This window comes from Gordonia sp. 'Campus' (genome assembly GCF_022206305.1).
GTDB lineage: Bacteria > Actinomycetota > Actinomycetes > Mycobacteriales > Mycobacteriaceae > Gordonia.
On record NZ_JAKOIW010000026.1, the window covers coordinates 1 to 51,190 of the forward strand.

Annotated in this window: 50 protein-coding genes and 1 pseudogene; 35 read left to right on the plus strand and 16 right to left on the minus strand. The window is 68.9% G+C overall.

All coding sequences use genetic code 11. The features are described 5' to 3' along the window. Positions 1-694: pseudogene (locus tag MAY35_RS20925) on the plus strand (RND transporter); the annotation flags it as partial. Positions 695-789: 95 nt separating this feature from the next. Here MAY35_RS20925 and MAY35_RS20930 read toward each other — a convergent pair. From MAY35_RS20930 to MAY35_RS20940, 3 genes are read right to left on the minus strand one after another with little or no spacing between them, the layout of a single operon-like run. Then, on the minus strand, positions 790-1,467 hold the full coding sequence (locus MAY35_RS20930; RefSeq protein ID WP_238423212.1) for a response regulator transcription factor: 678 nt from the start codon (positions 1,465-1,467) through the stop codon (positions 790-792). Next, positions 1,464-2,651 (minus strand): MacS family sensor histidine kinase, encoded by a 1,188-nt coding sequence (gene macS / locus MAY35_RS20935; protein WP_238423213.1) that lies wholly within the window; start codon positions 2,649-2,651, stop codon positions 1,464-1,466. Before macS ends, MAY35_RS20930 begins: the two co-directional genes overlap by 4 nt. Further along, entirely contained in the window at positions 2,648-3,886 is a 1,239-nt protein-coding gene (locus tag MAY35_RS20940) for an AI-2E family transporter (RefSeq protein ID WP_238423214.1), read from the minus strand. Before MAY35_RS20940 ends, macS begins: the two co-directional genes overlap by 4 nt. 76 nt (positions 3,887-3,962) lie before the next feature. On the opposite strand from MAY35_RS20940, the gene MAY35_RS20945 reads away from it, so the two are divergent. Together MAY35_RS20945 and MAY35_RS20950 are read left to right on the plus strand one after the other, a co-directional pair. Beyond that, positions 3,963-5,195, plus strand: a complete 1,233-nt coding sequence (locus MAY35_RS20945; RefSeq protein ID WP_238423215.1) for a YbhN family protein — start codon at positions 3,963-3,965, stop codon at positions 5,193-5,195. A 6-nt stretch (positions 5,196-5,201) separates the two neighbouring features. Continuing rightward, entirely contained in the window at positions 5,202-5,666 is a 465-nt protein-coding gene (locus tag MAY35_RS20950; protein WP_238423216.1) for a DUF3054 domain-containing protein, read from the plus strand. A 4-nt stretch (positions 5,667-5,670) separates the two neighbouring features. Here the strand turns inward: MAY35_RS20950 and MAY35_RS20955 are convergent, their stop codons facing one another. Continuing rightward, entirely contained in the window at positions 5,671-7,308 is a 1,638-nt protein-coding gene (locus MAY35_RS20955) for an NTF2-like N-terminal transpeptidase domain-containing protein (RefSeq protein ID WP_238423217.1), read from the minus strand. Positions 7,309-7,498: 190 nt separating this feature from the next. Here MAY35_RS20955 and MAY35_RS20960 point away from each other — a divergent pair, with 190 nt between their 5' ends. The 6 genes from MAY35_RS20960 (at position 7,499) to MAY35_RS20985 (ending at position 12,853) form a co-directional block, all read left to right on the plus strand. After that, a complete protein-coding gene (locus tag MAY35_RS20960) occupies positions 7,499-8,245 on the plus strand; it encodes a pirin-like bicupin family protein (protein WP_238423218.1) in 747 nt (248 codons plus the stop codon). 61 nt (positions 8,246-8,306) lie between these two features. Next, positions 8,307-8,984: a GntR family transcriptional regulator gene (locus tag MAY35_RS20965; protein ID WP_238423219.1), complete on the plus strand. Its 678-nt coding sequence runs from the start codon at positions 8,307-8,309 to the stop codon at positions 8,982-8,984. A gap of 89 nt (positions 8,985-9,073) precedes the next feature. Beyond that, positions 9,074-10,441: a nucleobase:cation symporter-2 family protein gene (locus MAY35_RS20970; protein ID WP_238423220.1), complete on the plus strand. Its 1,368-nt coding sequence runs from the start codon at positions 9,074-9,076 to the stop codon at positions 10,439-10,441. Next, a complete protein-coding gene (locus MAY35_RS20975; RefSeq protein ID WP_238423221.1) occupies positions 10,438-11,508 on the plus strand; it encodes a ring-opening amidohydrolase in 1,071 nt (356 codons plus the stop codon). Before MAY35_RS20970 ends, MAY35_RS20975 begins: the two co-directional genes overlap by 4 nt. Beyond that, the gene (locus tag MAY35_RS20980) at positions 11,505-12,209 is read left to right on the plus strand and encodes a cysteine hydrolase family protein (RefSeq protein ID WP_238423222.1); all 705 of its coding nucleotides are present in this window, start codon (positions 11,505-11,507) and stop codon (positions 12,207-12,209) included. Before MAY35_RS20975 ends, MAY35_RS20980 begins: the two co-directional genes overlap by 4 nt. Further along, on the plus strand, positions 12,206-12,853 hold the full coding sequence (locus MAY35_RS20985; RefSeq protein WP_238423223.1) for an alpha/beta hydrolase: 648 nt from the start codon (positions 12,206-12,208) through the stop codon (positions 12,851-12,853). Before MAY35_RS20980 ends, MAY35_RS20985 begins: the two co-directional genes overlap by 4 nt. A gap of 9 nt (positions 12,854-12,862) precedes the next feature. Here the strand turns inward: MAY35_RS20985 and MAY35_RS20990 are convergent, their stop codons facing one another. Together MAY35_RS20990 and MAY35_RS20995 are read right to left on the minus strand one after the other, a co-directional pair. Next, positions 12,863-13,606, minus strand: coding sequence for a sterol desaturase family protein (locus tag MAY35_RS20990; RefSeq protein WP_238423224.1), 744 nt, complete (start codon positions 13,604-13,606; stop codon positions 12,863-12,865). Then, positions 13,606-14,349: a FadR/GntR family transcriptional regulator gene (locus MAY35_RS20995; protein ID WP_238423225.1), complete on the minus strand. Its 744-nt coding sequence runs from the start codon at positions 14,347-14,349 to the stop codon at positions 13,606-13,608. Before MAY35_RS20995 ends, MAY35_RS20990 begins: the two co-directional genes overlap by 1 nt. Before the next feature lie 92 nt (positions 14,350-14,441). Between MAY35_RS20995 and MAY35_RS21000 the strand changes: the two genes are divergently transcribed. Then, positions 14,442-14,888: a pyridoxamine 5'-phosphate oxidase family protein gene (locus MAY35_RS21000; RefSeq protein ID WP_238423226.1), complete on the plus strand. Its 447-nt coding sequence runs from the start codon at positions 14,442-14,444 to the stop codon at positions 14,886-14,888. A 4-nt stretch (positions 14,889-14,892) separates the two neighbouring features. On the opposite strand, the gene MAY35_RS21005 is transcribed toward MAY35_RS21000, so the two are convergent. Continuing rightward, positions 14,893-16,374 carry an NAD(P)/FAD-dependent oxidoreductase gene (locus tag MAY35_RS21005; RefSeq protein WP_374237992.1) on the minus strand — a complete coding sequence of 494 codons (1,482 nt, stop codon included), beginning with the start codon at positions 16,372-16,374 and terminating at the stop codon, positions 14,893-14,895. 257 nt (positions 16,375-16,631) lie between these two features. Here MAY35_RS21005 and MAY35_RS21010 point away from each other — a divergent pair, with 257 nt between their 5' ends. Beyond that, positions 16,632-18,674: a M13 family metallopeptidase gene (locus MAY35_RS21010; RefSeq protein ID WP_238423228.1), complete on the plus strand. Its 2,043-nt coding sequence runs from the start codon at positions 16,632-16,634 to the stop codon at positions 18,672-18,674. Further along, positions 18,671-19,252 carry a potassium channel family protein gene (locus tag MAY35_RS21015; protein WP_374237993.1) on the plus strand — a complete coding sequence of 194 codons (582 nt, stop codon included), beginning with the start codon at positions 18,671-18,673 and terminating at the stop codon, positions 19,250-19,252. The genes MAY35_RS21010 and MAY35_RS21015 overlap by 4 nt, the downstream gene beginning before the upstream one ends. 55 nt (positions 19,253-19,307) lie before the next feature. Here the strand turns inward: MAY35_RS21015 and MAY35_RS21020 are convergent, their stop codons facing one another. Then, complete coding sequence (locus tag MAY35_RS21020; protein ID WP_238423229.1) at positions 19,308-20,435, minus strand: NDMA-dependent alcohol dehydrogenase; 1,128 nt, start codon at positions 20,433-20,435, stop codon at positions 19,308-19,310. 248 nt (positions 20,436-20,683) lie between these two features. Here MAY35_RS21020 and MAY35_RS21025 point away from each other — a divergent pair, with 248 nt between their 5' ends. Then, on the plus strand, positions 20,684-22,849 hold the full coding sequence (locus MAY35_RS21025; RefSeq protein ID WP_238423230.1) for an MMPL family transporter: 2,166 nt from the start codon (positions 20,684-20,686) through the stop codon (positions 22,847-22,849). Positions 22,850-22,892: 43 nt separating this feature from the next. Further along, positions 22,893-23,849, plus strand: coding sequence for a R2-like ligand-binding oxidase (locus tag MAY35_RS21030; protein ID WP_238423255.1), 957 nt, complete (start codon positions 22,893-22,895; stop codon positions 23,847-23,849). A 10-nt stretch (positions 23,850-23,859) separates the two neighbouring features. On the opposite strand, the gene MAY35_RS21035 is transcribed toward MAY35_RS21030, so the two are convergent. Genes MAY35_RS21035 through MAY35_RS21055 form a run of 5 tightly spaced genes read right to left on the minus strand, consistent with a single transcriptional unit; the run spans position 23,860 to position 28,802 of the window. Further along, on the minus strand, positions 23,860-24,468 hold the full coding sequence (locus MAY35_RS21035; protein WP_238423231.1) for an ABC transporter ATP-binding protein: 609 nt from the start codon (positions 24,466-24,468) through the stop codon (positions 23,860-23,862). Further along, positions 24,465-25,256 carry an ATP-binding cassette domain-containing protein gene (locus tag MAY35_RS21040; protein ID WP_238423232.1) on the minus strand — a complete coding sequence of 264 codons (792 nt, stop codon included), beginning with the start codon at positions 25,254-25,256 and terminating at the stop codon, positions 24,465-24,467. The genes MAY35_RS21035 and MAY35_RS21040 overlap by 4 nt, the downstream gene beginning before the upstream one ends. After that, a complete protein-coding gene (locus MAY35_RS21045; protein WP_238423233.1) occupies positions 25,253-26,116 on the minus strand; it encodes an ABC transporter permease in 864 nt (287 codons plus the stop codon). The genes MAY35_RS21040 and MAY35_RS21045 overlap by 4 nt, the downstream gene beginning before the upstream one ends. Next, on the minus strand, positions 26,113-27,189 hold the full coding sequence (locus tag MAY35_RS21050) for an ABC transporter permease (protein WP_374237994.1): 1,077 nt from the start codon (positions 27,187-27,189) through the stop codon (positions 26,113-26,115). Before MAY35_RS21050 ends, MAY35_RS21045 begins: the two co-directional genes overlap by 4 nt. Further along, complete coding sequence (locus MAY35_RS21055) at positions 27,171-28,802, minus strand: ABC transporter substrate-binding protein (protein WP_238423234.1); 1,632 nt, start codon at positions 28,800-28,802, stop codon at positions 27,171-27,173. Before MAY35_RS21055 ends, MAY35_RS21050 begins: the two co-directional genes overlap by 19 nt. Before the next feature lie 168 nt (positions 28,803-28,970). Between MAY35_RS21055 and MAY35_RS21060 the strand changes: the two genes are divergently transcribed. The 18 genes from MAY35_RS21060 (at position 28,971) to MAY35_RS21145 (ending at position 43,674) form a co-directional block, all read left to right on the plus strand. Then, positions 28,971-29,264 (plus strand): metalloregulator ArsR/SmtB family transcription factor, encoded by a 294-nt coding sequence (locus MAY35_RS21060; protein ID WP_238423257.1) that lies wholly within the window; start codon positions 28,971-28,973, stop codon positions 29,262-29,264. 22 nt (positions 29,265-29,286) lie between these two features. Beyond that, positions 29,287-30,162 carry an alpha/beta fold hydrolase gene (locus MAY35_RS21065; protein WP_238423235.1) on the plus strand — a complete coding sequence of 292 codons (876 nt, stop codon included), beginning with the start codon at positions 29,287-29,289 and terminating at the stop codon, positions 30,160-30,162. A gap of 74 nt (positions 30,163-30,236) precedes the next feature. Then, positions 30,237-30,776: a MarR family winged helix-turn-helix transcriptional regulator gene (locus tag MAY35_RS21070; RefSeq protein ID WP_064570446.1), complete on the plus strand. Its 540-nt coding sequence runs from the start codon at positions 30,237-30,239 to the stop codon at positions 30,774-30,776. A 213-nt stretch (positions 30,777-30,989) separates the two neighbouring features. Further along, the gene (locus tag MAY35_RS21075) at positions 30,990-32,540 is read left to right on the plus strand and encodes an aldehyde dehydrogenase (protein ID WP_374237995.1); all 1,551 of its coding nucleotides are present in this window, start codon (positions 30,990-30,992) and stop codon (positions 32,538-32,540) included. Positions 32,541-32,587: 47 nt separating this feature from the next. Next, the gene (locus tag MAY35_RS21080) at positions 32,588-32,971 is read left to right on the plus strand and encodes a RidA family protein (protein ID WP_238423236.1); all 384 of its coding nucleotides are present in this window, start codon (positions 32,588-32,590) and stop codon (positions 32,969-32,971) included. A 69-nt stretch (positions 32,972-33,040) separates the two neighbouring features. Further along, the gene (locus MAY35_RS21085; RefSeq protein ID WP_238423237.1) at positions 33,041-33,559 is read left to right on the plus strand and encodes a cupin domain-containing protein; all 519 of its coding nucleotides are present in this window, start codon (positions 33,041-33,043) and stop codon (positions 33,557-33,559) included. 39 nt (positions 33,560-33,598) lie between these two features. Further along, on the plus strand, positions 33,599-34,549 hold the full coding sequence (locus tag MAY35_RS21090) for a PDR/VanB family oxidoreductase (RefSeq protein WP_238423238.1): 951 nt from the start codon (positions 33,599-33,601) through the stop codon (positions 34,547-34,549). 9 nt (positions 34,550-34,558) lie between these two features. Next, positions 34,559-35,557 (plus strand): VOC family protein, encoded by a 999-nt coding sequence (locus MAY35_RS21095; RefSeq protein WP_238423239.1) that lies wholly within the window; start codon positions 34,559-34,561, stop codon positions 35,555-35,557. Then, positions 35,554-36,354, plus strand: a complete 801-nt coding sequence (locus MAY35_RS21100) for an alpha/beta fold hydrolase (protein ID WP_238423240.1) — start codon at positions 35,554-35,556, stop codon at positions 36,352-36,354. Before MAY35_RS21095 ends, MAY35_RS21100 begins: the two co-directional genes overlap by 4 nt. Continuing rightward, positions 36,351-37,094 carry an SDR family oxidoreductase gene (locus MAY35_RS21105; protein WP_238423241.1) on the plus strand — a complete coding sequence of 248 codons (744 nt, stop codon included), beginning with the start codon at positions 36,351-36,353 and terminating at the stop codon, positions 37,092-37,094. Before MAY35_RS21100 ends, MAY35_RS21105 begins: the two co-directional genes overlap by 4 nt. A gap of 76 nt (positions 37,095-37,170) precedes the next feature. After that, entirely contained in the window at positions 37,171-37,950 is a 780-nt protein-coding gene (locus tag MAY35_RS21110) for an SDR family oxidoreductase (protein WP_238423242.1), read from the plus strand. 48 nt (positions 37,951-37,998) lie between these two features. Next, positions 37,999-39,765, plus strand: a complete 1,767-nt coding sequence (locus tag MAY35_RS21115) for a thiamine pyrophosphate-binding protein (protein ID WP_238423243.1) — start codon at positions 37,999-38,001, stop codon at positions 39,763-39,765. Further along, positions 39,765-40,223 carry a hydrolase gene (locus MAY35_RS21120; protein ID WP_238423244.1) on the plus strand — a complete coding sequence of 153 codons (459 nt, stop codon included), beginning with the start codon at positions 39,765-39,767 and terminating at the stop codon, positions 40,221-40,223. The genes MAY35_RS21115 and MAY35_RS21120 overlap by 1 nt, the downstream gene beginning before the upstream one ends. Continuing rightward, positions 40,220-40,453 carry a recombinase-like helix-turn-helix domain-containing protein gene (locus MAY35_RS21125; RefSeq protein ID WP_004018951.1) on the plus strand — a complete coding sequence of 78 codons (234 nt, stop codon included), beginning with the start codon at positions 40,220-40,222 and terminating at the stop codon, positions 40,451-40,453. Before MAY35_RS21120 ends, MAY35_RS21125 begins: the two co-directional genes overlap by 4 nt. A gap of 1 nt (position 40,454) precedes the next feature. Further along, complete coding sequence (locus tag MAY35_RS21130) at positions 40,455-41,561, plus strand: Rieske 2Fe-2S domain-containing protein (protein ID WP_238423245.1); 1,107 nt, start codon at positions 40,455-40,457, stop codon at positions 41,559-41,561. Continuing rightward, on the plus strand, positions 41,558-41,893 hold the full coding sequence (locus tag MAY35_RS21135) for a hypothetical protein (protein ID WP_238423246.1): 336 nt from the start codon (positions 41,558-41,560) through the stop codon (positions 41,891-41,893). Before MAY35_RS21130 ends, MAY35_RS21135 begins: the two co-directional genes overlap by 4 nt. Next, positions 41,890-42,294 (plus strand): RidA family protein, encoded by a 405-nt coding sequence (locus MAY35_RS21140; protein WP_238423247.1) that lies wholly within the window; start codon positions 41,890-41,892, stop codon positions 42,292-42,294. Before MAY35_RS21135 ends, MAY35_RS21140 begins: the two co-directional genes overlap by 4 nt. 51 nt (positions 42,295-42,345) lie before the next feature. Beyond that, a complete protein-coding gene (locus tag MAY35_RS21145; protein ID WP_238423248.1) occupies positions 42,346-43,674 on the plus strand; it encodes an MFS transporter in 1,329 nt (442 codons plus the stop codon). An 88-nt stretch (positions 43,675-43,762) separates the two neighbouring features. Here the strand turns inward: MAY35_RS21145 and MAY35_RS21150 are convergent, their stop codons facing one another. Further along, on the minus strand, positions 43,763-43,906 hold the full coding sequence (locus MAY35_RS21150; protein WP_238423249.1) for a hypothetical protein: 144 nt from the start codon (positions 43,904-43,906) through the stop codon (positions 43,763-43,765). 545 nt (positions 43,907-44,451) lie between these two features. On the opposite strand from MAY35_RS21150, the gene MAY35_RS21155 reads away from it, so the two are divergent. Together MAY35_RS21155 and MAY35_RS21160 are read left to right on the plus strand one after the other, a co-directional pair. Next, a complete protein-coding gene (locus tag MAY35_RS21155) occupies positions 44,452-45,126 on the plus strand; it encodes a slipin family protein (RefSeq protein WP_238423250.1) in 675 nt (224 codons plus the stop codon). A 59-nt stretch (positions 45,127-45,185) separates the two neighbouring features. Continuing rightward, positions 45,186-46,175, plus strand: a complete 990-nt coding sequence (locus MAY35_RS21160; RefSeq protein ID WP_308192483.1) for a hypothetical protein — start codon at positions 45,186-45,188, stop codon at positions 46,173-46,175. Between the two features lie 135 nt (positions 46,176-46,310). Here the strand turns inward: MAY35_RS21160 and MAY35_RS21165 are convergent, their stop codons facing one another. Together MAY35_RS21165 and MAY35_RS21170 are read right to left on the minus strand one after the other, a co-directional pair. Then, complete coding sequence (locus tag MAY35_RS21165) at positions 46,311-48,485, minus strand: 3-hydroxyacyl-CoA dehydrogenase NAD-binding domain-containing protein (protein ID WP_238423251.1); 2,175 nt, start codon at positions 48,483-48,485, stop codon at positions 46,311-46,313. A gap of 77 nt (positions 48,486-48,562) precedes the next feature. Then, on the minus strand, positions 48,563-49,774 hold the full coding sequence (locus tag MAY35_RS21170; RefSeq protein ID WP_238423252.1) for an acetyl-CoA C-acetyltransferase: 1,212 nt from the start codon (positions 49,772-49,774) through the stop codon (positions 48,563-48,565). Between the two features lie 129 nt (positions 49,775-49,903). Here MAY35_RS21170 and MAY35_RS21175 point away from each other — a divergent pair, with 129 nt between their 5' ends. Continuing rightward, on the plus strand, positions 49,904-51,076 hold the full coding sequence (locus MAY35_RS21175) for a TetR/AcrR family transcriptional regulator (protein WP_238423253.1): 1,173 nt from the start codon (positions 49,904-49,906) through the stop codon (positions 51,074-51,076). Positions 51,077-51,190: the final 114 nt, after the last annotated feature.

A 51,190-nucleotide genomic window follows, 5' to 3' on the forward strand; every position in this document is an offset into this window, starting at 1 on the left:
GCACACGCCCGGTTCACCGAACGGCGCTCCGGGTCCGCAGCCCGGAGCAGGCCGCCCGGCCGGTGGTCCCGCGCCGACTCCGCCTCGTCCGGCACCGGCCCGGGTGGGCCCCACCCCGCCGCCCGCAGGCGGGCCCGCGCCCGAACCGGTCGAACGACGGCCCGTCGCCCCGTATCGTCGCCCCTCGATCCCGAAGAGCGACCGTCCGGACACCGGCGGTTGGAGTCTGGGTGAGGGCGGGATCCGTCTCGGCGACGCCGCTCCCGGCAACGACGAGCGTCCCGCCCGCGGCCCCGAACCGGCGCCCCGCCCGGCGCCCGCACCGGCCCGTTCGGCTGCGGAAACCGCTGCTGGACAACGGTCCCCGTTGGGCCGTCGACCGGCACTCGACGAGACCGGACGCCGCCCGCTCGCCGCGTCGGTGAGCCCGGAGACCTCCACACCGTCGTCGCGCGGTCGTCGGGTCGCCGGTCCCTCGCCGATGGAGCGCGGACTGAGCTCCGACGCGACGCCTGCCGCCGCTCCGCGGCCGGACACCGGACCCACGTCCGGCGAGCAGGACGCCCGTTCGGCCGACGACTCCACCCGCCGCCGGCGTCCCCGCACCGATCGTCACGCGCGTTCCGATGACACCGGCGACGACGGACAGATCAGCGTCCAGGAACTGCTGAAGCGCAGCCGCTCACAGAAGTAAGCGGTCTCCGCTCACGAAGTCCGTTCCCGCTCACCCGATTTCGGTGAGCGGGAACGTATTCTGTGAGCCAGACCCCTTGCCCTGCCGGCGGTACCTCAGTCCTCCTCCAGCCCGTGCTCGATGACGTAGCGCGTCAGCTCCACCCGGTTGCCGAGCTGGAGTTTGCGGAGGGTTGCCTGGACATGGTTCTCGACCGTCCGGTGGCTCAGATCGAGTCGTCGGGCGATCTGTTTGGCGCTCAACCCCTTCGCGACGAGTCGGAGCACTTCGGTCTCCCGGTCGGTGAGCACCGGCGCGGCGGGGGTGGTGTCGGGCTGCTGCGACATCCGGCGGTACTCGCCGAGCACGAGCCCGGCGAGTCCGGGGGTGAACACCGCCTGTCCGTCCGCGGTGGCCCGCACCGCGTCGACGAGTTCTTCACGCGACGAGGACTTCACGAGATAACCGCTCGCACCGGCCTTCACGGCCTCGAGAACGTCGTCGCGCTCCCCCGACGCCGAGAGCACCAGGATGCGGGTGCGCGGCGACACCTCGAGGACGGCGGCGGTCGCCTCGGTCCCGGTGCCGTCGGGGAGTTGCATGTCCATCAGGACGACGTCCGGGGTGACGGCCGCGGCGCGCCGACCCGCACTGCCCACCCCGTCCGCGGTGGCCACGACGTCGAAACCTTCCTCGGCGAGGTCGCGGGCCACGGCCTCACGCCAGATCGGATGATCGTCGACGACCATGATCCGCAAGGGCGTAGCGGCCCCGTCACTCCGGTCTGCACTCATGTCCTCGGCTCCCCTCGGCCGTCGTTCTCGTTTCGCGGAACGGTGAACTCCCACTCCGTGCCCGCTCCTGGTTCGGTGTCGAGTGTGGCTGTGCCGCCCAGTGATTCGATGCGGCCCACGATGGACTTCGACACCCCGACCCGCCCCTGCGCCACCGCCTGGGCGAGTCGGCCCTCGGCTATCCCGATCCCGTCGTCGCGCACGCTCACCACCACATCATCGCCCAGATCCTCCACGAGGATGTAGGCCCGCGCGTCCGGCCCGGCGTGATGCCGGACGTTGTCGAGGGCGTTGACGACCGCGGCACGGATCTCCGCTGCGACGTGCGCCGAGACCGTGACCGGCAAGGCCGGGGCACTGACCGAGACCCGGCCGTCGGCCAGGGCGCGCAGCGTGGCGGCGAGGTCGGCGCACGAGGACACGACGGGAATCATGTCGACGGGTTCGTCGACATCGGAGATGAGACGACGCAGGGCGCGCTCCTGTTCGGCGGCCAGCGACGCGAGTTCGCTTGTTGCACCTCCGATCTCGCGACCTCGACGGGCGATGAGGGCCAGCACCTGCAGCACCCCGTCGTGCACCTCGCGCGACAGCCGTTCCCGTTCTTCGGCCGCGGCGGCGATCCGCGCGGCGCGGGACAGTTGCTCGTGCGACCTGCGTGCATTCGCGGCAGCGAGCCCCACCGCCATCCCGGTCGCCACGATCACGATGATCGTCGCGTTGCGCCCGAAGTCGAGGTTGAGCTCACCCTTCACGAACGTGCTCGTCCCGCCGACGATCAGCCCCGCCACGATGCCACCGACCGGGCCCGCGAGGATCGCGACGGAGATGACGGCGTTGGTCGCCCACAGGGTGGTGGGCCAGGTCTGGTTGTTCCAGGCCCATTCGGCGCCCGCGACATACGACGTCGAGAGCATCAGCACGCAGACCACCACCACCTCGGCGCCCACCCAGTAGACGGTGCGCGCGAAGCCGACGAAGTATCCGATCCCGCTGGCCAGGGTCCACGCCGACAACACACCGAACAGTGCCCATGCGACCCCGCCCCGGTCCAGGTCCGGGTTGACCGCGATCTGGAAACCCAGCGCGTACAGGTAGGAGAGCAGGCGGAAGATCTGCGCTCCGCGCCAGAGCGGCCCGACCGGGTCGTTGTCGACGGCCCGCGCCATCGGGTCCGGGGTCATGGACGTCGATCCCCGTCCGGCTCCTGCTCTCCCGGCCCCTCCCCCTCGACGAGGGCCTCGGCCGCGGCGTCGGGATCGTCGGTGTCCCAGACGGGCGGGTCCGGTTCGGTGACCGGCCTGTCGCGATCGTCATCGTCGTCGACGTGCCCCCGGAGGCGCCGGATGACCGTATTGAGGAACGCGATCAGCGGCACGGCGAGCAGGCCACCGATGATGCCTGCCGAGACCAGCCCGGCCGCGATCCCGAGGACCACCGCCACCGGGTGCAGACGTACCGATCGGCCGAGCAGGAACGGCTGCAGCACATGGCTTTCGATCTGCATCACGCCGACGACGATGGCGAGGGCGACGACGGCCGCGATCCAGCCCTGGGTGACCAGGGCGACGAGCACCGCCAGCGAACCGGTGACGAGGGCGCCGACGATCGGGATGAACGCACCGAGGAACACCAGCGACGCCAACGGAAGCGCAAGCGGCACTTGCAGGATGGCGAGACCGATACCGATGCCGCAGGCGTCGACGAAGGCCACCGCGACGGTCGCCCGGACGTAACCGACGAGCGTCCCGAACCCAGCGATCCCCGCTTCCCACACCCGATTCCGGTTCGCCTCCGGGATGAGCTTGACCGAGAACTGCCAGATCTGCCCCCCGCCGTAGAGGAAGAAGATCAGCAGGAACAGGGTCAGCAATGCACCCGTGACGATCTCGGTGGCCGTGGTGGCCGTGGCCAGGGCGCCGCTGGTGACCCGGTCCTGGTTGTGCTGGATGAAGTCGAGTGTGTCGGTGCCGAGGTTGCGCACCTGTTCTCGATCGAGCCCCAGGGGTCCGTTGATGAGCCATTCCCTGGTCTTCTCGACGGTCACCCGTACCTGTTCCGCGAGTTCGGGAACGCCGTCGATGAACTCGCGGACCACGAACGTCATGACGGCCGCGAGCAGGCCGATCGCCACGACGAGGTTGATGATCACCGCCAGGGACCTGGGCACCCCGCGCCGGTCGAGTGCGTCGACGCCGGGAACGAGCATGGCCGAGATGAGAATGGCGAGCGCGACCGGGACGAGCACTTCCTCGAACTCGACGAACATCCTGGCCGCGACGTATCCCACGGCGAGGATCAGCAGCAATCGCCACGACCACTCGGCCGCTGCACGCACCTGCGGGTGGACCTTCGCCCGGTCGATGGACGCGAGGTCACGCGCCTCACGCGGCCGGTCGGCTCGTTCGGCTTCGCTCACGCAAGCAACACTAGACAGTGCGCGTACCCGATGGGGGTGGTCATGCGCGACGGCCCCCTACCCTAGGGTGGCACGTATGTCGACGGAGGATGTGGGCTCGCCGGGGGGCGCGACAGCTCCGGCCACGCGTCCCCGTTTCTGGTGGGTCCGGTGGGTTCTCCTCACCGTCGTCCTGATCATCCTCACCGTCGAGATCGTCCTGATCTGGCCCGAGCTCAAGGGCGCCTGGCTCCGTATCGGAGAGATCGAGTGGGGCTGGGTGGCGGCCTGTCTCGTCGCCGCGATGCTCTCGATGGACAGTTTTGCGCAGGTCCAGCGGGCGCTGCTGCGTTCGGCGGGGGTTCGCGTCACCCAGTGGAAGTCGCTGTCGGTCATCCTTGCAGCCAACTCGCTGAGCCAGACGATGCCCGGCGGGCAGGTCCTCGCACCGGCCTTCACCTACCGCGAGACACGTAAGTGGGGTGCGACGCCCGTCATCGCGTCGTGGCAGGTCGTCATGTCGGGCCTGCTCGCCGGTATCGGGCTGGCCGTCCTCGGATTCGGCGGCGCGTTGCTCGCCGGCGCGAAGACCAGCCCGTTCTCCGTCGTGTTCTCGGTGGCCGGTTTCCTGGCCGTCGCGATCGTGCTCCAGTATCTGGCCAGCCACCCGGAGTCGTTGAAGAGCACCGGCATCCGCGTGCTCGGTTGGGTCAACCAGCTTCGCAACAAGCCCGAGACCCACGGCACCGAACGCCTCTTCGAAACCCTCGAGCAGCTCCGGGCGGTCCAGCTCGGCAAGCGCGACACGTCGGTCGCATTCGGGTGGAGCCTGTTCAACTGGGTCGCCGACGTCGGGTGCCTGATGTTCGCGTGCTGGGCCGTCGACGCCCATCCGAGCATCTCCGGACTGATGGTGGCCTACGCGGCGGGCAAGGCCGTGGGATCGGCCATCCCGCTGCTCCCGGGCGGCATCGGCGTCGTCGACGCCGTCCTCGTCCCCGCTCTCACCAGTGCGGGGATGCCGGCGGCGGACGCCATCACCGCCGTCCTGATCTACCGTCTCATCAGCTACGTCATCGTCGCGGCGATCGGCTGGGGCGTCATCGGCATCATGTTCCGGAGTCGCATCAAGCGCGACGACACGTTCATCGACGAGGTCGAGAAGGACGCCGAGGCAGCCGAGGCCGAACAGGATCCGCGACCCCAGCAGCGCGGGCCGGCCCCGCCGCTCGACACCCACTCCCGGGCCGATCCGCCCTCCGGGCGACCCGGCCAAGCCGAAACCCCTCACACGTCCGACACCGATCCGCCGTCGGACCCGGTACGGTAATCCACCATGCTGAGCTCGAACATGGCCGAGGGCTCCGAGACGGCCGAGGCGGGGACGTCCCCGGCCCGCGGAACCGCCACCGGGCCTGTCGCGGCGCTGTTCGACGCCGTGGCGATCACCGTCTTCGTCCTCATCGGACGCGCCAGCCACGAAGAGGGATACGCGCCGGTCTCCGTGCTGCACACCCTGTGGCCGTTCCTCATCGGCTGTGCCGCGGGATGGTCCATCACCTATGTCTACGCACACGTCCGGTCGAGCGACTTCTTCGGCCACGACTTCCGGCCCGACCGTGTGGTCCCGGTGGGCATCGTCGTGTGGTTCTGCACGGTCACCGTCGCGATGATCCTGCGCTTCATCCTCAGTCAGGGCGTCGCGGTGAGCTTCGTGATCGTCGCCACCGTTGTGCTGGCGCTCTTCCTCCTCGGTTGGCGAGCCGTCTTCGCGATGCTCGGACGCCGCGCTTCGGCGTGAGCCGCTACTTGATCGTGAAGTACTTCTGGGCGACCTGCAGCGCCGCGGTGCCCGACTTCGGGCCCTCGGTGTAGATCACGACGACCTGACCGCCCTGGAGACCCACGAACCATCCCGGCCCCTCGGGCCCGTTGGTTCCGACGAGGGCCCGCAGACCGGGCGCGCGCCTGAGGTCACTCGCGTCGCCGGTCGCCGCGGTCGCGGTCATGGCCCCGAGCACCGGCTTCACGATCGCGGGATCCAGGCCACCGAGATCACCGCCCGAGACCTTGGTCGGCACGTTCTTGAGCACATGGGGCGGGACCGACGACGCCTGCCCGGCAGCACTGCGCGCCATCGCCACCCCCAGCGCGGCCATGTTCGTCATCGACAACGTGTTCTGGCCGGGGCGGAAGTCGATGGTCGAGATGCCGGGACTCGTGGGTGTCGGAACACTCGCGCCGGGGACGGTGAACTGCACGCCGAGGCCCAGACGGTCGAGCAACTCGTCGGCCCGTTCGGGTTGCGGTCCGGCCGCGCGTCCGACCGCGTCGAACACCGGATTCAGCGTCGACCCGACGGGATAGGGCTGGTCGATGTCGATGCCGCGGTCGATGGCGTAGGAGTTCTGCGCCATGCCGAGGATCGCACCGGTCTGGGCGTCGAGCGTCAGGATGGTCGCGGGTTGACCGACCTCGACCGCGGCGTCGCCCAGCGTGAGCTGCACGCCCTGGTCGACGGTCGAGAGTACGTCGGGTCCGGGCGGGCCCTGTTCGCCGGCGAGTCGTCGGGGTGCACTACCCGGTCCGACCATCTCGACCTGCCAGCCGGCGGTGGCGTCGCGGATGGCCTGCCAGTAGTTGGTGATCCCGTCCTCCAGCGGCGAGGAGAGTCTGCGGTCGGCCATCACGAGCTGATCGGAGCGGTTGACGCTGACCCCGGGCACGCGGCGCGGGTCACCCGCGAGAACCTGCATGTCGGAATCCCGCAGGCCGACGGCGGTGATCGCCTTGCCGGGGGTCGCGCCCAGCTTCTCCTTGATGACCTGCGCGGTGATCAGGGGCGCGATCGGTGCGATGACGCCCGCCAGGGCCCGCGCCGACGCGTCGACGTCGCCGGTCCGGGTGGGGTCGAGCACGATCTCGTTCACCGGCTGCGCGTACATGAACACGCGGCCGGTGCGGCTGCGCACGGTGGGAGCCGGTGTGGCGTCGGTGCGGATCTCGCGCAGGTTGCCGCCCGCGGGCAGACCGGGGTGCAGGATGGCCGGATCCCAGGTCACCTTCCAGCCCGACGACAGCTTGCGCGCCGTGCCGCCGCTGGTGGACTCGTAGACGCGATCCTTGTCCCACTTCCACGTGGTGGTGACCGAGAACGTGGCGGTTCCGTCGCTGTACTCGACGGGGTTCTCGACGTCGACGTCGACCTGCTGCGCCGACATCTGTTTCAGGGTGGTGGTGAGACTGTTGCCGGCCTGTCCCGGCGCGGTCGTGAACTCGGCCGCTCCACCCGCGTCCTGGCGGCTGAGAGCGGCGGCGAATGCGTCGATGGCGGCGGCGGCACCCGTGTGCGACGAACCGGCGAATCCACACGAGCTCACCATGACCGCACACGAGACCGCGGCACAAGCGGCTGTCGTTGCGCGCTTGACCCAGATCTTCATGACAACAATCTTCACTCTTGTCACACCCGAAATCGATGCCGCCAGCTTCCATTCGGGGATCAAGCCGGTCACGAACTCATCTCGCCGGAGGGACCTTTGACACCGCGACGCATGCGGAATGGCCGTTCGACGCCGACGTGCGGAGGCCGGCCCGTCCGCCCCCACCCTGCCGGACTGCGATGATGGGCGCATGGCTTTCACGGTGATCCGGAGCAACGATCGTGCCCTCACGAGCACCGAATGGTTGAGCTCGCGTCACTGCTTCTCCTTCGGCGACCACTACGACCCGTCGAACACTCATTTCGGTTCGTTGCTGGCGGTCAACGAGGAGCTCGTGGCTCCCGGCGAGGGCTTCGATCTGCACACGCACCGCGAGAGCGAGATCGTCACGTGGGTGGTGTCGGGGACCCTGGTCCACCGCGACTCGGCCGGACATTCCGGGGTGCTGCGCCGCGGACTGGTGCAGCGGATGAGCGCGGGCACGGGCGTCGAGCACTCCGAACGCAACGACCCCTGGCCGGGGCTGGCCGGCGCCGGGACCGAACCGGTTCGCTACATCCAGATGTGGGTCATGCCCGACCGCCACGGTCTCGACCCGAGTTACGCCCAGGCCGACATCGGGCCGCGTCTGGACGCCGGCGGACTCGTGCCGGTCGCGTCCGGCGATCCCGATCGCGCAGCGGCGATCCCCATCGCCAACTCGGGTGCGACGCTCTACGCCGCCCGGCTCGCAGCCGGGAGCACAGTCGACGTGCCCGCATCCCGGTACACGCACCTGTTCGTCGTCGACGGCGCGATCCGCGTGGCATCCGACGCGATCACACTCGAGACCGGCGACGCACTGCGCGGCGTCGACGCCGGCGCCCTCCCGATCCTGGCCGACGAGCCGTCCGAGGTGCTGGTGTGGACGATGGCGAGCGGCCTCGGCGGCGCCTGAGGCGCCCACCGGGGCGCGGCCGGAGCGTCGGTTCGTCGATTGCGCGCCTATCCTGACTCCGGTGAGGCCCGAACCCGAGACGCCCGACCCCGCATTGTCCGTGCGGACCATCACCGTGCCGGCGACGAGGGACGCGATCGCCGCCGCGATCCGCGACGACGTACTCGACGGCCGGCTCGCCCCCGGCGACCGCCTGCCCGAGCCCATGCTCGCCGAGCGCTTCGGGGTGTCGCGGGTGCCCGTGCGAGAGGCGTTGTCCCAGCTGCAGAGTGAGGGGTTCGTCAATCTCGAGCGATACAAGGGGGCGACGGTCTCCGGCGCGTCCCGTACCGATGCGCTCGAAGTGATGCAGGTACGTCGCGGCCTCGAGGTCTTCGGCGCCCAACTCGCCGCGGAGCGCCGCGGCGGCGAGTACGCCGAACAGCTACGCGCGATCACGGAGTCGGGGACCGCCGCCGAGCAGTCCCGTCGACATGACGCGGTCCCGCCCCTGGTGATGCAGTTCCACGCGCTGGTCGCCGCGGCGTCGGGCAACGGCGAACTCGCCAGAACACTCGACCGCACGCTACGACGCATCGCCTGGGTCTTCGACCGGGAGGTCGCCGCCCGCGCCGACGGGTGCTGGCGCGACCACACCGCCATCGCCGGCGCCATCCTCGACGGCTCCCCGGTTCAGGCCGGGTATCTCATGGACGAGCACGTGCGCAAGGACGAGGATCTGGTGCGCGCGTTGCTGTGAACCGGTTTTCGTATACGACCTTGGCGCGTTTAACGAGTAGGTAACGCAACCTAACGTCCCGGACACGCAGAACGTATACGAATTACGGCATGCACAAACTCGTCAGAGCCCGCGCCGGCACACTCGGCGTCACCGGGTGGTGGCGCACCGGTGTCTTCGGTGCCCAGCACGTCATCGTCATGTACACCGGCTGCGTCACCGTTCCCCTGGTCTTCGGCGCCGCCCTCGGCCTCGACCGGCAGACCATCGGCATGCTCGTCAACGCCGACCTGTTGATCGCCGGCATCGTGACCATCATCCAGGCTGCGGGCATCGGGAAGTTCCTGGGTGCCCGCATGCCGGTGGTCGCAGGCGCATCGTTCACCGCGGTCACGCCGATGATCCTCATCGGCCAGGAGTACGGCCTCAACGCGGTCTACGGCTCGATGATCGGCGCGGGCGTGTTCGCCATCCTGATGGCGGTCCCGTTCTCGAAGCTGCTGCGCTTCTTCCCACCCGCGGTCCGCGGCGCCGCGGTCACGATGATCGGCCTCTCGCTCATCGGCAAGGCCGTGTCCATGATCTTCGACGACGAGCCCGCCGACGGGACCCGGCTGTCCCTGGCCCTCGGCATCGTCATCGTGGTGGTCGCGCTGATGCGCTACGGAACCGGATTCCTGCGTCAGGCAGCGGTTCTCATCGCCCTGGTGCTGGGCACCGGTGCCGCCGCAGCGATGTCGCTGACCGACTTCTCCGGGGTCGGCGGCGCCGCGTGGTTCGGCGTCCCCGAGCCGTTCTTCTTCGGCGCCCCGACCTTCCCCCTCGCCGGCATCATCTCGATGAGCATCGTGATGATCGTCATCTTCATCGAGTCCACGGCGTACATGATGGCGATCTCGGAGACCACCGGAATCGACGCCGACCCGCCACGCATCGCCCGCGGCCTCGCCGCCGACGGCGTCTCCGCGGTTCTCGCCGGCGCGTGGACCTCGTTCCCGGACACCATCTTCGCGCAGAACGTCAGCCTCGTCCGGCTCACGAAGGTGACGAGCCGGACGGTGGTCGTCGTCGCGGGGGCGATCCTGATCGTCCTCGCCGTGATCCCGAAGCTCGGCGAGACCATCGCCAGCCTGCCCGGTGCCGTCATCGGCTCGGTGAGCCTGGTGATGTTCGCGACGGTCGCCGGAACCGGTATCGCCACTCTGTCCAAGGTCGACTACCGCGACAACGACAACCTGCTGATCGTGTCCCTCGCGCTGGGGGCGGGCATGATCCCGGTCGTCGCGAAGGACGTGTACAGCAACTTCCCGGCCGAGGTGCAGATCATCTTCGGCAACGCGATCAACAGCGCGGTGATCACCGCCTTCGTGCTGAACCTCTTCTTCCATCATCTGCCCGGCCGCAAGCGTTCCGACCGGGGCGGTCGCACCGATCCGCCCACGGCGGACCCCATCACCGACAAGGAGACCGTGGCGTGACCGGCGTACGACTGCTGACCGTCCCCACCACCGGACCAGACGACACAGCCGCACTGGACATGTTGGCCGAGAACGGATCGTCGATCGACGACGTCCTCGCCGTGGTCGGCAAGACCGAGGGCAACGGTTGCGTCAACGATTTCAGCCGGACCCTGGCCGCGGCTGCCTGGGGACCACGACTGACCGATGACGCGATCACGGTGTTCTCCGGTGGAACCGAAGGTGTTCTCGCACCGCACGTGAACCTGCTCGTCGCCGACGACTCCCGCGACCCCCGCCACGACCGGGGCCTCGTCGCGGCCGTCGGGACCACCCCGGTGATCCCGCTCGAGGAACTGGGGCGTGCCGGTCAGTGCGAAGCGGTCCGGGACACCGTCGCCAAACTCCTCGTCGATCTCGGCATCGGTTCGGACGACGTGCACCTGGTGCTCGTCAAATGCCCCCTGCTCACCTCGACCGACATCGCCGGATTGCGTAGCCGCGGTGTCGAACCCGTCAGCGACGACACCTATGAGTCGATGGCGCGCTCGCGTGCGGCCAGTTCTCTGGGCGTCGCCGCGGCACTGGGCGAGATCGACGACGACACGGCGCAGGCGGCGCTGCTGGGTCTGCGTCAGGCGTGGTCCAACCGGGCATCGGCCAGCGCCGGCGCCGAACTGGACACCTGCCACGTCCTGGTCCTCGGCGAGAGCCCGGCGGCGTCGAACCCGTTGCGGGCGTTGCACACCGAGATGACCGACGCCTATGACCTCGCCGCGCTGCAGGACGCTGCTGCCGTCGTCGCCCGCGCGGGCGGCCGGATCCGGCAGTTGTTCGTCAAGGCCGAGTCCGATCCCACGGGGACCATCCGGGGGCTGCGTCACACCATGCTCACCGACTCCGACATCAACGCCACCCGTCACGCACGGGCCGCGGTCGGCGCGCTCGCCGCCGCGGTCAAGGGCGACGGAGCCGTGTACGTCTCCGGCGGAGCCGAACACCAGGGCCGCCCCGGCGGCGGCAGCGTCACCGTCGTCTACGAGGTCGAGCCCCCGACCGACACCCCGAATCCAGGAGCACTCCGATGACCCCCACCGTCGACGCCCACCCCTATGCCTGGCCCTACGACGGCACACTCGACGTCCGGCGCACCGCCCTGTTGCTGATCGACTGGCAGGTCGACTTCTGCGGTCCGGGTGGATATGTCGACTCGATGGGATACGACCTGTCGTTGACCAGAGTCGGGCTCGCGCCGACCGCGACGGTCCTGGATGCCTGCCGAGACGCCGGGATGCTGGTCGTGCACACCCGCGAAGGTCATCGACCCGACCTCACCGACCTGCCGGCCAACAAACGCTGGCGATCGGCTCGCGCCGGCGCCGAGATCGGTTCGACCGGACCCTGCGGCCGGATCCTCGTCCGCGGCGAGCCCGGGTGGGAGATCGTTCCCGAGGTCGCTCCCCTTCCGGGCGAGCCCATCATCGACAAACCCGGCAAAGGCGCGTTCTATGCCACCGATCTCGACCTGATCCTGCGGGCGGCCGGGATCACCCACCTGATCCTCACCGGGATCACCACCGACGTCTGCGTCCACACCACGATGCGCGAGGCGAACGACCGCGGATTCGAGTGCCTGGTGCTGTCGGACTGCACGGGGGCGACCGACCACGATCACCACCTGGCCGCACTGAGCATGATCGCTATGCAGGGCGGGGTCTTCGGGGCGACGGCGACGTCGGCGCAGCTGATGCGCACCCTCGACTCGGTCACCGCGACAGTCGGCTCGTGACGGCACCGCGGCGCGCGGTCCTGGTCTGCGGCGTGGCCACCGACCCACCGGTGTGGGATTCGACGGCCCGCGCCCTCGTCGCGGCGGGTTTCGATGTCGACGTGCCCGTCCGCCCCCAATCCGGTTGCCTGGACACCGAAGTCGGGTTCCTCGCGCCCCTGTGCCAAGGGGCGTTGGTCCTCGGCGTGAGCGGGGGCGCCACGCTCGGCCTCGAATTGGCCGCCCGCGGCGTCGAGATGGCGATGGCCGTTCTGCACGAACCGGCCGCCGGATCACTCGCGCCGGGCCTGCTCGACCACGTCGTGGACGGGTTCCGGCAGTCCGGCGTCCCGGGTTTCGGGCGGGCGCTCTACGGCCCGGGCTGGAGCGCGGAGATGACGTCGGCCGACATAGCTGTCGTAGCACGAGAACTCGCGATGTTCCGCGCGTTCGAGCCCCGGAAACCACTCATCGACGCCGCGTCGGTGACCGTCACGGTGGGTGAGCGGTCGTCGGCCGCACGGCACGCATCGGTCGACGCCGTCGCCGATCGGTGCGGGTTCCGCCGACGCGTACTCGACGGGACGTCGCACGCGGCGCACCTGGACCACGCGTTCGGACCCCTGATCGACGAGCTGGCGTCGACACATCGTGCCGCCCGGTGAAAGACCGCCTCAGTTCCTGACCGCCGGGCGGTCCCGCAGTGCGTGCAGGTCCTTGGCGGTCGGCGACTTCTCGACCGATTCGGGGTCGGGGTAGGTGTGCAGCAGGCGGTCGACGGTGCCCGCGGTGGTGACGGCGAACCAGTAGTGCTCATTGCGGTAGTGGTGGAACCGGTGATTGCGCCACAGCCTGCGGTAGAACGCGTGCCGGGGACGGTAGTCGGAGTGGATCAGGTAGTGCGTCCACTCGTACACCAGCCCGATCGCCGCCAGCACCGTCATGAAGGTCAGTCCGCGTTGGGGACTGGCGAACACCACGAGGCCCACTGCGACGGCCACGAGCACCACCGTTACCAGAACCTGCCACGGAATGAAGACCAGCGGGATGTCCCGCGGATCCGAGTGGTGCTCACGATGTTTGCGGGCGACGAGGGGGTCGATCGTGACCGGCCCGAGCCGCTTGGGTCGCCAATGCAGGACGAAGACGTGGATCAGCCACTCCACCGCCGGGAAACTCGCGATCATCACCACGGGCACGAGGAGATCGGCGATCCCCCAGTCACCCAACCACGTCCGCGCGGCCAGCGCGATCGAGAAGAACCCGAACATGATCCAGGGCGACGGGTGCCGGAGGAACTCGGCGAACGCGGCACGCAGGGTCATCGACCGGCGTGACCTCATGCGGCGTTCCTCGGCGGCGACCTGCCGTCGCGCCCTGTTGTCGATGCGCTCGGCGTCGAGGTCGTCGGTGGACATCAGTTTCCCTCTCCTGCTGTGGTTTCTGCTGCTTGGAGTGCCTGACAGAGTTCGAGCAACGCGGCCGTGGCGGGTGCGAGCAGGTCACGGGCAGCACTCTCCGCACGCCCGGCGTCGTGCGCCGCGATGGCCGTGACGAGAGCCCGGTAACCCGCGATGTTCCCGACTTCGGGCTCCAGGACCGCCGCGAGCGCGGGGACCGCCGGCTCATACGCGGCGCGCAGCGAGTTGTACATGAGCCGGAACGCGATCGAGTCGGCCGCGTCGATGACCGTGCTCCAGAACTCCAGCGCCACGACCTGCTGTCCGACGGGATTGGGTTCGGCCGCCAACTCGGTGACCACCGTCTCGAGTCGCGCGAGGTGCCCGTCGTCGGCTCGTTGCGCTGCCAGTCGGGCGACATCCGGCCCGATCGCCGCCCGCGCCTCGACGATCGAACGGGCCACCCCGGGTACCAGCGCGCCGCCCCGGATCAGCAGGCGCGGAAGCAGATCGAGACCGCCCGAGCGGGCGATGTCCTGAACCCGCGCACCGTCGCCTTGACGAATGGTGACCAGACCCGCGGCGGCCACACGCTTGAGGGCTTCGCGCACGGTCGGCCGGGAGACACCGAGGATGCGGGCGAGCTCCCGCTCACTGGGCAGCGCCTCACCCGCCGACAGATCACCCGAGAGCACGCCCTCGACGATCTGATCGAACACGATCTCGGGTGCGGTCTGCTGCGACACGGGCTCGAACGGCATGCGGCGACGGTAACGCCGACCGGACTGGTGGTCAAGTGGTCAGACCAATCCTCCGTGAGGAATGTTCCGCCGACCAACGGGTTGTACCGACCATGAGCGACACCGACGCGCCCCGAACGGACACCCTCGACGCCGACGACCTCGACTTCCTGGCCCGCCCCCTGCTCGGCTTCTTCTCGACGGCGTCCGGCCCGACACCCCCACAGCCACGACCGGTCTGGTTCGAGGCCACTGACGATGGTGAGATCCAGATCTTCACCGGCCCCAAGTCGTTGAAGGTCCGTCGTCTCGACACCGACCCGCGCGCCTCCATCGTCGTCGCGACACCGGTCGAGGAGCGCGAACGCTGGATCTCCGTTGCCGGCCCAGCCAGAGTCGAGACCGACGGCGCGGCCGCCCGTGAACTCGCGGCCCGGCTCGCCGACCGCTACTGGGACCTCGACGACCCTTCCCGCGCACAAGATCTCGCTGAGATCCTCGCCGATGAATGGGTGCGGATCGTCATCCGGCCCGAGAAGATCCGGCGCCTCAGTTTCTGACCGGTCACCTCAACTGATCGAGGAGGCGCAGCCACACCTCGCTGACCGTCGGATACGACGGAACCGCGTGCCACAACCGCGACAACGGGACCTCGCCGACGATCGCCACCGTCGCCGAATGGACGAGATCGGCGGTCTGCGCACCCACGAAGGTGGCGCCGACGAGAACGTCGCGCTTCGCGTCGACGACGAGACACGCGTGCCCGGAGTAGTCGGCGTCGACGAGGTACGAGCCGGCGACCGAGATGTCGCCGTCGGCGACCCGTACATCGACACCGCTGTCTCTCGCCTGCTTCTCGGTCACCCCCACCGAAGCGACCCCCGGTCGGGTGAACACCACCTGCGGGACCGCACCGTGGTCGGCGCTCGCGACGAACCGGGGATCGTCGAGCGCTCGTCCCTCCGCGCGTGCGGCGATGACATCGCCCGCCACGCGCGCCTGGTATTTGCCCATGTGGGTCAACGCGTTCCGGCCGTTGACGTCCCCGACCGCGTACAACCACGGGCGGTCCGCAACGGTCAGCTGATCGTCCACGCGGATCGGACCACCCGGTTCGAGTTCCACCGTCTCCAGACCGAGATCGCCTGTGGCCGGCGACCTTCCAGCGGCCACCAGGATCTCGTCGACGACGACATCCCCAGCGCCGTCCCCGGCGAGATGCACGGTGGCCGGACCTCCGTGGATGCGGCCGTAACCGGTGTGCGCGGCGTCGGGACGGTCCACGGACTCGATGGTGGTTCCGAAACGGATGTCGGCCCCGCGAGCCCGCAATGCGTCTGCGACCCGTTGCGAGACGAACGGTTCCATCTTCGGCAGCAACCGATCACCCCGGATGGCCATCACCACCTCGCGGGCGCCGAGGTCGAGCAACCAGGTGACCGCCTCGCAGGCCACGACACCGCCCCCGAGAACCAGGACACGGTCCGGGATCTCGACGACGTTCGTCGCATCGCGGGATGTCCACGGGTTCGCCTCGACGAGCCCGGGTGTGGACGGGATCGACGCCGTGCTGCCGGTCGCCACGACCACCGCGTGCCGGGCGGTGACCACGGTGTCGCCGACGGTCACCTGTCGTTCGCCGGAGATCCGGCCGTGCCCGCGGAGTACGTGGATTCCGGCGCCCTCGGCCCAGCGAACCTGACCGGCGTCATCATGACCCAGACCGCCATGACCGGGGCCGGATTCATCGCGGCTCGTCACGGTGTCCCGCCAACCGAGTACCGCGGCCGGGTCGGGTCGCTCCCCGCTCACCCGTTCCCGCGCCCCCGCCAGCGCGCGGGCGCTCGCGAGCGCAGCCCCCGGACCCAGCAGCGCCTTGCTCGGCATACACGCCCAATACGAGCACTCACCGCCCATCAACTCGTGCTCGATCACGACCGCCGTGCGATCGCTCCCCCGGATCGCGTAGTCGGCGACGTTCTCGCCGACCGGACCGCCACCGATCACGACGACGTCATAGGTGCGGTCCATTGGTTCAGCGTCCATTGGTTCAGCGTCCACTGGTTCGGCGTCCATTGGTTCAGCGTAGGTCGAGTGCCGCCGCGGTGACGGGGATCGGCCCTGCTCCCCAAGGTGCGGATGACAGCTGCGCTGGTTGTGGTGAACTGCGCTAGCCGTAACCAGCGCAGTTGATGTCAGGTGGCGCATCTCTACCGGCCCTGCTCCGCGCGGAGCGGAGCGACGCCTGCCGCGGATTCCGCCCACGGCTGACGCGGCTGACGAATTCGCGATCGGGTGTCAGGATGGAACGCGTGACTGCATCGAACACAGACCTCAAGTCCGGCCTCGACCTCGAGTGGGTCGACGAGTCCGTCCGCATCCAGGACGATCTGTTCGCGCACGTGAACGGGAAGTGGCTCGACTCGCATGTCATCCCTGACGACCGTTCGGTCGACGGCGCGTTCCACGTGCTGCGTGACAACTCCGAGGAGAACGTCCGCGACATCATCACCGAGTGCGCGGCGTCGAACCCCGAGAGCGGGTCGGACGAACAGAAGATCGGCGACCTCTACGCGTCGTTCATGGACACCGACCACATCGAAGCCCTCGGGATCGGCCCGATCAGCGGCGAGCTGGAGAAGATCGCGGCACTCGACTCCGTCGATGCGTTCGCTCGTCGCCTCGGCCGGCTGCAACGACATGGGACAGGCGGACTGTTCGGCTTCTACGTCGACACCGACGCCCGGCAGTCCGACCGCTACCTCGTGCATCTCACCCAGTCCGGGCTCGGGCTGCCCGACGAGTCGTATTACCGGCCCGGTTCGGACGGCACCGACAAGCATGCCGAGACGAGGACGGCGTATGTCGCGCACGTCGAGCGGATGTTCGCGTTGGCCGGATTCGACGACGCCGCCACGCGTGCCGCGACCGTGCTCGACCTCGAGACCGCGATCGCCGCGGAACACTGGGACGTCGTCCGCCGCCGCGATGCCGAACTCACCTACAACCTCATGCCGCTGGACGAATTGTCGTCGACCGCAGACGGATTCCCGCTCAGCGAATGGTTCGGTGGACTGGGCACCAGCGGCGACGCGACCTTCGGCGAGGTTGTCGTCGCACAGCCGTCCTTCGTGTCCGGGGTGTCGGGCCTCCTCGGTTCGCGTCCGCTCGACGAGTGGAAGACATGGCTGACCTGGCGTCTGCTGCGCTCGGCGGCACCGTATCTGTCCTCGGCGTTCGTCGACGAGAACTTCGACTTCTACGGCCGCACCCTCACCGGCGCCGAGTCCAACCGCGACCGGTGGAAGCGCGGCGTGGGCTTCGTCGAGGCGGCGATGGGCTTCGCGGTCGGCAAATTGTATGTGGCCAAGCACTTCCCGCCGGAGGCCAAGGCCCGGATGGACGAGCTGATCGCCAACCTGGTCGAGGCGTACCGCCGCAACATCTCCGACCTGCCGTGGATGACCCCCGACACCCGGGAGAAGGCCCTGGTCAAACTCGGCAAGTTCACCCCGAAGGTCGGCTATCCGGCCAAGTGGCGGGACTACAGCTCGCTGTGCGTCGACCGCGGCGACCTCATCGGAAACGTCGCGCGCGCTTCGTCGTTCGAGCAGGATCGTGAGTTCGCGAAGATCGGCTCGCCGGTCGATCGGGACGAGTGGTTCATGACGCCGCAGACGGTCAACGCCTACTACAACCCCGGCATGAACGAGATCGTTTTCCCCGCCGCGATCCTGCAGCCGCCCTTCTTCGACCCGGAGGCCGACGACGCCGCGAACTACGGCGGGATCGGCGCGGTGATCGGTCACGAGATCGGCCACGGCTTCGACGACCAGGGCGCCAAGTACGACGGCGACGGCAACCTCGTCGACTGGTGGACCGACGCCGATCGGTCGGAGTTCTCGTCGCGGACACGCAAGCTGATCGATCAGTACGGTGAGTTCACCCCGGTCGGGCTCGACTCCGAGTACAAGGTCAACGGCGAGTTCACGATCGGCGAGAACATCGGCGATCTCGGTGGGTTGTCGATCGGGCTCGTGGCTTATCAGATCGCGAATGAGACCGGCGCCGGGAGCGGAGCGAGCGGGCCGAATGAGACCGGCGAGCCGCCGGTGATCGACGAGTTGACCGGCATTCAGCGTGTGTTCTTCAGCTGGGCCCAGATCTGGCGCACCAAGACCCGGGATGCCGAGGCCATCCGTCGACTGTCCATCGACCCGCATTCGCCGCCGGAGTTCCGGTGCAACGGCGTCGTCCGCAACATGGACGCCTTCTATGAGGCGTTCGACGTGAAGCCAGGTGACGCACTGTATCTGGACGAGGCTGAGCGCGTCCGGATCTGGTGAACGCGGTGCCCGGCGCTGACGGAGGATCCCAGGACTCGAGTTCCCCGGCGGCGCCGGGGGCGGCCGGTTCCCTCGGACTGGTCCGGGGGCGCGAACTCACGGTCGCCCTGTTGCGCCCCATCGGCGCGGCGGTCGTCCTGCTCGCCGGGTATTTCCTGCTGCCCATCGACAAGGCGAGCGATCTGAACTACCTCGGCCTGGTGGTGGGCGCTCTTCTGCTGCTCGCGTTCTGCGTGTGGGAGGTCCGCAAGTTCGCGCACTCGGACCGTCCGGTCGCGACCGCGATGGAGATGCTCGTCGCGCTGGCCGGGTTCTACATCGTGTCGTTCGCGACGACCTATTTCCTGTTCTCCGAATACGATCCCGGGAGCTTCAACGAGTCGCTCACCCGCGTCGACGCCCTGTACTTTTGTCTCACCGTGTTCACCACGACGGGTTTCGGTGACATCGCGCCGGATTCGCAGGGGGCGCGTGTCGCGGTCTCGATCCAGATGGCGAGCACCCTGCTGCTGCTCGGGCTCGGCGTCCGGTTCCTCAATCTGCTGGTGAACCAGCGACGCCAGGCCACCGGACGGTGACCTGGCGTCGTTGATCTGGTTCGCTGATCCGGTCTGACCGATCAGGCGCGACCGCTCAGTAGTCGTCCTCGCCGTAGACGATCATGCCGCGGATGTTGTTGCCCGCCAGCATGTCGTCGTAGGCCTCGTTGATCTGGTCGAGCCGGTAGGTCTTGGTCACCAGGTCGTCGAGGTTGAGCTTGCCTGCGCGGTATTCGTTGAGCAGCGCCGGTACCTGCGTGCGGGGGCTCGCGCCACCGAAGATCGCGCCCTGCACGCGCTTCTGCATGAGGGTGAGGTCGAACAGGTTCATCTGGGCGTCCATCGACTGGAAGTTGCCCATGCCGACCACGACGACCTGGCCCGCCTTGCCGGTGAGCGCGAGGGCGGGAGCGATCATCGACCCGTCGATCTCACCCACGGTGAGGATCGTCGTGTTGGCCATCTTGCCCCAGGTGATGTCGCCGATCGCCTCGAGCGCGGCCTCCATCGACGGGAAGGTATGTGTCGCACCGAGCTTCTCGGCCATCTGCAACTTGAACGGCACCGGATCGACGGCGATGACGTTGCGTGCGCCGGCGGCGGCCGCACCCTGGATCGAGTTGATGCCGACACCGCCGATGCCGACGACCACCACCGTGTCACCGGCGTGGGTGCCACCGATCTCGACGGCCGAACCCCAGCCGGTCGCGACGCCGCAGCCGAGGAGCGCGGCCGCCTGCAGCGGGATGTCGTCTTCGATCTTGACCAACGACGCCTCGTTGACGGTGATGTACGGCGCGAAGGTGCCGAGCATGCACATCTGCACGAGGGGAAGCCCGTCGGAGGTGAACGCGCGGTTGGTGTCGTCGGCGATGGACAGACCCGTCAGCAGGCGTGCTCCCTCGTCACAGATGTTCTGCTGACCGCGCGAGCACGGTTCGCAGGTTCCGCAGGCGGGGATGAACGCGGTGACGACGTGGTCGCCTTCCTTGAGCTTCGTGACGCCGGGTCCGACCTTCGTCACCACACCCGCGCCCTCGTGGCCGCCGAGGACCGGCATCGGGGCGGGGCTGTCACCGGTCCGCAGATGGTGGTCGGAGTGGCACAGGCCCGAGCTGACGAGCTTGACCTGGACCTCGCCCGCCACCGGGTCGCCGAGTTCGAATTCCTCGATCTTCCACTCTTCGCCCGGATTCCGCAGAACTGCACCCTTGGTCTTCATACGTGCTCCCTTGCTCGTGCCGCCCGACTCGGGGCGTTAGATATCGCCGTCTGCTTATGCGACGTAGGTCACATGGTGGTCGAAGTTCGATCCGGGCGCAGCAGATTCATCCGATCCATGGCACAAGATTGCGGGTGGTGTTCCAGCGCGCCATCCGGACGGTCGAGGACACCGAATCCGCGGGCATGCAGCCGTTTTCTCGACGCCGGTCCACCGCGCCCGGAGCCGACGCGTGTCACGATGAACCCATGCCGGACACGACCGATCCGAGTCCCCGTCCCGTTCGCCGCCACCGCTGGCTCATCCCGGCCCTGCTTCTCCTCGGCTGGATCGTCATCGGCGGTGTCACCGGCCCCTTCGCCGGGCAGCTGGCGAGCGTCGCGAGCAACGACAACAGCACGTTCCTCCCGTCGTCCGCCGAGTCGACCCGGGTCCAGAACCTGCTCGCCGATTTCCAGGACACCGACGAGATCCCCGCGATCGTCATCGCGGAACGGACCGGTGGCATCACCCCGGCTGACCTCGAGTTCCTGACCACCGCCACCGCACCGCTGGCGGGCACCGAGGGTTTCGGTCCGGCCGTCTCGCCGCCGATCCCGTCGAAGGACGGGGAGGCCGCCGAGCTCTTCGTACCGATCTCCACCGCGGGCGAACCCGCCGACACCGTCGAGATCTTGCGTGAGGCACTGGCCGACGCACCGGCAGGCCTCGACGTCGCCGTCACCGGACCGGCGGGTCAGATCGCCGATCTGGGCGAGGCCTTCGCGGGGATCGACGGCCTGCTGCTGCTGGTGGCCGGTTCCGTGGTGATCCTGATCCTCATCGTCGTGTATCGCAGCCCGATCCTGCCGTTCGTGGTGCTGATCTCCGCGGTCTTCGCCCTGGGCCTCGCGTCGGGGGCGGTCTATTTCCTCACCAAACAGGGCGTCCTCGACCTCAACGGCCAGAGTCAGGGAATCCTGTTCATCCTCGTCTTCGGGGCGGCGACCGACTACGCACTCCTGCTGGTCTCCCGATATCGCGAGGAACTCATCGGCACCGACGACAAGTACGCGGCCATCCGGCAGGCGTGGCGGGCGACCATCGAACCGGTCGGCGCATCCGCCGGCACCGTCATCGCCGGCGTCCTGTGCCTGCTGCTGTCGGATCTGAACTCCAACAAGAGCCTCGGTCCGGTCGCCGCCCTCGGCATCGTGGCGTCGTTCCTGGCGTCGATGACGTTCCTGCCCGCCGCGCTGGCGCTGCTCGGCCGCACCGCGTTCTGGCCGCTCCGACCCAAGTACGAGCCGTCGACCTCAGCCGACACCGGCGCCACCCACCGGTTGTGGAAGCGGATCGCCGACCGGGTGGCCGCATCACCGCGCGCCATCTGGGCGGGCACGCTCATCCTGTTGCTCATCGGCGCGGCCTTCGCCCCGACCTTCAAGGCCGACGGCGTCGCCACGACCGACTACTTCATGGGGACCGTGGAATCGGTCGAGGGGGCGAAGGTCCAGGCCGAGCACTTCGACGCGGGCAGTGGGTCGCCCACCTACGTCATCACCACGGAGGCGAACAGCGACCGGGTCCTGGAGAAGGTGCGCGGCACCGAGGGCGTAGCGGGAGCCGACCTCGTCAAGGGCTCCGACCCCGCCGACCCCGCCCCGCTGGTACGTGACGGGAAGGTCGCGATCGCCGCGACGCTCACCGACAACGCCGACTCGCTGGCCGCGCAGGACACCGTGATCGCCATCCGCTCGGCGGTAAACGATGTGCCGGACACGCTGGTCGGCGGCACCACCGCGATCGATCTCGACACTCGCGAGACATCCATCCACGATCGCAACCTGATCATCCCGATCGTGCTGCTGGTGGTCTTCGTCATCCTCGTGGCCCTGCTGCGCAGCATCGTCGCCCCGGCCATCCTGCTCGCCACGACCGTTCTGTCGTTCGCCGCGACGATCGGGGTGGCGGCGCTGCTGTTCAACGGACCATTCGGTTTCCCCGGCGCCGACCCGGTGGTGCCGCTGTTCGCGTTCGTCTTCCTCGTCGCGCTCGGCATCGACTACAACATCTTCCTGATGACCCGGGTGCGTGAGGAGACACTCCGGCACGGGACGCGGCTCGGGATGATCCGGGGCCTGACCGCGACGGGCGGGGTCATCACCTCGGCCGGGGTGGTCCTCGCCGCGACCTTCGCCGCGCTGGCGGTGATCCCGCTGCTGTTCCTGTTCCAGGTCGCGTTCCTGGTCGCGTTCGGAGTTCTGGTCGACACGCTGATCGTGCGGACGCTGCTCGTGCCCGCCCTGACCCTCGACATCGGGCGGCGGGTCTGGTGGCCGAGCGCCCTCGCCAGGAGTGATCACCGGACGGAGAACAGCTCTGCTGCAACGGAGTTCGTCGATTCTGCGCCCCCGCATCTCCGAAAGGGTTAGCGTCGGGGTATTCCACTCCCGAAGTGTCTGGCTGGTGACCGGAATGACTCTCATCGAACACAAAGCGCAGGGGCGCCAGGACTTCTCGTCGTTGCGTCAGGGCGGTCTCAACTGGGATTCATTTCCGTTGCGGCTCTTCGTCAAAGGCAACTCCCGGTTCTGGGACCCGGTCGCCATCGACTTCACCCAGGATGCACAGGACTGGGCCGAGCTGTCCGACGAGCAGCGCCGCAGCGCGACCTACCTGGTGAGCCAGTTCATCGCGGGCGAAGAAGCGGTCACCCAGGACATCCAGCCGTTCATGAAGGCGATGGCGTCCGAGGGGCGGTTCGGCGACGAGATGTACCTGTCGCAGTTCTGTTTCGAGGAGGCCAAACACACCCAGGTGTTCCGGCGGTGGATGGACGCCGTCGGACTGACGGGCGACCTCCAGGCGTTCGTCGCGGAGAACCCGTACTACCGCCAGCTGTTCTACGAGGAACTCCCCGACTCGCTGCACGCCCTCGACCACGACCCGTCCCCGCGCAACCAGATCCGGGCGAGCGTCACCTACAACCACGTCATCGAGGGCAGTCTCGCGCTGACCGGCTACCACGCGTGGCAGAAGGTGTGCACCCGGTACGGCATCTTCCCCGGGATGCAGAAACTGATCCGCTTCATCGGCGACGACGAGCGACGCCACATGGCGTGGGGCACCTTCACCTGCCGCCGCCACGTCGCCGCCGACGACTCGCTGTGGGAGACCGTCGGCGAGCGCATGAACGAACTGCTCCCGCTCGCCCTGGGAATGATCGAGTGGGTGAACCAGCAGTTCGAGGTCCAGCCGTTCGGCCTCGACAACAACGAGTTCCTCGGTTACGCGGCCGACCGTGCGCAACGCAGGCTGTCGGCCATCGAATCCGCTCGCGGACGCCCAGTCGCCGACATCGACCTCGACTACTCCCCCGAGGTCCTCGAGGACGCCATGGGCGAGGACGACGCGGCGCGCCTGCAGATGTGAGTCGTGACCGTCAACGGCGGTCGAGATCCACGACGCGGTCGGCGCGTGCTTCCACGAGCCCACGGCCGTGGCTGATCAGGAGCAGGCCGGCGCCATCGTCGACGAGGCCGTCGAGCAATGACATCACCGCCCGCGAAGCGATCGGGTCCAGCATGGCCGTCGGCTCGTCGCAGAGCAGGATGCGCGGTGCCTGGACGATGAGTCGTCCGATACACGCACGCTGGAGCTGACCGTCACTGACCTGAGACGGGTATCGGTCCAGGAGTCCGGCGTCGAGCCCGACGCGGGCGGCGATCGGTTCGGCATCACAGTCGCGTCGCGCGATCGTGGCGGGTTCGGTCACGATCCGCCGCAGCGTCCAGCGAGGATTGCTGACGAGTCGGGGATGCTGGGCGAGCAGACCGACGTCCCAGGGCCGGCGGTCGTCACCACGCCACTCGACCCGGCCGGCCGCCGTGGGGGCCAGCCCCGCGAGGATGCGCAGCAGCGTCGTCTTGCCGCTCCCCGATCGTCCGACGACACCGGTGACCGACCCGGCCCCCACCATCACGTCGAGATCCTCGAAGAGGGCGGTGCCGCCGACACGGGCGGCGAGGCCGGTGCCGAGCAGTGCGGTCATCGCACGGCCTCGAGGAACTCCGCCACGTAGGCGTCATCGGCCGCCGCCAGCGCGTCGAACCCGCCCTGCGCCACGATGCGGCCGGCGCGCATGACGACCACCCGGTCGTCGGTGGTGGCGGCTCGCCGCCGCAGCGTCTCGATGTCGTGGGTGATCACCAGCACCGCCACACCCCCGCGCGCCGACGCGGCGAGCAGCTCCCAGATCTCGGCCGCGAGGTCGGCGTCGAGTGCCGAGGTGGGTTCGTCGGCGACGAGGATCGCGGGGTCACCCGCGATCGCGGCGGCGATCGCGGCCCGCTGCGCCATGCCGCCGGAGAGCTCGTGCGGGTACAGCCGCAACGCGACGGGGTCGAGATGGACCCGCCGGCAGAGTTCGGTCGCGTCGGCCGCACCGCCGAGGGTGGCGACCACTTCGTCGAGCTGATCACCGATCGTCCGGACCGGGGTGAACGAGGTGGCCGCCGACTGCGGCACATGCCCGACGCGGTGTCCGCGGAGCCGACGCCATCTCGGGTCATGGCCGCGAAGTGCGTCCCCGACGAATTCCTCCCCGACGAAGTCCTCCCCGCCGACGCAGAGTCGTCCGGTCGCGGCGGAACCGGGAGGCAGGAGTCCGGACAGCACCGCCGCGATCATCGACTTGCCGCAGCCGGACTCGCCGACGAGTGCGGTCGTCGAACCCGCCGCCAGGTCGAGGGAGACGTCGTCGAGGACCCGGACCGCAGACCGGCGCCACCGTCCGCGGACGACGATGTCGACGCAGACACCGTCGAGCCGGGCGCTCACCGCCAGACCTCCCCCGCCGGCGGCAGGGTGACCCGCCGCAACGAGGCGGCCGCGGCCGCGCACGCCAGTGCGGTCACCATGAGCGCGATGCCCGGCACCGCGAGGGTCCACCAGGCGCCGGTGAGGACGTCGCCGCGCGCCTGGCCGAGGAGGGTGCCGAGGCTCGCCGAGTCGGGCGACAGCCCGACCCCCAGGAAGGACAGGGTCGTCTCGTGCCAGACCGCGTGCGGGAGCAGCACGGTCATGGCCACCAGGATCTGTCCGCTCACGGCGGGCAGCAGGTGCCGGGTCGCGACGAAGGTGCGAGATGCCCCCGACAGCCGCGCCGCCTCGACCCACCCCGACGAGGTCGCCTCGAGCAGTTCGGCGCGCACCACCCGGGCCACGGCGGGCCAGTGGGTCAAGGCGATCGACGCGATGATCGCGACCGGCTCGCCCCGCCACATCGCGGCGATCACCACGCCGACGACGAGGTGCGGCAGTGCGTTCACACCGTCGACGACTCGCATCACGAGGGCGTCGAACCAACCACCCACCGTCACCGACCCCACTCCGATCAGCACGCCCAACACGGTCGCGATCACGGCGCACAGGACGGCGATGAGCAGCGAGATACGCAGTCCCTCCGCAGTTCTCACGCCGAGGTCGTAACCCGAGTGATCGGTGCCCGCCAGGGCGTCGGCGCCGGGCGGGAGCAGCGCCCGGGCGAAGTCGGCGGTCTGGTCGCCCGCCGCCATGGGCACGCCGACGGCGACGGATGCGACCACGGCCAGGACGATCCACGGCGCGAGCAGGAGTGCCCGGTCGCGCAGCGTTCGCGTGCGGGAGCGCGTGACCGTCGCGCCTGTTCGCGCAGTCATGCCCGCAGCCCGATCCGCGGGTCGATCCACACCGCGGCCGCGTCGGAGAGTGCCGAGCCGACGAGCACCAGGACCGCCGACCCGACAGCGAGTGCGGCCAGCAGCGAGAAGTCGAGCGCCACCGCGGCGTCCACGAGCGCCTCGGCCAAGCCCGGCCACCCGAAGACGGCCTCGACGATCGCGGCGCCGGCGATCAGTTCGGGGAGTCGTGTCCCGAGGAGAGCGAGTGTCGGCAGCACCGACACGGGAACGATGTGTCCCGTCAGCAATCTCCGTCCCGCGATGCCACGGGCGCGTGCGCCGCGGATCGCATCGGAGGCAGCGGCATCGACGACGGCGGCGCGCATGGTCAGCAGCAACCACGGAACCATCGACACGGTCAGGGCCAGGTACGGCAGCACGGCGTGGGTGAGCAGGCCGGCGACCGAGTAGTCGTCGCCGGGGCGTCGGGCACCGGAGGTCGGCAACCAACCGAGTCCGACCGCGAACACGCCGACCAGGATCAGCGACACCACGAACGGTGGTGTCGCGGCGAGCACGGCGGCGAGCGAGGTACACATCCGATCGAGCAGTCCACCGCGTCGCATGCCGATGACCGCCCCCACCACGATGGCGATGATCGCCGCCGACAGCAGTGCCGCCGACGACATCCCCAGCGTGAACGGCAGGCGCTGGCCAATCACCTCGACGACGGGCTGTCCCTTCGTCGACGACCAGCCGAGGTCGCCGTGGAGCAGCGCTCCCCACCAGTTCCACCAGGCCCGCAGCCAGTGCTGGTCGAGGTCGTAGGCGGCCGAGATCGCTTCCCGTTGCGCGGGCGTCGCGGACTGGTAGTTGTCACCCAGATGAGCGGTGAGCGGATCGAAGGGAGACGCAGCCGCGACCGCGAAGATGCCCAGCGACACCAGGATCGTCGTGGGGATCATCAGCAGTAGACGGCGAACGAGCAGCACGCCCGTCGCACGCAGGCGCGATCTCCCCCGCACAGCCCGGTAAGCGGCATCGGCGAGATCCGTTGACCCCGCGGATGTCTCGGGCGGGGTGGCGACCGACGTCACGAGTTCGGTTGCCACGACGGGAGCTTCCACCACGGACCCCAGGTCACCCCGTGCGAATGGGGCTCCAGGATCGGTGAGTCGTGGCGCCACCCCGCACTTCGGGAGACGTAGGTGTGGTGCAGGAAGGCCAGGAACACATAGGACGGCTGTTCGGCATACAGCTGTTGGATGCGCTTGTACCGCAGATCGTTCTCCGGCCCGGGCGCGCTCATGCGTGCCTCGTCGAGGACGAGATCGAGCCCGGGCGCGGTGAGATTGCCCGGGTTGGCGTACGGCGACGACTCCGGAACGCGGGTGTGCAGCGTGTCGTAGACCTGCGAGTCGAGGCTGTAGGGCGTCGCCCCGCCACCGAGCACCACGCCGGAGTCGGCGAGCCGGGTGTCGATCTCGTCCCAGCTCGTACCCCGGGTGAGGACCTCGACACCGATCTTCTTCATCGATGCCGCGAACGCCACGGCGAGGTCGCGACGCACCGTGTCCTGCGCGTTGTAGAGAACGGGGAACGACGCCCGGTCGGCACCCCGGGTGCGCACGCCGTCGGCACCGACCCGCCATCCGGCGTCGTCGAGCGTCGCCGCCGCAGCCCCGGGGTCGAAGGCGAATTGTGCACCCGCGTCATACACGGCCGTGCCGTACACCGAGGCGACCGGAGTGCTGGCCGGCTCCCCGGCGCCGGTGAGCACGTCGTCGACGACGGCCTGCCGGTCGACGCCCAGGTTCATGGCGAGTCGGGCGGCCGGGTCGGCGGTGAACGGATTCGTCCCGGGCAGCGAGATACCGCGCCAATCGGCCGATGTCACCGACACCACGCCGGTGCCGTCGCGACCCGCGAGACCGTCGGCCAGGCGCGGCGGCAGTCCGGCGCCGTCGAGCTCACCGGCCGCGATCCGCTGCGCACGTGTGTTGTCGTCGGGAACGTGGCTGTAGACGATGCGTCCGAGTGCCGGCCGGTCACCCCAGTAGTCCTCGCGCGCAACGAGAACCGCTTGATCGGGGTCGAGCGATTCGAGCCGGTACGCCCCCGTCCCCACCGGTCGGGTGTTCAGGGCCCACTCCGCCGCGGGCGCGTTCTCCACCCGTTCCGATGGGACGATACCCACGAGCAGATACGGCGACGGGTCGGCATCGGTGTCCATGCGGACCGTGACCGCCTGCGCCCCATCGGATTCGACGGCGACGATCGGCGCGAAGTCGGTCGAGATGGTCGACGCGACGAGGGGGTCGACCAGCGCCCGGTAGGTCGCGACGACGTCGCGGGCATCGAGGGCGGTGCCGTCGGAGAACGTGACACCACTCTTGAGCGGCACCCGCCACGTCCGTGGCGCGGTACGTTGCGGCTTCGACTCGGCGAGCGCCGGAACGAGGTCGGGCACTCGGCCGTCGCCGTCGGCGGCCGGGACGAGCAGACCGTCGTAGAGCGGTGAGACCCCGAGCTGTGCGTAACCGAGCATCGGGTTGAAGTCGCCCAGTTCCTGACTTTCGCCGAGGACGATCCGGTCGGTCACCGACGCCCGGTCCGACGGCGAGCAGCCGGTGAGCCCGACCGCCGCGATGAGTACCGCCGCCCCGGCAGTGGCCAGTCCACGAACGGCCGACGACGTTCCCCCCACACCTGTGTGCACAGACATATGTTCTCCCAGACACACATTTGCCGCCACCGGGGCGGTGGTGAACGATGGGCGGTATCACCACCGAAGCGACGAGGAGTACCGGTGACCGACTTCGACCCGGACTCATTCGATGCCGACTCATTCGACCCGGACTCCTTCGATGCCGACTCGTGGGCAGCGCGATTCATGCTGCTCAGCGACCCGACGCGATTGCGCCTGGTCGCCGAGATGCACGCCCGGCCGGGTTCCACCGTCGCCGAACTCGCCACGCGTATCGGCATCACCGAGAACGCGGCCTCGCAGTCGATCCGCAAGCTGCGAGACCAGGGCTGGGTCCGCTCGGAGAAAGCCGGCCGGATGGTCCACTACGAGGTCGTCGGCGACGCGATCGTGCATCGCATCCTGCACGACATCATCGGGGTCGGGCATGTCACGTCCGACGATCACTCGGATCACGCCCACCCGGTGACAACGGATTAGAACACGTTCTAGTCTGGTCGACGTGGATGTCACCTTCGATGCGACCAAACGGGAACTGACGACCGACAAGGGCACGCTGCGCTATCACGAGGCCGGCGACGCCGACGCGCCGCCGCTGATCCTGTTGCACGGTTCCGGGCCCGGCGTGACCGGTTGGCGGAACTACCGCGGAAATCTCGGACACTTCGCGCAGACGCACCACTGCTACGTCATCGAGTTCCCCGGCTTCGGCGTGAGTGACGCCGTGGAGGGCCACCCGGTGCTGACCGCGGGCGGCTCGGTCCTCCGGTTCATGGACGCGCTCGGCATCGACAAGGCCGCGATGATCGGCAACTCGATGGGTGGGGTCGTCGGCGTCAATCTGGCGATCAAGAAGCCCGAGCGCGTCGAGAAGCTCGTCACCATCGGCGGTGTCGGCCCGAATGTGTTCAGCCCCAGCCCCAGTGAGGGTCTACGTCTGCTGCAGGAGTTCACCGACGCCCCGGACAGTGACCTCGACGGCAAACGGGACAAACTGGTCCGCTGGCTCACGTCGATGGTCTTCGACCGCTCACTGGTCACCGAGGAGCTCATCGCCGAGCGCTGGGAGGCGGCCATCAATCCCGACGCGCAGAAGACGGCGCAGATGATGTACGGCTCAGCGGCTTTCGAGATGCAGCAGCAGTTCATGGCCGCGTCCGACAATCCGCCGTACTGGGCGTCGATGCACAAGGTCGCCTGCCCGACGCTGCTGACCTGGGGCCGCGACGATCGGGTGAGCCCGCCGGACATGGCGATGGTGCCGATGCGGCTCATCCCCGACGCGGAGCTGCACGTTTTCCCGAAGTGCGGGCACTGGGTGATGATCGAGGCCAAGGCCGCCTTCGAGGCAGCCGTCACCTCCTTCCTGACTCGCTGACCGCCTGACTCGCTGACCCCCGGGGAGGCGCCGGTCCCGCCGTCGACCTCCGGGGATGGGTAACCTCGACCACCATGGATGGTGTCGACGTCATCGTGTCCCACTGGGCCGTGGCCCGTCCCGAGCTCGACGTCTCGGCACTCAAGGTCTTCGGCCGGCTCCACCGCAGCTTCCTCGTCTACAAGGCGCGCATCGCATCGACCTTCGACGAGCACGACATCACCGATTCCGGCTTCGACGTCCTCGCGTGCCTCCGCCGCGCGGTGCCGGACCATCGCCTGACCGCGGGTGAACTCGCCGAACAGACTCTCGTCACCACCGGTGGACTGTCCCTGCGCGTGAAGCGCCTCGAGGACGCCGGCCTGGTGACACGCACGCGCGACAGATCCGACGCGCGTGTCGTGTACGTCGAACTCACGCCGGCCGGCTCGGAACTGGTGGATCGCATCGCCGACGAGCACTTCGCCAAGCTCCAGACGATGCTCGCCGAACTGTCGTCGGACGAGGCCGCGGACCTTGCGCGACTACTCGGCAAGCTCGAGCACTCCGCTCGCTTCGCCGTGCTGGGAGACGGCCTCGATCCGGGCGAAACGGATCCGATCGCCGCCGTCTGACCGCGCCGGGCGATAAATTTTTCGGCAGTTCGTGATGGCCGACACACCCGATGTGACCTGCGTCTCCGCTGTTTCGCGGGCGTAAAACCGGCGTTACAGAGCTCTGTACTGCGTCTTCCCCGGTTGACCTCTTAGCGCTAAGGCTTTACAACTGTCTTAGCGCAAAGATATTTATCCGGACCCACTTCGGTCTTCAGCCCCGAACGGAATCGCATGCCCCTCGTGTCCAGCACCCCCGTACCCGATACCCCCATGCCCGGTATCTCCGACCACCTCACGGTCGACGCGCGTGATCTCGACGATCGCATCTTCGTCGGCGGTCACTGGGAGGTCGGCGCCGGAGATCTGATCGAGTCCGTGAACCCGGCGACGGGTCGGGTCTTCGCGACCCTGCACGGGGCCACTCCCGCCGACGTCGACACCGCGGTCCGCACCGGGCTCCGCGCCGCCCACGAGAGCGGCTGGGCGAGTGCGCTTCCCCACGAGCGCGCGGCAGTCCTGCACCGGATCGGCGACGGTATCGACGCTGCGCGAGATCGCATCGCGCGGCTGCAGACCCTCGACACCGGCAAGACCCTCGGCGAGACATCGGCTTTGGCGGCGAGTGCGGCGAACACCTTCCGGTACATGGCGGCGGCGGCGGAGACCTCCGACGGCACGCTCACGACCCCGCGCGGCCCGTGGCTCACGATGTCCACGCACCGCCCGATGGGTGTCGTCGGTGCCATCACCCCGTGGAACTCGCCGATCGCCTCCGACGCCCAGAAGTTGGCCCCCGCGCTGGCCGCGGGCAACGCGGTGGTCAGCAAGCCGCCGGTGTGGGCGCCCTGGGTGACCTTGCTCCTGGCCCGCATCTGCGAAGAGGCCGGCCTGCCCCGCGGTGTCCTGTCCGTCCTCCCGGGCCCGGGCCGGACCGTCGGCGAGGCCCTGGTCCGCCACCCCGACGTCGCGAAGGTGACCTTCACCGGCGGGACGAGCACCGGGCGTCACCTCGGCCGGATCGCCGCCGACAAGCTCATGCCGATCACCCTGGAGCTGGGCGGCAAGTCACCGACCATCGTCTTCGCCGACGCCGACCTCGAACGCGCCGTACAGGGCGTGCTGTACGGGATCTTCTCCTCCAGCGGCCAGAGCTGCATCGCCGGATCACGAGTGTTCGTGCAGCGCAGCGTGTTCGATGCTTTCACGGACGATCTGGTAGGACGCGCCGGCCGGTTGCGGATGGGTCCCGGTACCAATCCGGACACCGACGTCGCCCCGATGATCTCGGCCGCGCACCGCGACTCGGTGGCCGACACGGTAGCCCGAGCGGTGGCCGACGGTGCCCGAGTGCGGTGCGGTGGCGCGGTTCCCGTCGACGGTGCGCTGGCCGACGGCTGGTACTACCCGCCGACCGTACTGACCGGCGTCGCCAACACCGACCGGATCAGCCAGGAGGAGATCTTCGGGCCGGTCGCGGTGGTCATCCCGTTCGGCGACGAGGCCGACGTCATCGCGCAGGCCAACGACACCGTCTACGGCCTGGCCTGCGGCGTGTGGACCGAGGACTACCGGCGTGCGCTGCGGATCGGTGACGCCGTCGACGCCGGAACCGTGTGGGTCAACACCTACAAGCAGTTCTCCATCTCGACGCCGTTCACCGGGCTCCGCGACAGCGGGCTGGGCACCGAGAAGGGACGCGAGGCGATCCGCCAGTACTCCGACCAGAAGAGCATCTACCTCGACCGCAGCGACGAGCCGATCGCGTGGGGTCGCCATCCGTGACCGGCCGGACCGTGCACGCGCCCACTTCGACGAAAGGAACCACACCCATGACCACAACTGCCGCAACCGACTTCGCCGCAGAAGGCCAGAACACCGCGCACCCGTACAGCCCCGCATTCGCCGTCGCCGGTTTCGGCTTCGTCTCCGGCGCACTGTCGGTGGATGAGAACGGGGTGGCCGTACCGGGCGTCGACGCCGCCCTCGACGCGGCGATGGCCCGACTCGGCGAGCGCCTGGCCACGATCGACATGACCCTCGCCGATGTCGTCAAGACCACCTACTTCGTCACCGACGTCTCGCTGCGCGACGCCGCGAACCGGCACTACGAGAGCGTCTTCGCCACGCCTCGTCCGGCCCGCTCGTTCGTCGAGGTGGCCGCGCTGCCCTACGGCGCGACCGTCGAGATCGAAGCCATCGCCCACACGTCCTGATCGCACGTCCGGCACCCACCGAACCCGCCAGAACACCGAACCCGCCAAACACCGAGAGGAACCACCATCATGACCGCACCAGAGAAGACCATCGCCGATCTCGAGCAGCAGATCGACTCCTGCATCGCCAGCCGCGAGACCCGGCACGAGGACTGGGACACACTGGGTTTCCAGGCCGCCGCCGGCGGCGACCGCTTCAAGCGCGCCCAGATCCGCTACATCGGCTCGGGCGCCACCGGTGACCACGAGAACGACAACCGGACTCTTCCGTCGGATCACTTCACGTTCTCCAACATGCGTCTGCCCGCCGGTGCCGTCGGTCCCGAGCACACCCACCACGACGTCGAAGAGGTGTTCTTCGTCCTCGAGGGCGAGCTCGAGGTCGCCGTCCATGACGTGGAGGACGGCACCAAGAAGGCCGTTCGTCGCCTCGGCTACCGCGACCTGATCCGCGTGCCCGCAGGCGTCCCCCGCAGCCTCGCCAACGTCGGCGACACCGACGCGCTGTTCTGCGTGATCATCGGCGCCGAGAAGCCGCAGCTCCCCACGTACCCGCCGAGCTCGGAGATGTTCGGCGTCACCCGCTGAACCTCGTTCCACCCGAACCGAACCCGAGAGGTGTCCACCATGTCCGCAGACACGACGAGAGTCCTTCGCGTGCACCAGAAGACCTGGGAGGCCGACGGCGTCACGAGCATCACCCTCGTGGATCCGTCCGGCGCCGAACTCCCGCGCTGGGAACCGGGATCGCATGTCGCGCTTCGTCTGCCGGACGGACTCGTCCGGGAGTACTCCCTGTGCTCGACGCCGGAGGACTCGTCACGGTGGTCCGTGGCGGTCCTCCGGGCCGAGAAGTCGCGCGGCGGTAGCACCTACGTCCACGATCGGCTGTCCATCGGAGCCGAGATCGAGGTCGACGGCCCGCGCAACGCCTTCTCGATCGACCCCGACGCCGCGCATCACATCCTGATCGCGGGCGGCGTCGGCATCACCCCCATCGTCGCGATGATGCGCCGGCTGGAGTCCGAGGGCCGATCGTGGCAGATGCTCTACGCGGGCCGGTCCCGACGGTCGATGGCCTTCGTCGACGAGGTGTCCGCGCACTCGACGTCCGTCATCCACGCCGACGACGAGCGAGGCGGGTTGCCCGATCTGCCGGCGCTGTTCGCGGGAGCGCCATCCGGGTCGGTGGCGTACTGCTGCGGCCCGGCCGCCCTCCTCGACGCCGTCGTCGGCGTCATCCCGCCGGAGATCCCGCTGCGCAGCGAACGTTTCGCCGCACCCGTCGCGGAAGTCGACCCCGGCGGGGACACCGCATTCGACGTCGTCCTCGACCGGACCGGGCAGCGCATCGCAGTACCGGCCGACATGTCCGTGCTCGACGCACTGGCCGACGCCGGCGTCGACGTGCCCAGCTCCTGCACGGAAGGCATCTGCGGCACCTGCGAGATCGGGGTCGTCAAGGGCGACCTCGACCACCGCGACTTCGTCCTCACCGACACCGAACACGCGAGCGGACAGACGATGCTTCCCTGCGTCTCACGCTGCCGCTCAGCCGAACTCGTACTCGACCTCTAGGGGATCCCCGTGCTCTACTCCCAGCTTCCCGTACTCACCGAGCAACCGGTGTGCCGTCTGCGCAGCCTGCGCTCGGTCACGCTGAGCGTCCCCGATCCCCTGGCCTCGCGCGACTTCTATCACGAAGTGTGGGGACTGACCACCGTCGAGGAGGACGGTGACCGGTTCTGGCTGCGCGCCACCGGCACCGAACACCATGTTCTCGACCTTCGCCCCGGTGACGCGAATGCCCTGGGCGGCTTCAGCTTCGCTCTCGGCACACCACGCGAGGTCGACGACGCCGCCCGCGCACTGGAGCGTATCGGCGTGCCGCTGCTGCGCGAGCCGGGTCCGCTCGACGACGCCGGGGGCGGTTACGGCCTGGCCCTCGTCGACCCGGAGGGGCGCACCGTCGAATTGTCGGCGGACGTGCACGCGGTGTCGTCGCAGGAACCCGCGGGTCGTCGTGCCATCCCTCGCAAGATCGCGCACGTCGTCCTGAACACCACCGACATCGAGCGGATCACGGCGTTCTACACCCAGGTCCTCGGGATGCGGGTGTCGGACTGGTCCGAGCGCCAGATGTCGTTCCTGCGCTGCAACTCCGAGCATCACGTCATCGCCCTGAACCAGGCGCCCTGGCCGGCCCTGAACCACGTCGCCTACGAGATGACCTCCATCGACCACTTCATGCGCGGCATCGGTAACCTGCGCTCCCACGGGATCAGCCCGCAGTGGGGTCCCGGCCGCCACGGCCCCGGCGACAACACCTTCTCGTACTTCACCGATCCGGCGGGTCTGGTCTGCGAGTACACCTCCGAGGTCGCCCAGATCGACGAAGACGCCTGGCTGTGCCGGACCTGGCGCCGCACACCCGAACTGTCCGATCAGTGGGGAACCGCGGGCCCGCCGACGACCACCGTCCGCACGGCCATGGCCGGCATCCCCGACCACGGCGCGAGCTCCCTGGTGACCCCGCGCGACCCGGACTACTTCATCCATCTGCCCCAGACGGTGGGCGTCGCATGACCACCACCGTCACCGTGCTCGACCGCGTGCACGTCGTCGCGCACCCGTCGAGCCGCGAGATCCGGAGCCGGCACAACGTGGTGCTGCTCCACGGGATCGGCGGCGGCGCCACGTCGTGTGGCCCACTGGCCGCACGGCTGGCCGCCGCCGGTCTCGACTGCTGGTGCCCCGACGCCCCCGGTTACGGGCGCTCGGCCGATCCCCGGCCGGGCATCGGCCCCGTCGAGGAGATGGCCGAACTGATCGAAGCGCTCGTTCCGGGAGAGCCGGTCGTACTCCTCGGCACGTCCTGGGGCGGTGTGATCGCCATGGATCTGGCGCTGCACCGGCCCGATCTCGTCGCCGCGCTCGTCATCGCCGACAGCACCCGCGGTTCCGGGGTCACCGCCGAGCGGGCCGCCGGCATGCTCGCCCGCATCCCCGACCTCGTGGACCGGGGTGCCGCCGCAGTCGCTGCCGACCGCGCCGACGCGCTCACGGCACCCGACTGCGACCCGGCGGTCACCGCCGAGGTCCGCGCCACCATGGCGGAGGTCCGCGAGCCCGGCTTCGCCGCCGCGGCCCGGTACATGGCCGCGACCGATCTCGGCTCCGATCTCGCCCGACTCGCCCGCCCGGCCCTCGTTCTCGTCGGTGAGCGCGACACCATCACCGGCGTCGACGAATCACGACTCCTCGCCGACGAGATCCCCGGCGCGCAGCTGCGGATCGTCCCCGATGCCGGCCACGCCGCGATCCAGGAACAACCCGACGTCGTCGCCGACCACGTCCTGGACTTCGTCGGGATGCTGTCATGAGCGCCGGGACGATGGTGGTGACCGGCGGCGGCCGCGGACTGGGCCGTGCCATCGCCGAACGTCTCGGCGCCGACGGGCACCGACTGGTGATCGCCGAACGGGATGCGGAGACCGCGTTCGCGGCCGAGGCCGCTTTGCGCGACGCCGGTCACGACGCCCGCGCGATCGTCACCGACATCGCCGACGTCGACGCCGTCCGCGCACTCGCCGACCGTCTCGACGTTGACGGCGATCACGTGATCGGCCTCGTCAACAACGCGGCGATCGCCGACGGCGTAGGTGGCGCGACGTTCTTCGAGCTTGCCGACGACGAGTTCGGACGGCTGACCGACGTCAACGTCCGTGGCACCTGGTCGGTCACGAAGTACCTGTGGCCGTTGCTGTCCCGCTCGCGGGGCGCCGTGGTCAACATCGCCTCCGATGTCGCGATGTACGGGTCGCCGCGGCTCGTGCACTACGTGTCGTCCAAGGCCGCGGTCATCGGGATGACGCGCTCGATGGCCCGCGATGCCGGACCGCACGGAGTTCGCGTGAATGCCGTTGCGCCGGGCCTGATCCGGGTCGAGGCCACCGAAGGCGTTCCCGAAGACCGGTACCGCACCTACGCCGCGGGGCGCGCACTCGACCGCGAACAGACCCCGCAGGACGTCGCCGGAGTGGTCCGCTTCCTACTGTCCGAGGACGCCGCCTTCGTCACCGGTCAGACCATCGTCGTCGACGGCGGATTCATCTTCCGCTGAGCGACGCATCCACTTCGACTCCAGCCCCCAACCCCCAGTCCGCAGCCCCACCGCACACCAGCCCCGAGGAGTACCCATGGACCTGCAGCTCGCCGGTCGCCGAGTGTTGATCACCGGCGCGAGCTCCGGGATCGGCCTCGCCACCGCCCGCTTGCTCGCCGAGGAAGGCGCCCGCCTGGCGCTCTGTGCCCGCGACGAGGACCGTCTTCGTTCCGCGACAGCCGATCTCGCCGCGATCACCGACGTGGTCACCGCGTCGTGCGATGTCACCAGCCGCGCGTCCGTCGACGCCTTCGTCGCCACCGCCGTCGACCGGCTCGGTGGTCTCGACGGCGTGGTCTGCAACGCGGGGCGGTCGCTCATGCGCACCCTCGACGAGACCACCGACGAGGAGATCCGCGACGAGTTCGACCTGAAGATCTTCGGTGCGCTGCACGTCATCCGCGCCACCCGCGCCGCGCTCGCGGCGTCGGACCGCGGTGCCGTGGTGATCGTCAACGCCATCCTGTCGCGGCAGCCCGAAACCCGCCTCGCCGTCACGTCGGCGGCCCGGGCGGGCCTGCTGAACCTGTCGAGCTCGCTCGCCGAGGAGCTCGCGACCGACGGGACACGGGTCAACTCGGTGCTGCTCGGCCTCATCGACACCGGACAGTGGCAACGCCGGTTCGCCGAGAGCGGCGCCGACGACTTCGCGGCCTGGAGTGCCGAGATCGCCGACGACCGGGGAATCGCACTGGGCCGCTTCGGTTCCGCCGACGAACTCGCATTCCCCATCACCACCCTGCTCTCGCCGCGGAACAGCTACACGACCGGCGCCACGCTCGAGGTCGGCGGCGGGGTGCACCGCTATGTCTGACCCCGGCAGAGCCCGACCAACCCAGCCCAGCAACAGGAGAAACAGCCGATGACCGAACACACCGGAAGCCGCCGACCGACCGGCGGTGACGTCCTCGTCGATGTGCTCCGCCGGCACGGCGTCACCACCGTCTTCGGGGTGATCAGCATCCACAACCTTCCGCTCGTCGAGGCCGTCGACCGCGACCTGACGTTCGTGGAGATGCGGCACGAGGCGGCCGCGGTCAACGCCGCGGACGGATTCGCCCGCGCGTCTGGCGGTCTCGGCGTCGCGCTGACCAGTACCGGTACCGGAGCAGGTAACGCTGCCGGTTCGATGGTGGAGGCCCTGACCGCGGGCAGTCGCGTCCTGCACATCACCGGCCAGATCGAGAGCGAGTTCCTCGCCCCCGGGCGTCCGGCCGCGAGTCGCGGTGTCATCCATGAGTTCCCGGGCCAGCCGCAGATGCTCGAGGCGATCTCGGCATACTCCACGACCATCACCGAGGCGAAGGACGTCGAGGCCGAACTCGAGTCCGCGATCGCGCATGTCCTCGCCGCACCCACCGGACCGGCCAGCGTCGAATGGCCCACGGATCTGCAGTATCTCGCCTCCCCCGACGCCCAGCGACCGGCGCCGTCGGTCTCGGTGTCGACGCCCGTGGCCGACGCGGACGCCGTCGCCCGTGCCGCTGATCTGCTGCGACACGCGCGACGACCACTGTTGTGGTTGGGCGGCGGCGCGGCCGGCGCGGATGAGCAGATCGCCGAGCTCGCTCAACTCCTCGGCGCGGGCATCGTCACCAGCAACTCCGGGCGCGGAATCGTCGCCGAGGACGTCCCCCTCGTCATCGGCAACTTCGCGACCACCCCCGCGGTGCGGGCACTGCTCGACGACGCCGACGTGCTCCTCGCCGTCGGTACCCACTTCCGATCGAACGAGACCGCGTCCTACTCGCTCTCACTGCCGGAGAACATCATCCAGATCGACGTCGAACCGACGACGATCGGCCGCGTCTACCCGGCCACGGTCGGGCTCGTCGGAGACGCCGCACCGACGATCACTGCTCTGCTGGCCCAGCTGGACGCGGTCGCGACCGCCGACGAGTGGCCGCGCCGCGTGACCGCCGTGCGCGAGGAGGTCCGCGACGATCTCACGACCTACATCGGTGGCTATGCCGAGGTCTGCACGGCGATCCGCGATGCGCTACCGCGTCGCTCGGTGATCGCCCGCGACGTGACGATCCCGTCGAGCCAGTGGGGCAACCGCCTGCTGCCGATCTACGAGCGCGGCACCAACATCTTTCCCCTCGGCGGCGGGATCGGACAGGGACTCGCGATGGGGATCGGTGCGGCGCACGCCCGGCCCGACGCCCCGACCCTCGTCGTCGCCGGCGACGGTGGATTGTCGGTGCACCTCGGCGAGCTCGCCTCCCTGGCCGGCTCGGGTGCGCACGTCATCGTGCTGGTGTTCAACGACGGCGGGTACGGGGTGCTGCGGAACATGCAGCAGAAGAACGGTTTCCGGCGCTCCGGCGTCGACCTGCACACGCCGCGCTTCGATCTGCTCGCGGCAGCGATGGACATCCCCTACCGACTCGTGCGCGGCCCGGGCGTCATCGCCGACGCTCTCGAGGCCGCGGTCAACCGCGGCGGCCCGTCGTTCATCGAGGTGGATGTCGAGGCCGTCGACCCCGCCCCCGGGCCGTTCGTCCCGCCGGTGCACGTCCCGTCTGGGCTCCATTCCTCTGGGCTCGATTCCTCTGGGCTCGATTCCTCTGGGCTCGATTCCTCTGGGCTCGATTCCTCTGGGCTCGATTCCTCTGGGGCCCACTGATGACCGCCCCGGCCCTCTGGTGGGACGACGACATCGCGACGCGGGTCCGGTCCGGGGACCAGGCCCATGTCTTCGCCTCCGGCACCGACGTCGCCGACGCGATCGCCCTGGCCGTCGAGAACCCCGACCTCGTGCTGAGCCTGATCCTGGCCGAGCCCGCGCCGCTTACCGCAGAGACTACGAATCTGCTCCCGTCCGTTCGGGTTCCGACCCTGGTTCTCGCGTCGGCGCCAAACGCCGACACCGATCTCGATGCGGCGCAGACGCTCGCCGGCGACATCGACAACGGCGTCTTCGTCGTCCTCGACGGCGCGCCCGTCCCCGCGCATACCGAGTGCCGGGAGTCCTTCGAGGAGTGGACCGTCTCGTTCGTCGCGATCGCCGAGGGCCTCGCCGCCCGCGACGGCCGCCTCCTCGCCCAGCCCACACCACTCATCGACGAAGGAGTACTCCGATGATGACTCGCCCAGCCCGCGAGCCCTACCTCGAGACACACCAGACCCATCCGGAGCCGCTGACACCGTATGAGCTCAAGCTCGCCGGTTCCGTCACCGAGATCTTCACCGCCGGGGCAACGACTCTCGACGAGGTCACCGACGGCCTGAACGCCCTCGGCCTCCACGGACCCGACGGTGGTCCGTGGACCGCCGAGACCTTCCGCGCCGAGATGCGCAGATTGGGGAAATGACATGACCACCACACAGCCCACCCCCGGCACCCGGTCCGCAACCCGCGAACGTCCCGCGCGACGCACACCGACCTACGCCGTCGGCACCCGTCGTCACCTCGACGCCGACGAGATCGCGGCGACGGGCCTCCGGGACCGCTGGTACCCGATCCTCCCGTCGCGCATGCTCGAACCCGGGGCCATGGTCCCGGTCCGCCGACTCGAGGTCGACTGGGTGCTGTTCCGCGACGCACAGGGACGGGTCCGCATGCTCGAGGACCGGTGCCCGCACCGCAGCGCTCCGCTGTCGGTCGGCCAACACCTCGGCGACCGCATCGCCTGCGCGTACCACGGTGTCCAGGTCGACGGCGAGGGCACCGTGGTGTCGGTGCCGGGGATGCCGGGATGCGCGCTCGAGGGCCGCCGCGCGACGGTGTCGCTCGAGGTGGTCGAGGCGGCCGACACGATCTTCGCGTTCCTGCCGCTGACCGCGGACTCGGTGCCGACCCCGTTCGTGCTCCCCGACCGGCTGTCCGATCCCGAGGTGTCCTGGTTCGGCAACTTCGCCGAGTGGGCGGGCCCGTGGCGGTTCTACATGGACAACGTCCTCGACCCCATGCACGGCGCCTTCCTGCACCGCAACTCCCATTCGATGTTCGGTGGCGACACCTCCGCACGGTTCCGCATCCGGGAGACCGACCGCGGCTTCTTCTTCGAGAAGACCGACCAGCGCGGCGTCAACTTCGACTGGGTCGAGTTCGTGCGCGGATCGATGGACTACGTCGACCTCGAGATCCCGTACGGCCCCGGGGCCGGCCCCGGCGGTGTGTTCGGGATCGTGGGAATGAGCACGCCCATCGACCGATCGACGTCGGCGATCTTCCATTGGCGCACCCGGCGGGTGAGCGGATGGGAACGCGAGACCTGGCGGTTCCTCTACCGCACGACGCTGGAGGCCAAGCACTGGGAGGTCCTCGAACAGGACCGGCTGGTCCTCGAGGCGCTCGCCGGTGACGCCGACCGTGAGGAGCACCTCTACCAGCACGATCTCGGTGTCTCCCGGATTCGACGGATCTACCGTGCCGATGCCGTCGCCCAGGCCGACAAACTCGCCGCAGCAAACGCATGAGCACCGCCGAGACGATGCTGCTGACCGTGGTGCTGCGCCACGACCAGAGCCAGAACCTCGAACAGATGCAGGGCCGGCTCGACGAGAACGACTGGTGGCACGGGTTTCCGCCCGAGGGATGCGAGGTCGTCTCCTGGGTCGTCGCCATGGGGATCGGCCAGATCGTCACCCTCCGGCTCCCGGCCGACCGGCTGCCCGCGGTGAACGTCGAACTGGAACGTCGGGCATGGGGGACGTTCGCCACCGACTTCTATCCGACGTACGACTTCCTCCCCGTCCGCGAACGACTGACGCGTGAGTCCGATGCGCGACGTTCGGCGGTGACTCCATGACCCGGGTCGGACACCCCGACGTCGCGGAACCGCCCCGTCGGGACATGTTCAGCAACGCCCGCGTCGTCGGCGACCAGTTCTTCCTCTCGGGGATGCACGCCGGCGGGCCGGACGGTCCGGTGGGTGGCGACGACACCCACGCGCAGGCGGTCGAGACCTTCCGCCGCGTGCGCGCACTGACGGAGGCGTGCGGCGCTTCCGTCGACGACATCGTCGTGTTGCGCATCTACGTCACCGACATCGCCGACAAGGCAGCTGTCGGACGCGCCCGGAGCGCGGTTTTCTCCGGGGACTTCCCGTGTTCGACCCTCGTCGAGGTGTCGGCACTGGTCGAGCCGGGCCTCAGTGTCGAGGTCGAGGCACAGGGATTTCTTCCCGAGGCCGCGCCCGCGGCCGACTAGAATCACTCGAACCGGCGTCAGCCACGCCGACTACACCCCGAGGACGCCATCGTGAGCGGACCAACTCTCAACTCCAGCCCGAACAACTCAGCACCGGCCGTCGACAGACCCAACTGGCCGGTCCTGATCCTCGCCTTCATCGCCGTCGTGCTCGACGGCTACGACACCATCGCCCTCGGCCTCTCGGTGCCGGCGCTCAAGGAGGACTGGGGTGTCCCCGCATCCCACTTCACCCCCGCCCTGTCGCTGACCAGCCTCGGTGTCGCCCTGGGTTACATCGCGGTCGGCCGGCTCACCGCACGGTTCGGCTGCCGGCACGTGATCCTCGCCGCGGTTGTCGTGTTCACCATCGGCAGTCTGCTGACGGCATGGGCAGGCAACATCGTCGAGCTGAGCGTGCTGCGCCTGATCACCGGCTTCGGTCTCGGCGCGGTCATGCCGGCGGCCGTGGCTCAGGCGACTGCACTCAACCCCGCCCGGCACCGGCAGTCGATCGCGGTGTTCGTCACGATGGGCATCTCGATGGGTGCGCTGATCGCCGGACTGCTGGGTACTCGGTTGGTGTCGGCATACGGCTGGCCGTCGGTGTTCGTCGCGGGCGCCATCGCCTCTGCGGCCCTGTTCCCCTTCCTCTGGGTGTGGCTGCCGGACGAGCGCAAGCTGACCGGTGTGACCCCGGGTTCGCAGGCCCGCCACCACGCGGCCGTGGCCCGGTTGTTCGACCCCGAGGTGCGTGGCCGGACCATGCTGCTCTGGGGCTTCGCCTTCATGGTGTTCTCGGTCTTCTACATCTTCTCGTCCTGGCTGCCCACCCTCCTGACGAGTTACGGCTTCAGCACGGGTCTGGCACCACTCGGGTCGGCGGCACTGGGCGTCGGCAGCATCGTCGGTGCCGGAGTGCTGATCCTCGGCGCGACCCGATACCGGATGAGCTCGATCCTCGCCGGCACCACGGTGGCGGCCATCGTGTTCCTGATCCTGTCCGCGTTCCTCGGCGCCGACAGGGCGTTGCTGCTCCTGGTGTTCGGCGGCGTCGGGCTCGGACTTCAGGCCGGCATGATCGGGCAGGCCGCCGTGGCGGTGTCGATCTACCCGCAGGCCACCGCCGCGACGGGAGTCGGTTGGGCCTCGTCGATGGGTCGCCTCGGCTCGGTGGTCGGCCCGATCGTCGGCGGCGCCCTGATCGGACTCGGTCTGTCGACGAGCGCCATCGTGCTCATCGCCTGTGCTCCGGTCGCGGTCGCGCTGGCACTCGTCCTGCTGCTCCGCCGCACGGAATCGAAGGGGCCTGGCGATGCCGTCGGACCCGCGTCGACGGGTGGCCGGAACACGGTCGGCGGACCCGCGATGAACAACCAGGTGATCAGCGGGCAAGCCTGACCGCGTAAACCCAGTCGGGGGAAACCCAGACGAGGCACGGCGTATCGGAGAAACTTCCGATACGCCGTGTCTCGTCTCGGCCCGGGAGTCAGCACCCCCGCGACCACAGTAGGTATCCGACCGCGAGCGCGAACACGCCGGGACCGAGACACACCAGGTGATCGCGGGTCACCGCCTCGTCGAGGTCGGCTTCGGAGAGTCCGGCACGGAGCGCGTTCTCACGCAGGATCACACCGGAACGATCAGTGGGTATCGGGATCACGGCACTTGGACGCGCCCGGCGCCCGAACGGTTCCATCCCCCGCTCCCCAATCCGAAAGAACCACATGACTATTGCTCCCTGAGGTGCGAGGAGCGCAAGCGACGAGCCACGAAGGGCTCGGTGAGACGAGTTGCGACGACCCTTCGTGGCTCGCTTCGCTCGCACCTCAGGGAGCAGGGATCAACGCTCGTTAATTCCGTTGCGCCCGAGAGCACGACGCTGGCATAGTTCCCGTTCGGCACGAGGACCAGCAGACCGGAGCGGGGTACCGCGAAGTGTTTCTGCGCGTCGGAATCCTCGTCCGCCTTCAGATGGCAAGGGATACCTCCCGAGCAGGTTCGAGTCCTGACACGGCACCGCTCCCGGGAGCCCGGGCCCGGTCGGTTCTGCGGTCGTCGTCCGGGTCGTGCGCGACCCCGCGTCGCACCCCATCGGCCGGCCCGCCCGCGAGCGGTGTCGCCATCCGAATCCCCACACCCGACAAGCATTGCGACGCAACGGAAAGGAGGATCGCCATGCTGTTCCACAACCGAATCACCGTCCCTCCGGGGCACACCGTGCTGGCCTACCGGGGTACCGAGGTCCAGACGCTCCCCACCGGTCGTCACCGCGTGCGCAAGCCCGACGCCACGCTCAGCGTCGACCTACGAGAGCGCCTGATCCAGGTCGCACCGCAGGAGATCCTCACCGCCGACTCGATGGCCGTCCGTATCTCGATGACGTTGCGCGCCCGCGTGATCGACGCCGGGGCGTTCGTCGAACGAGCCTCCGACCCGATCGGCGCGGTCTACCTGGCCGCCCAGATCGCGCTGCGTGAGGTCTGCGCCGGCGTCGCGTCGGACGACCTCGTGCGTCGCGGTGACTCCGTCGACGTCGAACCGATCCGCGCCGCAGCGGCCCGGGCCGCGGGCACCGTGGGCATGGAGGTCCTCGAGGTGGTCGTCCGTGACGTCATCGTCCCGGCCGAGGTACGCAGTGCGGCCCTCGAGGTGATCACCGCCAAGACCCGCGGTCTGGCGAAGCTCGAATCGGCTCGCGCCGAGACGGCCGCCCTGCGCGCGCTGGCCAACGCGGGCCGGTTACTCGATGCCCACCCGGCACTGGCGCAGCTGCGCCTCGTCGAGTCCGTGCCGTACGGCGCCCGCGTCGTCCTGACCGTCGGTGGTGCCGAGGCGCCGTCGGACGACTGAGTTCCCGCTCACCGATTCCGTTCCCGCTCACCCAAAACGTGTGAGCGGGAACGGACATCGTGAGCGATCGATGGAGATGGAACCAGGGAGCGCTCAGCTGCGTCGAAGTACCCATGCTGACGTTCCCCGCCGACCGGTTCGGACTCCTCCACCGCGACGCGGCGCTCCGGGCCGGATTCTCCGACGAACACCTCACAGGCGCCGTCAGGCGCGGCGAGTTGATCCGTGTCGCCCCGGGCGTCTGGATCGCCGCTGCACATCAGCCCGCAGGTGCGGACTCCACCGAGAAACGGCATCGACTCCGCGCGCTGGCCATCGCCACCTCGCACCACGAGGACGGACACCCTCTCAGCCACACCTCCGCAGCCGCAGTGCTCGGCCTTCCCATGCTCGACCCCGACCTGTCGCTCGTCCACGTGACCACCGGGCGAACATCTGGCGGATCGATTCGAGCGCAACGGCATCTCCACGCCTCACCGCTCGACCCCACGGAGATCATCGAGATCGACGGAGTACGCACCACCTCCATCGAGCGCACCGCGGTCGATGTCGCCCTCATGGGCACCTTCGCCCAGGCGCTCGTCGTCTTCGACGCCGCTCTGCGGCTCGGGGCAGACTTCGACACCATGGCCGACTCGCTCTCCTGTCGTCGACGCCGAAGTGCGCGCAATGCCAAGCGCGCCCTGCCGTTTGCCGACGGAGCATCCGAGAGTGTCGGCGAGTCGTGGAGTCGCGCCCAGATGATCGACGCAGGGCTGCCCCGTCCCACTCTGCAGCGTGAGTTCGTGCTCGGCGAGGCGCGCTACCGCAGCGACTTCGACTGGGAAGCATTGCTGGTCGGCGAGTTCGACGGTCTGCACAAGTACGGCGTGCTGGCGAGGCCCGGGGAGACGGCGGCCGACGCCGTCGTCCGCGAGAAACTCCGCGAAGACCGGCTCCGCGCCGCAGGGGTGGTCGTCGTCCGCTGGACATGGTCGACCCTACGCAAGGGTGAGCTCGACGCGCTCCTGAGGCCCTGGCTCCAGAAACTCGGCCTTCTCGCCGCGTGACGACAGGCTCACGCTTTCCGTTCCCGCTCACCCAATTCCGGTGAGCGGAAACGTAAATGGTGAGCGGAAGCACCGGAACCCCGGCTGGACGAATCCAGCCGGGGCTCCTGTGTGAGAGGGAATCAGATCAGCGGATCAGTACTTCTCGCCCTTCGCAGCCTTCTCGACCAGCGAGGCCGGCGGCTCGAAGTGCTTGCCGTACTTCGACGCGAGGTCGCGTGCGCGGTCGACGAAGCCCTGCAGGCCACCCTCGTATCCGTTGATGTACTGGATGACACCACCGGTCCACGCGGGGAAGCCGATACCGAAGATCGAACCGATGTTGGCGTCCGGCACGGAGGTGAGGACACCTTCGTCGAAGCACTTGACGGTCTCGAGGGCCTCGGCGAAGAGCATCCGCTCCTTCATGTCCTCGAGCGGGATCTCCGTGGTGCCCGACTTGAAGTGCTCACGCAGTCCCGGCCAGAGCTGGGTGCGCTTGCCGTTCTCGTCGTAGTCGTAGAAGCCCTTGCCGTCCTTGCGGGCGGTGCGGCCGTTCTCGACCATCCAGTCGACGACGGCGTTCGAGCCGTGCTGCGGGAAGTCCTTGCCCTCGGCCTTGGCCGCTGCCTCGGTCTCCTTGCGGATCTTCTGCGGCAGGGTCAGGGTCAGCTCGTCCATGAGCTGCAGCGGCGCGGCCGGGTAGCCGGCCTGGGTGCCCGCGTGCTCGATGAATGCCGGCTCGACGCCCTCGCCGACGGCCGCGATGGCCTCGTTGACGAAGGTGCCGATGACGCGGCTGGTGAAGAAGCCACGGCTGTCGTTGACGACGATCGGGGTCTTGCGGATCGCCAGCGTGTAGTCGATGACCTTGGCCAGCACGGCATCCGAGGTCTTCTCACCCTTGATGATCTCCACCAGCGGCATCTTGTCGACCGGCGAGAAGAAGTGGATTCCGATGAAGTCCTCGGAACGCTTCACACCTTCGGCGAGGATGGTGATCGGCAGGGTCGAGGTGTTGGAACCCAGGACGGCGTCGGGCTCGACGATGTCCTCGATCTCCTGGAACACCTTGTGCTTGACCTCGACCGACTCGAAGGCGGCCTCGATGACGAGGTCGACACCCTTGAAGTCGGCGGCGTCGACCGTCGGGTGGATGCGGGCGAGCAGCGCGTCGCTCTTCTCCTGGGTGGTCTTGCCCTTGGCGAGAGCCTTCTCCTCGAGCTTCTCCGAGTAGCCCTTGCCGCGCTTGGCAGCGTCGAGGTCGATGTCCTTGAGGACGACCTCGATGCCGGCCTTTGCCGACACGTAAGCGATTGCCGCGCCCATCATTCCGGCGCCGATGACGCCGACCTTCTTGGCGGTGAACTTGTCGTAGCCCTCGGGGCGCGAGCCGCCGCCGTTGATGTGCTGCAGGTCGAAGAAGAACGCCTTGATCATGTTCTGCGCGACCTGGCCGGTGACCAGCGAGACGAAGTAGCGGGTCTCGATGATGTCCGCGGTGTCGACGTCGACGTAGGCACCCTCGACCGCGGCGGCCAGGATGGCGCGCGGCGCAGGCATGTTGGCGCCCTTGATCTGCTTGCGCAGCAGAGCCGGCAGAGCCGGGAGGTTGGCGGCGAACGCCGGGTTGGTGGGAGCACCGCCCGGGATCTTGTAGCCCTTGACGTCGAACGGCTGCTGGGCCTCGGGGTTCTCCTTGATCCAGGCCTTCGCGGCCGGGATCAGTTCCTCGATGGAGCCGACGACCTCGTTGACCAGGCCGGTCTCCTTGGCCTTGGTCGGGTTGAAGCGCTGGCCCTGGAGCAGGACACCCATGAGGGCGTTCTGGATACCGAGCAGACGGACGGTACGCACGACGCCACCGCCGCCGGGCAGCAGGCCGAGGGTGGCCTCGGGCAGACCGATCTGGACACCCTTGACGTCCGCGGCGATGCGGTAGTGGGTGTGCAGCGCGATCTCCAGGCCCCCACCGAGAGCGGCGCCGTTGATCGCGGCGACGACCGGCTTGCCCAGGGTCTCGAGACGACGCAGCACCTTCTTCATGGCGTTGGTGGTCTCGGTGATCTGCGTGGCGATCTCCTCCTTGGAGACGTCCTTGCGATCGCTGGTCATGTCCTTCAGGTCGCCGCCGGCGAAGAAGGTCTTCTTCGCGGAGGTGAGGACGACACCGGTGATGTCGTCCTTCTCGGCCTCCAGGCGGTCGACGGTCGCGGCCATCGACTCCTGGTAGAGCGCGTTCATCGTGTTGGCGCCCTGGTTGGGGTCGTCCATGGTCAGGATGACGACGCCGTCGGCGTCCTTCTCCCAGTTGATCATGTTGTCACTCATGGTGATTCGCAGAGTTCTTTCTCGTGAAGTGGTGGTCGCCGCCCCCCTGAGGAGCGAGCGAAGCGAGCCTCGAAGGGTCAGAGACGCTCGATGATGGTCGCGACGCCCATGCCGCCACCGATGCAGAGGGTGATCAGGCCGTAGCGGCCGCCGGTGCGCTCGAGCTCGTCGAGGCAGGTGCCGTAGATCATCGCGCCGGTTGCACCGAGCGGGTGACCCATGGCGATCGCGCCACCGTTCACGTTGACCTTCTCGTGCGGGATCTTCAGATCCTTCATCCACTTCATGACGACCGAGGCGAATGCCTCGTTCAGCTCGAACACGTCGATGTCGTCGACGGTCAGGCCGGCCTTCTTCAGCGCCAGCTCGGTGGCCGGGGTGGGCCCGGTGAGCATGATGGTGGGCTCGGAGCCGATCTCGGCGAAGGAGACGACGCGGGCACGCGGGGTGAGGCCGTTGCGCTTGCCTGCCTCTTCGCTGCCGATGAGCACGAGGCCCGATCCGTCGACGATGCCGGAGCTGTTGCCACCGGTGTGGACGTGGTTGATCTTCTCGACACTCGGGTACTTCTGCAGGGCGACATCGTCGAAGCCCGCCATGTCGGCGAGGGCGGCGAAGGCGGCCTTCAGCTTGCCGAGGCTCTCGACGGTCGACCCCGGACGACGGTGCTCGTCGTGATCGAGGATCGTGACGCCGTTGATGTCCTTGACGGGCGCTACGGACTTGGTGAAGTAGCCGCTGTTCCAAGCCTTTTCGGCGCGAGCCTGCGACTCGGCGGCGTAGGCGTCGACGTCCTCGCGCGAGAAGCCCTCGATGGTGGCGATCAGGTCGGCGCCGATGCCCTGCGGGACGATGTAGTGATCGTATGCGGTGGCCGGGTCGGTGAAGAGTGCACCGCCGTCGCTGCCCATGGGGACGCGCGACATCGACTCGACGCCACCGGCGAGAACCAGGTCATCGAAGCCGGAGGCGACCTTGGCCGCGGCGAGGTTGGTGGCTTCCAGGCCCGAGGCGCAGAAGCGGTTGATCTGGGTGCCGGGGACGGTCTCGGGGAGACCGCTGTTGAGGGCGGCGGTGCGCGAGATGACCGCACCCTGCTCGCCGACCGGGGAGACGACACCGAGGATGACGTCGTTGACGTCGGCGGGATCGAGGCCGCCGTGACGGGCCAGTACCTCGTTGATCAGGCCGGAGACCAGATCGACGGGCTTGACGCTGTGCAGCGCACCGCCGCGCTGCTTGCCACGAGGCGTGCGGATCGCCTCGTAGATGAATGCTTGATCAGGCACGAAAGTGTTCCTTTCACACGAACCACTGGTTGGTTACCCACCGAGGCTAACGCGGAATAACTTATTTGGCTATACCCGGTGGTCAAGAGGTCTGGTGTTCTGTCGAATGTGCGCTATGGTCTGTTCACCATGCCTGACCGGAAACCCACCTCTCGCACCAGGGGCGCCGACCGCAAACGACAACTCGTCGACTCCGCGGCCGCGCTCTTCCTGCAGCGTGGGTATGCACAGGTCTCGCTCGCCGACATCGCGCGCTCGGCCGGGGTGACCGCGCCGTCGGTGTACCGGCACTTCGACGACAAGCAGTCCCTGCTCGCGGCCGCCGTTCTGGCCGGTGTCGACGACCTCGAGTCCTGCACCGACCGGGCGCTGGCCGACGGCGCCGACGCCAACTCGCTGATCTCGACGGTCTGCGACCTGGCCGTGCAGCGCCCCCAGGCCGCGTCGTTGTGGCGGTGGACCAGCAACTACCTCACCACCGAGCAGAACAAACTGGTCGCGGTTCGTACTCGCGAGGTCATCGGCCACTGGGCGTCGGCGCTCGCGGCCCGTCGGACGGATCTCTCCGAGCGCGAAGCCGTGCAGTTGGCGTGGGCGGTACTGAGCGTCAGCGGCAGCCTCACCGTGCATCACACCCGAATGTCCGGCGCGCGTGCGCGCGACGAGATCGAGAAGCTCATCCGACGGATTCTCACGCTGAGCCCCGCTGCGGCACCGCCGTTCGCGACCTCGCCGACGGTCACCTCCGTGCCGGGTTCGCGTCGCGACGAGATCCTCGACGCAGCCGCCGAACTCTTCGCCGACCGCGGTTACACCGACGTCGGTGTGGACGAGATCGGTGGAGCCGTCGGCATCGCGGGTCCCAGTGTCTACAAACACTTCCCGTCGAAGCTCGCCATCCTCGTCGCGATCGGCCAGCGCAGCGGCGCCCGCCTGGAGGCGGGGGTGATGGCCGTCTACGGCGCGACGTCTGATCCGGCGAAACTTCTTGCCGGTATGGTCGATTCCTACGTCGAGACCATCACCAGCACCCCGGATCTGTCGGTGAGCTTCAACAACTCCCCCGCGCTCGCCGGCCAAGCCAGCGCCACCGACCTCGTCGACGTCCAGCGGCGCTACGTGGCGCGCTGGGTGGATCTGCTCATGCAGGTCGACCCGGAGATCAAGCGCGATCAGGGCGCGGTCGCCGTGCACGCGGCACTCTCGATCGTCAACGACGCCGTGCGCATGCGACGCGGCTCGGAGAGCCCGCAGTTCGCCGCGCGGATGGCCTACCTCATGAAGGGCGTGCTCGCGCTCTGATCAGCCGTGGTGTGGGAATGTCGGGTCGACCAAGGCCGACATAGGCAACACTTGGGTCATGCATGCGAGCCGCCCGACTCCCGAGTCCCCCGACGCCGACTCCGACCCCAACCC

Bases quoted from the DNA above. Each gene is read 5' to 3' on its own strand.
- MAY35_RS20930 (WP_238423212.1), bottom strand. From the start codon at position 1,467: ATGAGTGCAGACCGGAGTGACGGGGCCGCTACGCCCTTGCGGATCATG.
- macS (WP_238423213.1), bottom strand. From the start codon at position 2,651: ATGACCCCGGACCCGATGGCGCGGGCCGTCGACAACGACCCGGTCGGG.
- MAY35_RS20945 (WP_238423215.1), top strand. From the start codon at position 3,963: ATGTCGACGGAGGATGTGGGCTCGCCGGGGGGCGCGACAGCTCCGGCC.
- MAY35_RS20950 (WP_238423216.1), top strand. From the start codon at position 5,202: ATGCTGAGCTCGAACATGGCCGAGGGCTCCGAGACGGCCGAGGCGGGG.
- MAY35_RS20955 (WP_238423217.1), bottom strand. From the start codon at position 7,308: ATGAAGATCTGGGTCAAGCGCGCAACGACAGCCGCTTGTGCCGCGGTC.
- MAY35_RS20960 (WP_238423218.1), top strand. From the start codon at position 7,499: ATGGCTTTCACGGTGATCCGGAGCAACGATCGTGCCCTCACGAGCACC.
- MAY35_RS20970 (WP_238423220.1), top strand. From the start codon at position 9,074: ATGCACAAACTCGTCAGAGCCCGCGCCGGCACACTCGGCGTCACCGGG.
- MAY35_RS20980 (WP_238423222.1), top strand. From the start codon at position 11,505: ATGACCCCCACCGTCGACGCCCACCCCTATGCCTGGCCCTACGACGGC.
- MAY35_RS20990 (WP_238423224.1), bottom strand. From the start codon at position 13,606: ATGTCCACCGACGACCTCGACGCCGAGCGCATCGACAACAGGGCGCGA.
- MAY35_RS20995 (WP_238423225.1), bottom strand. From the start codon at position 14,349: ATGCCGTTCGAGCCCGTGTCGCAGCAGACCGCACCCGAGATCGTGTTC.
- MAY35_RS21000 (WP_238423226.1), top strand. From the start codon at position 14,442: ATGAGCGACACCGACGCGCCCCGAACGGACACCCTCGACGCCGACGAC.
- MAY35_RS21005 (WP_374237992.1), bottom strand. From the start codon at position 16,374: ATGGACGCTGAACCAATGGACCGCACCTATGACGTCGTCGTGATCGGT.
- MAY35_RS21010 (WP_238423228.1), top strand. From the start codon at position 16,632: ATGGAACGCGTGACTGCATCGAACACAGACCTCAAGTCCGGCCTCGAC.
- MAY35_RS21020 (WP_238423229.1), bottom strand. From the start codon at position 20,435: ATGAAGACCAAGGGTGCAGTTCTGCGGAATCCGGGCGAAGAGTGGAAG.
- MAY35_RS21025 (WP_238423230.1), top strand. From the start codon at position 20,684: ATGCCGGACACGACCGATCCGAGTCCCCGTCCCGTTCGCCGCCACCGC.
- MAY35_RS21030 (WP_238423255.1), top strand. From the start codon at position 22,893: ATGACTCTCATCGAACACAAAGCGCAGGGGCGCCAGGACTTCTCGTCG.
- MAY35_RS21035 (WP_238423231.1), bottom strand. From the start codon at position 24,468: ATGACCGCACTGCTCGGCACCGGCCTCGCCGCCCGTGTCGGCGGCACC.
- MAY35_RS21045 (WP_238423233.1), bottom strand. From the start codon at position 26,116: ATGACTGCGCGAACAGGCGCGACGGTCACGCGCTCCCGCACGCGAACG.
- MAY35_RS21055 (WP_238423234.1), bottom strand. From the start codon at position 28,802: ATGTCTGTGCACACAGGTGTGGGGGGAACGTCGTCGGCCGTTCGTGGA.
- MAY35_RS21060 (WP_238423257.1), top strand. From the start codon at position 28,971: ATGCTGCTCAGCGACCCGACGCGATTGCGCCTGGTCGCCGAGATGCAC.
- MAY35_RS21070 (WP_064570446.1), top strand. From the start codon at position 30,237: ATGGATGGTGTCGACGTCATCGTGTCCCACTGGGCCGTGGCCCGTCCC.
- MAY35_RS21075 (WP_374237995.1), top strand. From the start codon at position 30,990: ATGCCCCTCGTGTCCAGCACCCCCGTACCCGATACCCCCATGCCCGGT.
- MAY35_RS21080 (WP_238423236.1), top strand. From the start codon at position 32,588: ATGACCACAACTGCCGCAACCGACTTCGCCGCAGAAGGCCAGAACACC.
- MAY35_RS21085 (WP_238423237.1), top strand. From the start codon at position 33,041: ATGACCGCACCAGAGAAGACCATCGCCGATCTCGAGCAGCAGATCGAC.
- MAY35_RS21090 (WP_238423238.1), top strand. From the start codon at position 33,599: ATGTCCGCAGACACGACGAGAGTCCTTCGCGTGCACCAGAAGACCTGG.
- MAY35_RS21100 (WP_238423240.1), top strand. From the start codon at position 35,554: ATGACCACCACCGTCACCGTGCTCGACCGCGTGCACGTCGTCGCGCAC.
- MAY35_RS21105 (WP_238423241.1), top strand. From the start codon at position 36,351: ATGAGCGCCGGGACGATGGTGGTGACCGGCGGCGGCCGCGGACTGGGC.
- MAY35_RS21110 (WP_238423242.1), top strand. From the start codon at position 37,171: ATGGACCTGCAGCTCGCCGGTCGCCGAGTGTTGATCACCGGCGCGAGC.
- MAY35_RS21115 (WP_238423243.1), top strand. From the start codon at position 37,999: ATGACCGAACACACCGGAAGCCGCCGACCGACCGGCGGTGACGTCCTC.
- MAY35_RS21120 (WP_238423244.1), top strand. From the start codon at position 39,765: ATGACCGCCCCGGCCCTCTGGTGGGACGACGACATCGCGACGCGGGTC.
- MAY35_RS21125 (WP_004018951.1), top strand. From the start codon at position 40,220: ATGATGACTCGCCCAGCCCGCGAGCCCTACCTCGAGACACACCAGACC.
- MAY35_RS21130 (WP_238423245.1), top strand. From the start codon at position 40,455: ATGACCACCACACAGCCCACCCCCGGCACCCGGTCCGCAACCCGCGAA.
- MAY35_RS21135 (WP_238423246.1), top strand. From the start codon at position 41,558: ATGAGCACCGCCGAGACGATGCTGCTGACCGTGGTGCTGCGCCACGAC.
- MAY35_RS21140 (WP_238423247.1), top strand. From the start codon at position 41,890: ATGACCCGGGTCGGACACCCCGACGTCGCGGAACCGCCCCGTCGGGAC.
- MAY35_RS21155 (WP_238423250.1), top strand. From the start codon at position 44,452: ATGCTGTTCCACAACCGAATCACCGTCCCTCCGGGGCACACCGTGCTG.
- MAY35_RS21165 (WP_238423251.1), bottom strand. From the start codon at position 48,485: ATGAGTGACAACATGATCAACTGGGAGAAGGACGCCGACGGCGTCGTC.
- MAY35_RS21175 (WP_238423253.1), top strand. From the start codon at position 49,904: ATGCCTGACCGGAAACCCACCTCTCGCACCAGGGGCGCCGACCGCAAA.